Below are 55,841 nucleotides of genomic sequence, written 5' to 3'. Positions count from 1 at the left end.
CGTTGAAGCGGCCGGATCAGCAACAGCGGATTGGCGACCGATCGCCCGATTCCCTTGAGTTCTCCCACTGCTTGCGTCGCGCGCGTGAGTTCGGGCAGAAAGCGACCTATGTCGAGTATCGCGGGCGGCAGTGGCGCGGCGACGAACGCCTTGCGACCGCCGACCGTAGGCATAAGCTGCCCGGTCGCGCGATCGTTGAAGCCGTTGCGGTCCATGCAACGGATCTACAAAGTGCAACGGCCACTTTCAACGAAAACCGTGTTTCGTGAAAAGTGCTGCCGTCGCTTTATACATCCGTGCAAAGTGGTCCAAGGATGCCTTCCAAGGTGGATGCCCCAGCGCCACACTTGCCGCGCGAAAAGTCCAACACGTAACAATATCGCTGTCCTACACGCCTTCGCCCTGATCCGTTTCGCGCATGCAAACAAAACCAACGCGCACGCGCTCTCGCCGCGATGTCATGCCCGACATCGCCTCCGCTCTCGCCCCCGAGCCAACCGCACCGACCACCGCGATGACCATCATCGAGGCGGAGCGCCTCCCGACGGTCGAGGACTTCGACCTCGCCGGATACGACTGGGTGCCGGTCCGCCGGAAGGTGCGGCACGATGGCTGGACGGTCGCGACGCAGCAGGCGTTCATCGGCGTGCTCGCGGATACCGGATCGGTCACGCAGGCCGCGCGCGAGGTGAACATGTCGGCGACCTCGTGCTACCGCCTGCGCCGCGCGGCCGATGGCGCGGCGTTCGCGGCGGCGTGGGATGCTGCGGTGCAGACCGCGTCGCTGCGGCTGGTCGATCTCGCCTTCGATCGCGCGATCAACGGGTCGCCCGAGCCGGTGTTCGACCGCGACGGCAACCGCGTCGGCCAGCGCGTCCGGTTCAACGATCGGCTGCTGATGTTCCTCCTGCGCGCGCACCAACCCGATCGCTATCGCACCCCCGGCCAGTCGCCTGCGCCGGCGCCCATCCCGGTACCGCCGGTCGATACCACGCTCGCCGCGCTCGCACCGCCGATGCCCGCCGAACCGCACCGCCTGATGGCCCCCGAGGCGCTGGTTATGGCGCTCGCAGTCGCCGATATCCGCGCCGAACCCATTGCCCAGCGCCGTCCCGCGTCAACCGGTTCCGCACCGTCCGTCCAGACGTTCGAGGCGCAGCTCGCTGCCGCGAAGGCGACGATCCCGCCCAAATATCCCGAGAGGGGCCGCGCCCAGGAGGGTGAGGATGACCATGAAGGTCCTGGCCGGCGCCGTTTCCGAGCGTAACTTTATCGTGACCTTTGGCGCCGCCCCTCGAACGCGGCTTCGAAGCCCTACCGCTTCCGAACGAACTCCGCGCGCAGCACCAGCCCCTTGATCCCCTCGTACCGGCAGTCGATCTCCTGTGCGTCACCAGTCAGCCGGATCGACTTGATCACCGTCCCGCGCTTCAGGGTCTGCCCCGCGCCCTTCACGGTAAGGTCCTTGATCAACGTCACCTGGTCGCCGTCCGCCAGCACGTTGCCGACCGAATCCCGCACCACGACCGCACCGTCGTCCGCCGCCACCGCGGTCGCCGCACCGCCCGCAACCCACTCGCCAGTCGCTTCGTCGTACACATATTCGTCGCTCATTAGTCGGTCTCCGGCAGCGCCCAGTCGATCGGCGCGCGCCCATGGGTTTCGAGAAAGTCATTGGCCCGGCTGAACGGCCGCGATCCGAAGAACCCGGTCCTTGCTGCCAGCGGCGATGGATGCGCGGACTGGATCACCAGATGCCGCCCGCCCTTGCTCACATCGTCGACGAACGCCGCCTTCTTCTGCGCATACGCCCCCCACAGCAGGAACACGACCGGTTTGTCCTGCGCGTTCACCGCCGCGATGACGGCGTCAGTAAACCGCTCCCACCCCCGCTTCTGGTGCGACGCAGCCTCGCCCATCCGCACGCTCAGCACCGCGTTGAGCAGCAACACGCCCTGCGCCGCCCAATGATCCAACATGCCATGCGACGCGCGCGGGATCCCGAGATCCGCCTCCAGCTCCTTGTAGATATTCACCAGGCTAGGCGGCGTACGCACCCCCTCCCGCACCGAGAAGCTCAGCCCGTGCGCCTGCCCCTCGCCGTGATACGGATCCTGCCCCAGGATCACGACCCGCACCTGATCGAGCGGCGTCAGCTCCAACGCCCGAAACCGGTCCGCATCCTCCGGAAACACCCGAGCCCCCGCCGCCCGCTCTGCCTCCAGAAACACATCCAGCGCCCGCATGTACGGCGCCTCGAACTCGGAGTGCAGCGCTTGCCAGCTTTCGGGGAGGTTGGGTGTCATCATCTCCGGTCGCATGTCGGACAGGGCAGGGCAGTGTCAATCGCCACCCCTCTTGTTCCCCCGCGAAGGCGGGGGCCCAGGATCTCGCAGGACAACGCCCGTTACCCTGGACCCCCGCCTCCGCGGGGAAACCGGACCACCAAAGGCTCGCACAACCCGAACCGCTCTCTTATATGCGCCGCCATGACCGAGATCACCGTCGCCGCGCTGCAGCTGGGCTTCACGCCCAACATCGACCGCAACATCGCCAACGTGTCGCGCCTCGTCCACGAGGCCGCCGCGAAGGGCGCGCAGGTGATCCTGCCGCCCGAGCTGTTCGAAGGCGAGTATTTCTGCCGCGTCGAGGACGAGGGCCTGTTCGCCAACGCCGCACCCGTCGGCGAGCACAAGGCGGTGCTCGCGATGCAGGCGCTCGCCGAGGCGCTCAAGGTCACCATCCCGACCAGTTTCTTCGAGGCGGACGGCCCACACCATTATAACAGCCTCGCGATGATCGGCCCCGACGGCAACGTGCAGGGCGTCTACCGCAAGAGCCACATCCCCGACGGCCCCGGCTACGAGGAGAAGTTCTACTTCCGCCCCGGCAATACCGGGTTCAAGGTCTGGCCACACGCGTCGGAGGCCGGGCGGACGACGCTCGGCGTCGGCGTCTGCTGGGACCAATGGTACCCGGAAACGGCGCGCGCGATGATGCTGATGGGCGCGGAAATCCTGTTCTACCCGACCGCGATCGGCAGCGAGCCGCATGATACCTCGCTCGACACTGCCCGGCTCTGGCGCCGCGCCATGGTCGGCCACGCGGTCAGCAACGTCGTCCCGATCGTCGCCGCCAACCGCGTCGGCGTTGAGCACGGCCAGACCTTCTACGGCACCAGCTTCATCGCCGACGAGCGCGGCGACATTCTGGCGGAGCTTGGCCGCCACGACGAAGGCGTCATCACCGCAACGATCGACCTCGACATCGTCAAGCGCCACCGCGCCGCCTTCGGCTTCTTCCGCGATCGCCGCCCCGACCTGTACGGCCGTCTGGTCCAGGACATCTGACTCGTCGATCCTCCCCCGCCAGGGGGAGGTGGCGCGAAGCGACGGAGGGGGAGGACACGAAACAGATGTTTCCCCTTACCTCCCCCTCCGTCTGGCAAGTGCCAGCCACCTCCCCCTGGCGGGGGAGGATCGAGGGATCAGAACCAAGCCAGCCCAGCCAACGCCGCCCCCACTAGCGCAGCCGCCCCCGCAACCCACAGCAACCACCGCCGCCCGGTCAGCGCCGTAATCGACGCCAACGCGATCGCCACCTGGATCGCGGTCACCGCCAGCGCCAGTTTCGTATGCGGCCGTAGTGCCTCGTCCGACTCGCCATCCGCCGCCGCCGAGCGCCGATCGAGCGTCTCCGCCTCCCGCTTCAACGCCGTCCCGCGCGCCTTGTACCGCGCGATATCCGCCCGGTGCGTCGCCATCTGAGTCGCACCGAACCCGGCCGGCGCGAGGTCGACCTCCATCTGCGCAATATGCCGCTTCAAATCCTCCGCCTGGTAATAGCCCCACGCATCCGACGCTTGAGCCTTGATCAGCACCGCCTCGTTCTTGTGCAGCAGCGCCTCGTTCTGCGTATGCCCGCCGAGGAAGCTGGTCACCGCCGCCAGCGTCGCCAGGATCGCGGTGAACAACGCGATCCGCTGGTCGAACGCCTCACCCTTGGCCGCGCGTTCCTCCGACAGTTGCTCATGCAACCCGCGCACTTCGAAATCATCATCCATGTTGGTCGCTATGGCCCTCCGCGCGTGACTGGACGCTGATGATCGCGTGACATAGTCGTCAGCGCCATGATCCGCCCTCGCTCGATACTGCTCGCGCTCACGTTTCTCGCCGGCTGCGCGACGCCGTCCGTGAAGACCATGCCGCCGAGCGATCACTTCAACGGAACGCGTTTCTTCAACCCCGACGGCGTACAGGGCAGTACCGGCGAGCAGAAGCAGGGCCCGGTCGCGCTGCTCCGTAATCTCGTAAAGCCCCCCTATCGGAGCTGGCCCAAGGTGCCCGTCACCCCAACGCGCCCGCCCGCCCGCGTCGAGGGCCGGACGATGCGCATCACCTGGATCGGCCATTCGACCGTGCTGGTGCAGACGCAAGGACTCAACATCCTGACCGATCCGATGTGGCTCGAGCGCTCGTCCCCGGTCCAGTTCGTCGGCGTAAAGCGCGTCCGCGAACCCGGCGTGCGTCTCGCGGACCTGCCGAAGATCGACCTGATCCTGCTCAGCCACGACCACCGCGACCATCTCGACATGACCGCGATGAGACGGCTCTGGCACCGCGACAAGCCGCTGATCGTGACCGGCCTCGGCAACGACCAGATCCTAGCGCGCAGCGGCATCCATGCGGTCGCGCGCGACTGGGGCGGGCGGGTGGCGTTGCGTCCCGGCATCGACGTGATCGTCGACCGCGCGCACCACTGGAGCGAATACGACCCCGGCGACCGCGACAAGACGCTCTGGGCGGGCTTCACCGTGACGCTACCCGGCGGCAACCTGTATTTCGCAGGCGACACCGGGCCGGGCGACATGCGCTGGGCAACCGAAGCGCGCGCAGCCGGCCCGGTCCGCCTCGCGATCCTGCCGATCGGCGCGTATCATTTCGCAGGTCACGAAACCGACAACCACATCGGCCCGGACCAGGCGGTGACCGCGTTCGAACAGCTCGGCGCGGCCTATGCGATCGGCGTCCACTGGGGCACGTTCGAGCTGACGTCCGAAGGGATCAACGACCCCCCCGACCACCTCCAGGCGGCGCTGATCCGCGAACACATCGCCGCGAACCGCTTCCGCACGCCAGAGGCCGGCGAGGCCTGGGTGATCGAGTAGTCGTCCGGCTCCCCTCCCTGAAAGGGAGGGGTAGGGGGTGGGTAGGCCCGATCGAGCCCCAGCCGATCCGCGATCCGGACACCGACCCACCCCCAACCCCTCCCTTCCAGGGAGGGGAGCAAAGACCGCCGCTCAAACCGCCCCGCGCAACTCCAGCGCCCGCTTGAACACCGCGTCGAACATATCCGCGGTCAGCACGCCCGTATTCACGTTGTACCGCGAGCAATGGAAGCTATCGATCAGCACGCGGCCATCGGGCATCACATGCTCCGCGCCGTGCGCGAACCGCGCCTTGGGCAGCCGCCCACCCAGCATCTTCACCGCCGACTGATGCGCGATATGCCCCAATGCCACGAACACCCGCGCGGTCGGCACCGCATCCGCCTGCGTCTCGAGGAACGGCCGGCAGGTGCGGATTTCCTCCGGCGTCGGCTTGTTCTCGGGCGGCAGGCACTTCACCGCGTTGAGGATGATCGCGCCGTCCAGCGCCAGCCCGTCCTCGGCCTTCGCACCATAAGTCCCGGTCGCAAGCCCGAACCGCCCAAGCGTCTCGTACAGGAACTGCCCAGCATAATCCCCGGTGAACGCGCGGCCCGTGCGGTTCGCGCCATGCTTCCCCGGCGCGAGGCCGATGATGCCGAGCCACGCGGCCGGATCGCCAAAGGCGGGAACCGGCGCGTTCCACCAGGTCGGGAACTCGGTGCGCAGCTGCTCACGCACGGCGACGAGGCGCGGGCAAAGCGGGCAGTCATGCGGCGGCTCGGTCTCGGGCAACGCGGAGACAGGCGCGAAGACCGTCGTGACGTCGACTTCGCCGGTCTGTTCGACGGTTTCGGGAAGCTCGTTGGTGTAAGGTGTGGAATCCATGGGATTGCGCTAGGCGGACCAAATGTCGCCTGCAACCCCGCACCCGACGATCGCGCAGGCCACAACCACCTACGCGATCGCGCTCGGCTCCAACCGACGCGGCCGGCACGGGAGCCCGGAACACGAGATCGCCGCCGCTTTGGAAACCCTCGGCACTGTCGTCGCACGGTCGCCGACCGTGGCGAGCGCACCATTAGGCCCCTCGAACCGCCGCTACGCCAACGCAGTCGCGTTGATCGAGACGCAGGAAGCCCCGGCCGCGCTCCTGGTCCGCCTCAAACGGATCGAACGCGCGTTCGGCCGCCGCCCCGGCCGCCGCTGGGGTAGCCGCGTCCTCGACCTCGACATCATCCTCTGGTCGGGCGGCGCCTGGTCGTCGCCCGGCCTGACCGTTCCCCACGCCGCCTTCCGCACTCGCAGCTTCGTCCTCGGCCCCCTCGCAGGCCTGATCCCGCAATGGCGCGATCCACTGACCGGGCGAACGATCCGGCAATTGGCGCAATCGGTTGACCGAAAGCGGCCACGCGATTAGGTGCGCGGTCCACGATGGCGGGGGTCCGTAGCTCAGTTGGTAGAGCAAGCGACTTTTAATCGAGAGGTCCCGGGTTCGAGCCCCGGCGGACCCACCATCGATGCCTCGGGCGTTGCGCCGAGCAGGCGGCGGCATGTCCCGGCGATTCTCGCGGGCGCGTCGGTCGCGGCGATTGGGCTAGCCCTCATCCTCCTTGTCGGTCTCGCGGTCGATCACTGGCCGTTCGCGTTCGACCGGTCGATCATCCTCGGCCTGCGCGCGTGGGGCGGGCCGTCATGGCTGCCCAAGGTCGCGGCCGACGTCACCGCGCTCGGCGGCGGCATCGTCCTGACGATCGTCGTGCTGGTCGCCGCCGGCCTGCTGATCGTGCAGCGCCTCTGGCTGACCGCCGCCGCCATGGTCGCGGCCAGCGTCACCGGCAATATCGTCGTCGAACTCGTCAAGCTGCAGGTCGCCCGCCCGCGCCCCGACATCGTTGCGCACCTCGTCACCGTCACGCATATGAGCTTCCCGAGCGGGCATTCGGCGAACAGCGCGATCGTCTATCTGACGCTCGCCGGCCTCGCCTCGCAGGTGACTCGAGATCGTGCGACCCGAGCGTATCTGCTGGTCGTCGCGATCCTGCTGGTCGGCGCGATCGGTTGCAGCCGCGTCTATCTCGGCGTCCACTGGCCGAGCGACGTGCTGGCCGGGTGGAGCTTCGGCACGCTCTGGGCGCTCGCCTGGTGGCTGGCTACCGCTCGCGCGCGGCGAGCGATCGGCGGCGAGCGCCACGCGTTCGGCATTCCGCCCGCCGATCCGGCCTCCTAGCGGCCCTTCTCCGCCAGCGCCCGCTCCCACGCCAGCGCATCGCGGACGATCCCGTCGAGATCGGCGTGGCGCGGCGTCCAGTCGAGCGTCTCGAGGATCGCGCGATTGTCCGAGATCAGCATCGCCGGATCGCCCGCGCGACGTCCTTCCAGGCGGCGCTCGATCGTCCGGTTGGTAACCTTGTCGACCGCATCGAGCACCTCGAGCACCGAGAAGCCCTTGCCATAGCCTGCGTTGAGCGTGTGACTCTTGGCGGGTTCGGCGACCAGGACTTCCAGCGCGGCGACATGCGCGGCGGCGAGGTCGGTGACGTGGATATAGTCGCGCACGCCGGTGCCGTCTGGCGTGGCGAAGTCGGTGCCATAGACGCCGACATGACCGCGCTTGCCGGTCGCGGCCTCGACCGCGATCTTGATGAGGTGGGTAGCGCCGACCGTCGACTGGCCGCTGCGCCCCTGAGGATCCGCACCCGCGACGTTGAAGTAGCGCAGCGCCGCGTAGTTCATCGGGTGCGCCGCCGCGACGTCGCGCAGCATCGCCTCGGTCATCAGCTTCGACATGCCGTAGGGGTTGATCGGCACGGTCGGATCACCCTCCGCGACGGGCACCTTCTCGGGCGTGCCATAGGTTGCGGCGGTCGACGAGAAGATGAAGTGGGCCACGCCCTCGACCACCGCGCTCTCGATCAGCGCACGGCTGGCGGCGGTGTTGTTGCGGTAATATTTGAGCGGATCGCTGACCGATTCGGGCACCACGACCGAGCCCGCGAAATGCATGATCGCCTTGACGTTGTGCTCGCGGATCGCCGCGCGGACCTTCGCGTCGTCGGCGACGTTCGCCTCGACGAGTGCGGCGCGAGGATCGACCGCCCAGTCGAATCCCGTGACCAGATTGTCGAGCACGACGACGTCATACCCCGCATCGAGCAACGCCAGCACCGCGTGGCTGCCGATATAGCCGGCCCCGCCAGTCACCATAACCTTACCGTCAATCACGCGCGTCTCCTCTTTGTTGCGGGGTAGCGACTTCCTACATTGGCGGAAAGGAGATCGTTATGACGGATTATGTAACGCTGGCCGGCGGCTGCTTCTGGTGCACCGAGGCTGTGTTCAAGGACGTGATCGGCGTCGAGAGCGCCGAGAGCGGATATATCGGCGGGCACGTGCCCAGCCCGACCTACAAGCAGGTCTGCGGTGGCGACACCGGCCACGCCGAGGCAATCCGGATCGGTTTCGATCCTAAGCAGCTGAAGCTCGGCGATTTGCTCGACATCTTCTTCGCGACGCACGATGCGACGACGCTGAACCGGCAGGGCAACGACGTCGGGACGCAATACCGCTCAGCGATGTTCCCCGCGGACGATGCACAGAAGGCCGAAATGGAGGCAGCGCTGGAGCGCGCGCAGGCGGATTCTCCCAAGCCGATCGTCACCACCATCGAGTCGATGGACACGTGGTACGAGGCCGAAGGCTATCACCAGGATTACTGGGAAACCTCGGGCCGCTCGAACCCGTATTGCATGGCGGTGATCCCCCCCAAGCTGCAGAAGCTCCGCAAGAGCTTCGCTGCGCGGTCGAAGGCGGCGGTGAGCGCGTAAGGTCGGACCGATAGCCGTTCCCCCGCGGACGCGGGGGCCCAGCTAAATACCGTCATCCGACCTGACTCCTGGCCCCCCGCCTCCGCGGGGGAACGGGACTCAGCGGTGAGCGGCACGGCGCAAGCGGTCGTTGATCGCTTCGCCGATGCCTTCAGACGGGATCGGCGCGATGGCAATCCTCGGACGGTCGTTCGCATCGGCTGCGTGGAGTAGGTCGAACAGCCTCGCCGCGGCTTCGACAAGGTTTCCCGACGCGGAGAGCGACACGTCGCCTGCCATATCGCCGAAACCAATCAGCCACTCATCAGACCCTGCCTCGGTCGCATTCAACCGAAGCGCCTTGTTCGGCGCATAGTGGCTCTCAAGCTGCCCCGGCGCCGTCACCCCACTCCCAATCCCCCCCGGCGAAGGCCGGGGCCCAATTGGGGGACGGTCATGACGCAGGTCGTGCCCGGTTACATCCGACGTTCCGATTGGGCCCCGGCCTCCGCCGGGGGGATGCTCTAAGTACTGCTGGATAGCCTCCGCGGTAACCGGCCCCGGCCGCAGCACCGTCCGGCCGGCCACGATCGTCGACTCTAGCCCATCCTCGGTAGCCCCATCGTCGAGGATCAGCGGCACGTTCCCCCCCAGACTTCCCGCAACATGTGCGGCCGTGGTCGGACTGATCCCCCCACTCGCATTGGCCGAAGGCGCCGCCAAAGGCCGCCCCGACGCGGCGATCAACGCCTGCATAGCGCGATGCCGCGGCACCCGGATCGCGATCGTCTCCAACCCAGCCGTCACCAGCGCAGCGATCCCTGAATCCCCCCTTACCGGCAGCACCAACGTCAGCGGCCCCGGCCAGAACGCCTCGGCCAACGCCCGAGCATCCGCATCGAACACCGCAATCCGCTCCGCCGCCGCCAGATCCGCCACGTGCACGATCAACGGATTGAAACTCGGCCGCCCCTTCGCGGCATAAATCCGCGCCACGGCCTCCGCATTGGTCGCGTCCGCCGCCAGCCCATACACCGTCTCGGTCGGCACCGCGACGATGCCGCCGTCGCGAATCAGCGCGGCGGCTTCGGCGATCGCGGCCGTGCCGTAGGGTAAAATCCGAGGGTGTGGACGGGTCATTCCACAGGCGTATAGCGGGTCCAAACCGTAGCGATAAGAGGATGCGATGGCCTTCACTCCAGCAACCACCGAACAGCGTTTCGTGCTCGACCATGTCGTGCGGATCGGCGAGATCGCCGCGACCGAACGCTATGCCGCCGCCAGCGACGACGTCGTCGACGCGGTCCTCGAAGGCGTCGGGCAACTCGCGGCCGGCGAATGGGCCCCGCTTAACCGCACCGGCGACACCGTCGGCGCGAAGTGGACTGACCGTGGCGTCGTCATGCCCGACGGCTTCGCGCAGGCGTACAAGGATTATGTCGAGGGCGGCTGGGGCACGATCGGTGTCGAGGAAGAATGGGGCGGCCAGGGCCTGCCGTTCGCGATCCAGACCGCGGTGCTCGACACGCTCGGCTCGGCCAACATGGGCTTTGCGCTGTGCCCGACGCTGACCGTCGGCGCGATCGAGGCGCTCCAGCATCACGGGTCCCCTGAGCAGCAGGCGCTGTATTTGCCGCATCTCGCGACCGGAGAATGGACCGGCACGATGAACCTCACCGAGCCGCAGGCCGGTTCCGACGTCGGCGCACTTCGCGCGACCGCGACACCGCTCGGTGACGGCAAATGGTCGATCAAGGGCACCAAGATCTACATCTCGTTCGGCGATCATGACATGGCGCCGAATATCGTTCATCTCGTCCTTGCGCGGACACCGGGCGCACCGGCGGGCACGAAGGGCATCTCGCTGTTCCTCGTCCCCAAATTCCGCCTGAACGAAGACGGTACCCCCGGCGACTTCAACGACGTCCGCGTCGTCTCGATCGAGCACAAGATGGGCCTCCACGCGTCCCCCACCTGCGTGCTGAGCTTCGGCGACAATGACGACTGCATCGGCGAGCTGATCGGCGCGGAACTCGGCGGCATCCGCGCGATGTTCACGATGATGAACAACGCGCGGTTGAATGTCGGTCTCCAGGGCGTCCAGGTCGCCGAGGGTGCGACGCAGGCCGCGGTCGCCTATGCACTCGACCGCGTGCAGTCGGCGCGCGCCGGCTCGCCGAACAAGGAGTCGGTCAAGATCGTCGAGCATCCCGACGTCCGCCGCATGCTGATGCGGATGAAGGCACAGACGCAGGCGGCACGCGCTCTGGTCTATTACGCGGCCGGGCAGGTCGATCGCGCCAACCTCGGCGACCGCGCCGCGCGGAATCGCCTCGAACTCGTCACGCCGCTGGCGAAGGCGCACGGCACCGATCTCGGCAACGAAGTCGCATCGCTCGGCATCCAGGTCCATGGCGGCATGGGCTATGTCGAGGAAACCGGCGCCGCGCAGTATTTCCGCGATGCCCGCATCACGCCGATCTACGAGGGCACCAACGGCATCCAGGCGGCGGATCTGGTCGGGCGGAAACTCGGCCTGGATAACGGTGGCGCGTTTGCGGCTTTGATCGCCGACATCCGAGCGGAAGCCAAGGACGAGCGACTCTTGGCACTGGTCGACGCCTGCGAAGCGATCGGGCGTAAACTCGCAACCGCGGACGCAGACGACAAGCTCGCCGCGAGCTACCCCTTCCTCACGATCCTGTCGGTCGCGACCTGCGGCTGGCTGATGGAGCGCCAGGGCGGGGTCGCCGGCAGCGACGATTTCGGCCGGATGAAGACCGCGGCGGTGCGCTTCTACCTCGACCAGATCGTTCCCGAGGCGATGGGCCTGAACGCGGCCGCGAACGCGAGCGCGGCGGTGCTCTACTCGATCGAAGCGAACCTGTTCGCGGCCTGAGTAAAACGGCCCGTCATCCTGACGAAAGTCAGGATCCAGAGCCAAGCACGTTAGCCCCTTTGGCTCTGGATCCTGGGTCGAGCCCAGGATGACGGGCGGGTTTGAGTGACGAGCACTCTCCTCGCCATTCGTGCAAACGCGCCGCCTCTTTCGATCCTCCCCCGCAAGGGGGAGGTGGCACCGAAGGTGACGGAGGGGGAGGACACGCAACGGCGGTGATGCCTTACCGCCCCCTCCGTCTGGCAAGCGCCAGCCACCTCCCCCTTGCGGGGGAGGATCGCGGGGCACCACTGGTCGCGATAGCCCCAAACCACACCGTCATGCCGGGCTCGTTCCGGCATCCACCGTTCCGCGAATTCGAGAGAGATGAGAACGCGGAACGGTGGTCCCCGGAACAAGCCCGGAGTGACGGAGCAAGCAGGGCGCGTGTCCCACATCCGGTTCGCCCTGAGCGTAGTCGAAGGGCATGACCAACGCACAGGTGCTTCGACTTCGCTCAGCACGAACGGGGGAGGGGCACTGCGTCACGTGCAACACCCGGTGCCCCGCACTCGACGCCCCCGCCCAACGGACGGTATGGGGAAACAGCAAATCTCTGAAAGTCCGACCGATGTTCGACCTCGAAGCCTATCTCCTCCGTGTCGCCATGCCCGCGCGGCCCACGCTCGACTCGATCGGCCTCGGCCGCCTCCAGCACGCGCACCGTCTTTCGATTCCGTTCGAAGACCTCGACGTCGTCCTCGGCCGCGGCATCGCAATCGACACCGATTCAGTCTTCGCTAAGCTCGTCACCGCACGCCGCGGCGGCTATTGCTTCGAGCACAACCGCCTTTTCCTCGATGCACTCGCGGAACTCGGCTTCACTGCCCGCCCGTTGCTGGCCCGCGTGTGGATCGCCGCGACCGACGTACCGCCGCTCACGCACACCTTCGCGCTGGTGACGATCGACGGTCAGGACTGGATCGCCGACACCGGCTTCGGCGGCAGCTACACGCCCGTCCTCCCGCTCGCCGACGGCGCCGAGGCGACCGCTCCCGATGGCGCCCGCTTCCGGCTGGAAGCGACCGAACAAGGCTGGATGCTGCTCCGCGACGGCGATCCGATGACCACCGACGGTCGCGGCGAAACGGGAGGATTCCAGCCGCAATATAGTTTCACGCTCGCGCAAGTGTTCGACGCGGATCTCGCGCTGTCGAACCACTGGACCTCGACCGCACCGTCCAGCCGCTTCACCCATACCCCGATCGCCAGCATCGTCCTGCCGAACGGCTTCGCGTCGCTGATCGGCCGCAACTATCGCCGGCGCTCCGGGACGGATACGACCGTTGGCGAGATCACAGACCCGCGCGTCTACCGCATTCGCATGAGCCTATTGTTCGGGATCGACCTGAGTGTGGAGGATGTCGCGGCGCTGGGATTGTTCTAAACGTCGCGCAGAACCGAACCTCGGATTTCGCACCTCGTACCGCCGCGCCATCCCCCCTTCCGTTCGTGCTGAGTAGCGACCGAGTAGCTGCGTCAGCAGCGTATCGAGGGTGCGTATCGAAGCATGGGTTCCACGCGCCAACCTGTCCTTCGATACGTCCTCTCGATACGCGGCTTCGCCACTACTCGATGACTACTCAGGACGAACGGGGGGGAGCACGAACGGGACAGGGTGAAGACAAACGCAAGGGGCAGGGGAGGCGAAGGAAATCGCTCGCAGCGGCTCAGGCCCGCTCCCGCTCCAGCAGATCATGCGCATCCAATCCCAACAGATCGATATGCCCCAAGATCCTGGGCCACTGCGTCGTCACGAAATTCTCGCGCTCCGCCACCCGCAACGCCTCGGCCGCACCCGGCATCACGAACATTCCGACCCCGCGCCGCACCTCGACATATCCGTCGTCCTGGAAGCTCTGATACGCCTTGGCGACCGTCAGCGGGTTCGCACCCTGCTCGGCAGCGAACGCGCGCACCGACGGCAATTGGTCCCCCGCACGATAGTCGCCTCGCAAAATCCCCGCAGCGATCGTGCTGCGAAGGCGAATATAAACGGGGCTGTCGTCGCTGCTGAGCGCTGTCATGCTGTTCTAATACAGCAATCTGGCGGAAAGTCGAGGCTCAGGATTCCCAATGGCTTACGAGCCGTGCCATATCCGGGCGAGGCCGTTCGTCGAGCGCGCGCGACGGCGTGCCGATGAACATGAACCCGGCGATCCGCTCCGCCGCGGACCCGAACGCATCGCGCACCAAGTCCGAATAGGCCGGCCATCCCGTCAGCCAGCCCCCCGCAAACCCTTCCGCATGCACCGCGTGAAGCAGGTTCATGCATGCAGCCCCCGCCGAAAGCTCCTGTTCCCACAGCGGAATTTTGCTCTCTTTCGGCGACGACAGCACGACCACCAGCGTCGGCGCCTGATGCGCGAACTGGTCGAGCGACTCGAGTTCGGTCCGCGACGCCGAAGGCCGTTCCGCGAGGTACGCATCCGTAATCAATGACGACAGCGCCGCGCGGTGTTCGTCACCCACCACAACGAACCGCCACGGCGCGAGCTTGCCATGGTCGGGCGTCCGTGCCGCGATCTCGAGGATCGTCGCCAGCTGGTAGGAATCGGGGCCGGGCGCGATCAGGTCGCGGGGCTTTCCCGATCGGCGGGTGGCGAGCAGCGAGAGCGGCGTGGAGCGATCGTTGAGCATGCCCCGGCAGATAAGCCATGATGTGTGATATTTACAGGCCGAGCTTTGCCGCTAGGTTGCGCGCCATAACGGCCCCGCGTTCGACGGCGGCCAAGACGAGTATCAGGGAGCGTAAGAATGGTGGACACCCCGACCGCGGATACCCCGCGAGAGCCGGATATCACCCATATCAACCCGGCGTCCGGCGAAACCTGGTTCGGGCATCCCCGCCAGCTCGCGCGGCTGTTCACCACCGAAGCGTGGGAGCGGTTCGGCTATTACGGCATGCGCGCGCTGCTCACGCTGTACCTCACCAAGCATTTCGTGTTCGGCGACCGCGAGGCGACCGGGCTATACGGCGGTTACACTGCGCTCGTATACCTGACGCCATTGGTCGGCGGCTATCTCGCAGATCAGTATCTCGGCTCGAAGCGCGCGGTGAAATTCGGCGCGATCATCATGGCGCTCGGCTATCTGCTGCTCTGCTTCGGCGGCGAGACCGCCAAGCCGTACGCGACGATCGCCAACCAGCGTTACGCGATCGAAGTCGTCGACCAGGCCGACAGCGAAGTCCGCTATCTGGTGGACGGCGCGAACAAGCTGAAGATCAAGGGCAACGACGACGGCACCGTCTCGCTGCTCGCCCCCGACGGCTCGACCGCTCGGACGGTGGAGAAGGGCGGCTTCGAATCGGGCGCCGAACGCAGCAGCTTCTACGTCACGATCATGCTGCTTGCGCTTTGCATGATCTCGGTCGGCAACGGCTTCTTCAAGCCCAACATCTCGACGATGGTCGGGGAGCTCTACGCGCAGGGCGACAAGCGCCGCGATGCCGGGTTCACGATCTTCTACATGGGGATCAACCTCGGCTCGTTGTTCTCGCAGCTGCTCTGCCCGTTCCTCGCGGTCGCGGTCGGCTGGTGGGCAGGCTTCGGCCTCGCCGCGATCGGCATGCTCGCCTCGTGGACGCTGATCCAGTTCGATGGCGGCAAGCTCGACGGCTACGGCGAGCCCCCGGTTCGCACCGGTCCCGATCGCGCGCTCGGCATCTACGCACTCGCACTGCTCGGTATCCCGATCTTCTACCTGCTGTTCGTCAATCTCATGAACGCCGTGCCGCCGGTGCCGGGCTCCGGGATCGTCGGCTACATCGCCTCGCTGTCGCTGATGGGCAAATTGCTGTTCGGCACGTTCCTGATCGCGGTGCCCGGCATCCTGATCTGGTCGTTCATCAATGGCGAGCGTCGCGAGTTCCAGATGATGCTCGCGGCGATGGTGCTGATCGTGTTCAACGTCGTGTTCTGGACGCTGTTCGAGCAGGCCGGCTCGTCGCTGACGCTGTTCGCGGATCGCAACACCGACCTCAGCGTGTTCGGCCTTTTCAGCATCTCGGCAGGCCAGACGCAGTTCTTCAACGCGTTCTTCATCGTCGCGCTGGCGCCGGTGATGTCGATCCTGTGGACCAAGCTCGCCGCCAAGGGCCTGGAACCGTCGATCCCCGTCAAGTTCGGCATCGCGCTGATCGGCGTCGGCGTCGGTTTCCTGTTCCTCGTCTGGGGCGCAAGCATGGTCGGGCCTTCGTTCAAGGTCGCGATCTGGTGGCTCGCCGGGCTGTATTTCATCCATTCGTTCGCCGAGCTCTGCATCTCGCCGGTCGGTCTCAGCATGATCACCAAGCTGTCGATCGCGCGCGTCGTCGGGCTGATGATGGGCGTCTGGTTCCTGTCGATCTCGGTCGCGCAGTATGTGGCGGGCGTAGTCGCGCAGGTCGCCAGCGTCGAGACGGTCGGCGGCCAGGTGACCAATTTGAAGGTCAGCCTCGATACCTACGCCGGCGTGTTCTGGACGATCGGCCTGGTCTCGGCCGGCATCGGCGTCGTGCTGCTGCTGATCTCGCCGCTCATCAAGAAGTGGATGCACGGCGTTCAGTAACGAAAATTCCCCTCCCGCTTGCGGGAGGGGTTAGGGGAGGGCACGACGTACGTACTGGCGTCCGGCCTGCGAGGCACGCCCCTCCCCCGGCCCCTCCCGCAGGCGGGAGGGGAGAAGTCAGATCCGCGTCATCGACAGCGCCTTCTCGCCATACCGCGGCCCAGCCGTCCCACCCCTCGGCGCCGCCGCATCGAGCTTCGCCAGATCGTCCGCAGTCAGCGCAATCTCCGCCGCCTTCATGCTGTCCTCCAGCGTAACCCGGCGCTTCGACCCCGGGATCGGCACGATATCGTCCCCCTGCGCCAACAACCACGCGAGCGCCACCTGCGCAGGCGAAGCCCCATGCGCATCGGCAATCGACTTCACCACCGCGACCATCTCCATGTTCTTGGCGAAGTTCTCCTCTGAATACCGCGGATCGTTCCGCCGATAGTCACCCTCGGGAAGATCCGACCGAGCGGTAATCTGCCCCGTCAGGAAGCCACGCCCCAACGGCGAATAGGGCACGAACCCGATCCCGAGTTCGCGACACAGCGGCAGGATCTCGTCCTCCACGTCGCGCTCCCACAACGAATACTCACTCTGCAAAGCCGCAATCGGATGCGTCGCCGCAGCCCGCCGGATCGTGTCGAGCCCAGCCTCCGACAGCCCCAGATGCCGCACCTTGCCCTCGCGTACGAGGTCGCCCATCGCACCGACCGTATCCTCGATCGGCACACCAGGATCGACGCGGTGCTGGTACAACAGGTCGATCGTCTCGACCCCGAGCCGCTTCAGCGATCCCTCGCACGCCCGCCGTACGTTGGCCGGCGTGGAATCGACCCCCGTCATCCCGTTCTCGTCATAGCGAAACCCGAACTTGGTCGCGATCACGACGCCGTCGCGCTTGCCGCGGATCGCCTTGCCGATCAGTTCCTCGTTGACCAGCGGGCCATAAATCTCGGCGGTGTCGAACAGCGTCACGCCCAGCTCGATAGCGCGGTGGATCGTGGCGATGCTCTCGTCGGCGTTCGCCTCGCCGTACATGCCCTTGCCGATGCCGGCCATCGGCATGCAGCCGAGACCCAGCGCGGAAACCTCGAAATCAGGGCCGAGCGTGCGATACTTCATGCGGAATCTCCTGAGCGCCGTTCCCGTGATCGGACCGCGCTGCGACGGAGATGGTAACGGCGGTGTCCATCGTCACGTTCCCGACGGTGCGAAACAGGTCGGGTATGGTCTCGACCGCGATGAGCAGACCCAGCACCTCGAGCGGGATGCCCATCGCCAGCGCCACCGGCGCGACCGACGCGACGAAGCTGATCGTGCCGGGCAGCGAGATCGACCCCATCGTGGTGATCGCCGCGGTCGCCACGCCCGCCGCCATCTGCCCCGGCCCGATCGGCAGCCCCAGCCAATGGGCGACGTACAGCGCGACCGCGAGGTTCATCGCCGGGCTGGTCGCGCGGAACACCGCGACCGACAGCGGCAGGACGATCCCGGCGGTGGCGGGCGACGCGCCGAGATCGGTCGACGCCTTCAGCATCGCCGGCAGCGAGGCGAGCGACGACTGCGTGCTGATCGCCACCGCCTGTGCGGGCGCGACCGCACGCGCGAACCGGCCGAAGCCGACTCGCCCGCCGATCATCCCGATCGGATAGGCTGAGAGCAGGACGATGAAGCCGATCGCCGAGACACAGACGATGTAATGGAGCAACGCGCCGAACGCCGCCGTCCCGGTGCGCGCGCCGACCCCGTAGGCGAGCGCGAAGATGCCGATCGGTGCCAGCTTCAACACCCACTTGATGATGATCAGCAGCGCATCGACCACCGCCTGGAAGAACCCGGTCAGCACGCGGCGGCGATCGTCGGGCAGCTTCGTCACGGCAAACGCGAACGTCAGCGCGAAGACGGTGAGCGGCAGGAACGAGTCGCTGGAGGCGGCCGCGACGATGTTGGTCGGCACGATCGTGTCGAAGAACGCGCCGATCCCCGGCACCGGCCCGACCGGCGCGGCGCCCGTCAGCGCGGCGCGCAACGCGGAGCCTAACGCGTGCGGCAACGGGAAGGCTTCCAGGATCAACGGCATGACCAGCGCGGCCATGATCGTCGTACTCCACAGGATGACGACGATCATCACCATCGCGCGCACGGTGATCCGCCCAGCGCGCGCCGCCTCGGTGGTCGCGCCGATTCCGGTCACGAGCAGCCCGACGACCAGCGGCACGATCACCATCTGCAATCCGTGCAGCCACGCCGAACCTATCGGCTGCGTTACCGCGGTCGCAGCGATCGCGTTCGCCGGCGACCAGGCGGCCGCAGCGATGCCCATCACGATGCCACCGATCAGGGCTGCCAGAATCCGTGTAGTCTGCGACATGCTCGCCCTTCGTGTTCGACCGCGCTATCAACGGCTTCGGACACCGATACGGGACGGAAAGCGGACGCGATGGCAAGAAAATACTTCGGCACCGATGGCATTCGTGGCGCCACCAATGTCTCGCCGATGACGGCGGAGATGGCGATGAAGGTTGGCATGGCCGCCGGCGCCTACTTCCTGCGCGGCGATCACCGCCACCGCGTCGTGATCGGCAAGGACACGCGCCTGTCGGGCTATATGCTCGAATCCGCACTGGTTGCAGGGTTCACCAGTGTCGGCATGGACGTCGTCATGGTCGGGCCAATGCCGACACCCGCGGTCGCGATGCTCACCCATTCGATGCGCGCCGATATCGGTGTCATGATCTCTGCTAGCCATAACGCCTACGCCGACAACGGCATCAAGCTGTTCGGTCCAGACGGCTACAAGCTGTCGGACGAAGCGGAGGAAGCGATCGAGGCGTTGATCGACGGCGACATCCCGCTCGTACCGTCGAGCCAGATCGGCCGCGCGCGCCGTATCGACGATGCGCAGGGTCGCTACATCCACTTCGCCAAGTCGACCTTCCCCGAGAATCTCCGCCTCGACGGGATGCGGATCGTGATCGATTGCGCGAACGGTGCCGCCTATAAGGTCGCACCGTCCGCCCTGTGGGAACTCGGCGCGGACGTCGTCGCGATCGGCGTCACCCCCAACGGTACCAACATCAACGACGGCGTCGGCTCGACCGCCCCGCAGACGCTCGCCGAGACGGTGGTCGCCAGCGGCGCGGACATCGGCATCGCGCTCGACGGCGACGCGGATCGCCTGATCGTCGTCGACGAAACCGGCACGATCGTCGACGGCGATCAGTTGATGGCGACGATCGCCGCCAGCTGGGCGCGCCAGGGGCGGCTCGCCGGCGGCGGCCTCGTCGCGACGGTGATGTCGAACCTGGGCCTGGAGCGCCACCTCGCGGCACAGGGCCTAGGCCTTGTCCGAACCAAGGTCGGTGATCGCCACGTGCTCGAGAAGATGCGATCGAGCGGCTACAATGTCGGCGGCGAGCAGTCGGGCCACATCATCCTGTCCGACTACGCGACGACCGGCGACGGATTGGTCGCGGCGCTGCAGATCCTGGCGGAGGTCAAGCGTTCGGGCGCACTGGCAAGCGAAGTGCTGCACCGCTTCGAACCCTTGCCGCAATTACTCAAGAACGTCCGCTTCGCCGGTGGCAAGCCACTCGACGATGATGCCGTAAAGGCGGTGATCGCGCAGGCCGAGGCCGAACTGGCCGGCAACGGACGTCTGGTCATTCGGCCATCGGGCACCGAACCGGTGATCCGCGTGATGGCGGAAGGCGACGACCCGGCACAGGTCGAGCGCGTCGTCGACCGCATCTGCGACGCCGTCCGGAAGGCCGCCGCCTGATGCTCGAGATGCGCCCCGCCTGCGAACGCTGCACCACCGACCTTCCCGCCGACGCGCCGGGCGCATTCATCTGCTCGTTCGAATGCACCTTCTGCGCGGAATGCGCGGACGCACTCGACGAGCGCTGCCCGAACTGCGGCGGCGAATTGCTGGATCGCCCGACGAGGCTAGGTGAAGCGCCGCCACAAAAGCCGGCCGACGCGCGGCGGCACTAGGGGCTGCTTCGTTCAGCCCGCCACCTATCCACTTCTACCACCCCGGCGAAGGCCGGGGCCCAATTGGGAAGGCCGAAGTAACGGAACGCAAACATCAGTCAGCGACGTCTCCCAATTGGGCCCCGGCCTCCGCCGGGGTGGTGAAGAGAGGCACACCCCTGTCCTACATCCGACCGATCATGCCATAGCCGATCCCATGACCGCCAACCGCGCCAAACCCAGTCCGCCATCCCCAGTCCAACCCCGCCTCAGGCAAAGTGCAGACCCGCGCCAGCGTCTGCACTTCGTGAACTTCGCCCCGATCTGGGACACTTTATGACAGCGCGGGTTCTCATAATAGCCGGCTCCGACTCGGGCGGCGGCGCAGGAATTCAGGCGGATATCAAGACGGTAACTATGCTCGCCGGCCACGCGATGACGGCCGTTACCGCGATCACCGCACAGAACACGCTCGGCGTGCAGGCGGTCCACCAGATCCCCACCGACATCGTCCTTGCGCAGATAGACTCCGTCGTCTCGGACATCGGCATAGACGCCGTAAAGATCGGCATGATCGGCTCGGCCGAAACTGCCAACGCGGTCGCGGATATTCTCACTAGCTTGTTCTCCCGCGAAGGCGGGAGCCCAGACTGGACTCCCGCCTTCGCGGGAGAACAAGGTGGGGCAGGCCAACCTTACCCTGCGCGCATCCCCATCATCTTCGACCCGGTGATGATCGCCACCTCCGGCTCCGTCCTCGCAGACCGCGACACCATAGCCGCCTTCACTCGCCTCATGCGGGTCGCCACGCTCGTAACCCCCAACCTCCCCGAACTGGCAGCCCTCGGTGGCGAGCATGCAATCCGCGCACTAGGCCCAGCAATCCTCATAAAAGGCGGCCACGCCGAAGGCCCCCATGTCACTGACCGCCTCGTCACCCACTCCGGCGAAACCCGCTGGACCAATCCCCGCATCGAAACCCGCCACGCGCACGGCACCGGCTGCACGCTCGCCAGCGGCATTGCGACCGGCCTCGCTCAAGGCCTGTCGCTCGCCGCCGCAATCGAGCGCGCCATCGCGTTCGTCCGCGCCGCACTTGCCAGCGCGCCAGGGCTTGGCGCAGGCCACGGCCCAATGGGCCACGCACTCGGCACCAGCCCGTTCGACCAGTTGAAAGACCGCCAATGCCCGGCATGAAACACGAAAAGCTCTGCGTCGGCCCCGTCGCCGGTGTCGACGAAGCCGGTCGCGGTCCGCTCGCGGGGCCAGTCGTAGCCGCCGCCGTGATCCTGCCCGCAAAAGGCGTCCCCCGCGGTATCGACGACTCGAAAAAGCTCTCCGCCTCCGAGCGCGAACGGCTCTGCGCCCGCCTCAAAGGCTGCGCGATCGTCGGCATCGGCATCGTCCAGCCGGACGAGATCGACACGCTCAACATCTACTGGGCGACGATGAAGGCGATGACGCTCGCCGTCGACGCGCTGGCGGTCGAACTCGGCCAGGCCCCCGGCCACGTCCTGGTCGACGGCAACCGCTTGCCCCGCTGGACCTACCCCGCCACGCCGCTGGTCGGCGGCGATGCGAAGTCGCTGTCGATCGCCGCCGCCTCGATCGTCGCCAAGCACACGCGCGACCTCATCATGATCGCCGCCGCCGACGTGCATCCCGAATATAACTGGCATTCGAACAAGGGTTACGGCTGCGCGCACCACATGAAGGCGCTCCGCGATCACGGCCCCACGCCGATTCACCGCCGCAGTTTCGCCCCCGTCGCCGCCGCCTATCTGGCGCGCGAGGGACTTTTCGCACAGGAAACGACGAGCTGAGTCTTTCGCGCCACACCCCAAGGGCTTGAGCCGCGAGTCTCCCACGACTCAACATCTGGGCAACGGCGACTCGATTGGTCGCAACGACGGAATCGCACCGAAACGCCGTTAACGAATGTTTGCTTGACGGAGTCGGACAATTCCGCCGCTATGGGTGTCGATAAGGGGCGGAAAACATGGGTTTGATCGACACGATCGCACGGCCGCGTGCGAAAAAGGCAGTGGAGCCGGCGGTTCAAACCGTACTTCCTCTCGACCAGATCCTGCGTGGCGACTGCATCGAGCACATGAAGGCGCTCCCGTCGAACTCGATCGACATGATCTTCGCCGACCCGCCCTACAACCTCCAGCTCGGCGGCGAACTCTATCGCCCCGACGGCAGCCACGTCGACGCGGTCACCGACGACTGGGACAAGTTCGACACCTTCGCCGCGTACGACCGCTTCACCCGCGCCTGGCTCAAGGAAGCACGCCGCATCCTCAAGGACGACGGCGCGCTTTGGGTCATCGGCAGCTACCACAACATCTTCCGCGTCGGTGCGGCGGTGCAGGATCTCGGCTACTGGATCCTCAACGACATCGTCTGGCGCAAGACCAACCCGATGCCCAACTTCCGCGGCACGCGCTTCACCAATGCGCACGAGACGCTGATCTGGGCGTCGAAGGGCGAGAAGGCGAAATACCACTTCAACTACCGCGCGATGAAGACGCTCAACGACGAGCTCCAGATGCGCAGCGATTGGGAATTCCCGACCTGCGGCGGTGCCGAGCGGCTCAAGAAGAACGGCACCAAGGTGCATCCCACGCAGAAGCCCGAGGCGCTGCTGTACCGCATCCTGCTGGCGTGCACGAAGCCCGGCGACGTCGTGCTCGATCCGTTCTTCGGCACCGGCACCACCGGCGCGGTCGCCAAGCGTCTCGGTCGCAGCTGGATCGGCATCGACCGCGAAGGCGACTACATCGAAGCTGCGCAGGAACGCATCGAGGCAGCATTGCCACTCGACGAATCCGCCCTCGCAACCATGATGAGCCCCCGCACGCAGCCCAAGGTCGCGTTCGGCGTGCTGGTCGAGAACGCGTATCTCGCCCCCGGCGCGGTGCTGACCGATTCGAAGCGCCGCTGGCGTGCCACCATCCGCGCGGATGGCTCGCTGCTCAGCGACTGCGGCACGATCGGCTCGATCCACAAGCTCGGCTCGACGCTCCAGAACGCCCCCGCCTGCAACGGTTGGAGCTTCTGGCATTACGAGAGCGACAAGGGCCTGAAGCCGATCGACGACCTCCGCCAGACGTATCTGCTGGCAAACACGATCTAAGCAAAGTTCCGTTCGTGCCGAGTAGAGACCGAGCGTAGTCGAGGGCTCGTATCGAGGTACATGTCCTTCGATACGGCTTCTCGACAAGCTCGAAACCTACTCGGGACGAACGGTAGTTTGAACGAACGGCGGATTTGAGGAACAGGGGATCATGACCAGCCTCCACCTCCGCCTCCGCCCCGTCCAGTTCGTCGACACCCCGATCGGCCACGAAGACAACAGCGTCGCGCGCCTGGCGGGCGGCCTGCAATGGTTCGCCGCGTACGAAGTGATCGAAGGCCGCACCCGCCGCACCATCCCCGTCGCCGATGTGGCCAGACTAGGCGAGCGTGCCGCGCACTTACACGCCACCATTACCGCGCCCCGCCCGGCACTCAAACTCGGCGAACGCACACTTCACTTCGACCAGCCGATCGTCGCCGGCATCCTCAACGTTACCCCCGACAGCTTCTCCGACGGCGGCAAGCATGTCGACGACCCCGCCGCCGCCGCCGCCGCCGGCATCGACATGGCCGCCGCCGGGGCCACGCTGATCGACGTCGGCGGCGAATCTACTCGCCCCGGCGCGCCCGCGGTATGGGAAGGCGACGAGATCGCGCGGCTCGTACCCGTCGTCGAACGCCTCGCGCGCGCCGGTGCGATCGTCTCGGTCGACACGCGCAAGGCCGCCGTCATGGAAGCCACGCTCGCCGCCGGCGCGCACATCGTCAACGACGTCGCCGCGCTCCTCTGGGATGACCGCGCACTTGATGTGGTCGCAAATAGCGGCTGCCCGGTCGTGCTGATGCACTCGCCCGACCCTAAGAAAGGTGGCCACGGCAACGGTGGCTACACCAACGTTCTGACGGACGTCTTCGACTGGTTGGAAGCTCGCATCGCCGCGGTAGTCGCCGGTGGCGTCGACCGGTCGCAGATCATGGTCGATCCCGGCATCGGCTTCGGTAAGACGCTCGCCGAGAACCTCGCTCTGCTCAACGGCCTGGCGATCTTCCACGGTCTCGGCTGCCCGATCATGCTTGGCGCCAGCCGCAAGCGTCTGATCGGCGCGCTCTCGAACGAGGCCCCGGTCGACCAGCGCCTCGCTGGTTCGCTCGCGCTGGCACTCAAGGGCGCCGAGGCCGGCGTCCAGATCCTGCGCGTCCACGACGTTGCAGAAACCGTCCAGGCGCTGAAAATCTGGCGCGGACTACGCGATCAGTCGCTCGTTGGCGGCTAAGCGGGGCGGCTGATCGTCGCTGCATTGCAGCGAAACGTCTCTTCGCGCATTAAAAGCCCTGTTAACAAGGGAGCTTTCGTTTGATCGTCACTGCAACACCGCGCCTCAGTCAAATTTTGAGCGAGGTCTGGCGCCCGCTGCTGGGTCTTTTCGTCTGGGACGTCGTCGTCACGATCACCTATTACGTCCTGCCGTTTCATGCGCCGGCCCTGCCCCTGACGCTGTTCGGTACCGCGCTGGCGCTGTTCCTCGGCTTCCGCGACAACTCCGCGTATCAGCGCTGGTGGGAAAGCCGCGGGCTGTGGGGCCTGATGATCAATGCCTCGCGCAATTTGGCGCGAATGGCGCGCAACATGCTGCCAGAGCCCGAGGGCCACGATATGAAGCGGACGATCGTGCTCCGCCAGATCGCGTATGTGAATGCGTTGCGCTGTCAGTTGCGCAAGCAGCCCGCACCGCCCGAAGTGTTGCGCTTCCTGTCGAAGGAAGAGGCGTCGTTCGCGCTCGATCGCACCAATATCGCCAACGGCCTGCTCGACGGCACCGGCCGCCGAATCGATATAGCGCGCCGCAACGGCTGGATCGACACCATCCAGCAGACGCAGTTCGAGGCGATCCTCGTCGATATCGCCAACGCCCAGGGTGGCATGGAGCGCATCAAGAACACGCCGCTGCCGAACCAGTACCGGTTTTTCCCCAGCATCTTCACGCGGCTGTTCTGCATCCTGCTCCCGATCGGGCTAGTCGAAACGCTTGGGTTCGCGACGCCGATCGGTTCGACGATTGCCGGGTTGATGTTCCTGGCCGTGCTGCAGATCGGCGACGATCTGGTCGATCCGTTCGCGGACACGATCCACGATGTCCCGCTGAATGCAATGTGCCGGACTATCGAGATCGACCTGCTCCAGGCGATCGGCGACGAGGCTCCAGAGCCGTTGCAGCCGGTCCGCGGCGTGTTGTGGTAGGAAAGACAGGGGTCGGCGCTATGGAGCGTCGACCTCCTCTACAGAATGGCTGCCCCATTGGGCGCGTTGAAGAAAATAAGACCGGATCACGCAAAGTCCGTTCCGGACAGTCGTAGATCGAAACACACCGCCGACTTCAGTGTGACCCCGTGAGTGTTCCCGGGAGGATCGGCCTGGACGCCGCTATTCGAGAGCTATCCTGTAATCGGACAGAGATCGAACGGTCTCGCCGTCAAATCTTCGGACAGCCGAATGTAAAGTCATCGGCCGTAGATCGCTGTTCATCAGCGAAAACGCGTTTAGCTTAGATACCCGACGGGTCCGGGGCGGTGTCCGTTTCGGTTGCCGTTTGTGGCGTCGGCATGACGACCGGCGCCGGTTGCGGCTGTCCCGCCTGGCCGATCAATGCCGTGTTCTCGATCAGGTCGAGCGCTTGGCGGGCGACGACATAGCGTCGCGCCGCGTCGATCCAGTTGCCGGCCTGCGCCGCGCCGGGGAGGCGGGCGACTTCGGCGCGGGCCGCCTCGACCTGGCCGGCGCCGAGCAGTCGCCGCGCGCGCGCGAGGCGGTCGGCGGGCATCGGCGACGGCGTTCCCGCCTTGCGCAGCACTATCAGTGAGTCGATCTGATGCTGGATCGTGTCGAGCCAGTTCTCACCGGTCGAACTCGTGATGTCCGGCGCTATCGCATCGAGGCCCTGGCGCAAATCCTCGAGCGTAACCGGCTGCCGCGCAGACTGGATCAGCAGCATCGTCGCACGCGGCTGGGCCTGACCGAACCGAAGGCGCAACTGTTCCTCAAGATAGCCGAGCCCGACCCCGCGATCGAGCGCACGTCGCGCGGCGAAGGCGACCAGCAGGCCTTCCGCCCGCGTCGCCTGCCCACCGGCAGCGGCCGCGTCGGTGGTGATCGCTGCGGTGCGTGCCTCGAGCGCAGTCAGCTGGCCCGCCAGCGTCGCCTCGCGGGTTGCCAGCACGGCAGTGTCGACCGGCGCGGCCGCCTGCGGCTGGCCATCCGGACCGAGCGGTTGCGACGGGATATAGCCGGAATTGCTCGCGCCGGCTTTCTGGCCTGCGACGGGTGCGCCAGCGGTGGTCGACGCCGTGGCGCCGAACCAGGGCAGCTTCCTCGCGGCATACGCCATCAGCGCCAGTCCGGCGATGAACGCAAGCGCGGTCAAGGCGATGATGACGCCCATTCTGGGTCCGCGTGCCCGTGGGCGATCGGTCGGCACGTAGTCGCTCATGGCGTGCTTATCCCCGCCATCCACCGGATGGTCAATCGCGCGTATATTCGCACGTGCAGCAGCGAGTGCTACGAGTGCCGGATCGCTCGGTTGCGGGGCGATCGAGACGACCGCCCAGCCGGTTCCTGCCGCTTCGGCGACGGCTGCGCTGATCGCGGCGATCTCGATACCGGACCGGTCGATGCCCGCCGTAACGAGCACTTCCTTCAGCCAGGTCGAGGCGCGTTCGGAGTGCAGCAGCACGACGGCATCAGCGAACGATCGCGCAGTGTCGGCGTCGATCGGTACGGCATCGCTGGCATAGACGGTGACCGCCTCGACCCCGTCGCCGGTCGGGGCACGATCGCGCCCGGCAAGATGCAGCAGGCGCGCAAAACCACGATCGCGCGCTTCGGAAACGGCATCGCGAGCATCGCCCGACCCGGTGACCGCGACCGCAAAGCCCGCGTCGGTCGCCGCTGCCGCCGTCGCAGCGCCGACGGCGACCACCGGCAGGCGCTTCAACGCGTCCAGTCCCGTCCCGCCGTGCCGTACCGCGTTCGCGCTGGTCAGCAACAGTCCATCGAAACCCGCCGGATCGGGTACGCTCCAGTCGACCGGCGTTACGGCGAACAGCGGAACCTGCCGTACGTCGAGTCCGAGCGCCCGCAGTGCCACCGCAGTCCGGGCATTACCGGGCTCCGGCCGCACGACGACGACCGCGTGGGGCGACGTCATGCCGCGAACAACCGGCGGACGCTGGCCGGCGCGCGCGTGAGAAGGTCGACCGCCAGCATCGTACCCAGGTCTTCGCCAGCGCCGCCCTCGATCGATCCGGCGACGTCGCATGTCCCGTCTTCGGCGATCAATTCGGCGCGCAACGTCAGCGTCTCCCCCGCCAGCGACGCGAGCGCCGCGACCGGGGAGTGGCAATCCGCCCCGAGCCGGGCGAGCAACGCGCGTTCGGTCAGTACGCACAGGCTGGTGTCGGCATGGTCGATCGCCGCGACGATCGCGTGCGCGGCGCTGTCGGCGAGGACTTCGACGCCGACCGCGCCCTGCGCCGGTGCGGGCAGCATGATGTCGGTCGGGATCGCATGGCCGTCGTCGCGCCCGAGGCGATCGAGCCCGGCGGCGGCGAGTAGCGTGGCGTCCATCTCGCCGCTCGCCACCCGGCCGAGCCGCGTGTCGACGTTGCCGCGGATCAGCACGATCTCCAGGTCGGGCCGCAGCCGCAGCATCTGCGCGCGGCGTCGCGGCGAACTCGTCCCGACGACGGCGCCCGGACGCAGGTCGGCGAAGGTCTCCGCTCCGATCAGCCGATCGCGCACGTCGGCGCGCGGCAGCATCGCGGCGATCTTCAGCGTGTGTGGCCGGATGGTCTCGACGTCCTTCATCGAATGGACCGCACAGTCTATGTCGCCGTCGTGTAGCGCGCGGTCGAGTTCCTTGGTCCACAGTGCCTTGCCACCGATCTCGGCGAGGGCGCGATCCTGCACCCGGTCGCCGGTGGTGCGGATCACGACCGTCTCTACATGGTCGGGCGACCAGCCATGCGCCGCGCACAGGGCATCGCGGACCAGGCCTGCTTGGGTGAGAGCGAGCGGCGACCCCCGCGTACCGAGCCGAAAAACTGTCATCCTGCGTGCCATGCAGAAAGGGGCCCCCTTCGACAAGCTTCACGCGGGCCTATACAGACATGCGATGATCATTCTCGGCATCGAATCCTCCTGCGACGAAACCGCCGCCGCGCTCGTCACCGGCGACCGGCAGGTCCTCGCGCATCGGCTGCTCGGGCAGGAAGCGGCGCACGCTCCGTTCGGTGGCGTGGTCCCCGAAATCGCCGCGCGCGCGCATGTCGAGGCGCTGGAGCCGCTGATCGTCGCGGCGCTGGCCGACGCGAAGCTGACGCTGGCGGATGTCGATGCGATTGCCGCGACGGCCGGGCCGGGGCTGATCGGCGGGGTGATGGTCGGGCTCGTCACCGGCAAGGCGCTCGCGCACGCGGCGGGCAAGCCGTTGATCGCGGTCAATCATCTTGAGGGTCACGCGCTGTCGCCGCGGCTGTCGGACCCGGACCTCGAGTTTCCGTATCTGCTGCTGCTCGTGTCGGGCGGGCATTGCCAGTTGCTGCTGGTCGAGGACGTCGGTGCGTATCGGCGCCTCGCCACGACGATCGACGATGCGGCGGGCGAGGCGTTCGACAAGACCGCCAAGCTGCTCGGCCTGGGTTTCCCCGGAGGTCCCGCCGTCGAGCGCGCCGCAGCGTTGGGCAATCCCAAAGCCGTCCCATTGCCGCGCCCGCTGAAAGGCTCGGCCGAACCGCATTTCTCGTTCGCGGGCTTGAAAAGTGCGGTCGCGCGCGTCGTCGGCCAATATTCGCCCGAGGATATCGCCGCCTCGTTCCAGGCGGCGGTGGTCGACTGCCTGATCGACCGCACGACCAAGGCTTTGCGGACATCGCATGGTGCCACCGCGCTCGTCGTCGCGGGCGGAGTCGCGGCCAACACAGCGGTCCGTACCGCGTTGCAGGGTCTTGCCAGCGCGCACGGGCTCCGTTTCGTCGCGCCGCCTCTGTGGCTGTGCACCGACAACGCCGCGATGATCGGCTGGGCGGGGGCCGAGAGGTTCGCCGCGGGCCTCACCGATCCGCTCGATGTCGCCGCGCGTCCGCGCTGGCCGCTCGATCCGAATGCCGAAGCGGTACGTGGCGCGGGGGTCAAGGCATGAAGATCGGCGTCATCGGCGGCGGCGCGTGGGGCACCGCCTTGGCGCAAGTCGCAGCCTATGGTGGTCGCGAGGTGATCCTTTGGGCGCGCGAGGGCGCGGTGGTCGAGTCGATCAACACCGCCCATGAGAACACGCTGTTCCTCGGCGGCGTCGCGCTGTTGCCGACGATCCGCGCGACCGACGACCTCGCCGCGCTGGCGGACATGGATGCGATCCTCGTCGTCGCGCCCGCCCAGCACGTCGGCAGCGTGCTCGCCGCCGCCCCGATCGGCCGCATTCCGCTCGTGCTGTGTGCGAAGGGGATCGAGGCGGGGAGCAAGCGTCTCGTCGGCGAGGTCGCGCGCGCGGTACATCCCGATGCGCCGATCGCGGTGCTCTCGGGGCCGACCTTTGCGCACGAAGTTGCCGCCGGGTTGCCGACCGCGGTGACGCTCGCCTGCGAGGATGCGGCGCTTGGCGAACGGCTCGCGACCCGTCTCGCGGCACGGCATTTCCGGACCTACGCCTCGACCGACGTCGCTGGAGCAGAGATCGGTGGCGCGGTGAAGAACGTCCTCGCGATCGGTTGCGGCGTGGTCGAGGGGGCAGGGCTCGGCCAGAACGCGCGGGCGGCGTTGATCGCACGCGGGTTCGCCGAGATGACCCGGTTCGGACTGGCGCGCGGCGCGCGGGCGGAGACGCTGGCGGGGCTTTCGGGGCTGGGCGATCTCGTGCTCACCTGCTCCTCGACGAGTTCGCGCAACTTCTCGCTGGGTGTCGGCCTGGGGCGCGGCGAGTCGGCGGCGACATTGCTGGCGGACCGCCGGACCGTCGCGGAAGGCGCCTTCACCGCGCCCGTCCTCCGCGAAGCCGCCCGCGACGCGCGCGTCGACATGCCAATTACCGAAGCCGTCTGCCGCCTGCTGGAGGGCGCGCCGGTGAGCGACGTCATCGGCGACCTGCTCGCCCGGCCTCTGAAGGGCGAGGCGGGCTGACCGCCAAGCGATCCGCGAATGGGCTTGCCTCGTTCGCGGATTGTTCTATTTCCGCCGGATGCTCGACATGCCGCCGGACTCCTGCATCGACAAACCTGGATCGCCTCCCGATTCGGCGATGTGTGCCGCCGACGTGGCGCGCGGCGTAATCCGGATGTTGCTGCGCCACGACCTCACCGCGATGACCGAAGTGCCGCTCGACGGCGGCCGCCGTGCCGACCTGATGGCGGTGGATGCACGTGGCCAGATCGTCATCGTCGAGATCAAGGTGTCGCGCGCCGACCTGCTGGGCGACGGGAAGTGGCCGGATTATCTTGGGCATTGCGACCGGTATTTCTGGGCGGTGCCGGCCGGGTTCGACGTAGGACCGCTGGATGGTCCTGCGTTCCTGCCGGAGCGGACGGGGATCATCGTCGCCGATCGCTATGACGCGGCAATCGTGCGCGAGGCGCATACCGTGCCTCTGCCGGCGCATGTGCGAAAACGGTGTACGCTCGCGTTCGCCCGGCGCGCGGCCCGGCGGCTAATCGCGCAGATGGACCCGGACGCCGACGGGCTGGCATTCTGAAGGGAAAGCACTGGTTTCCCCCCCCTCCCTGGAAGGGAGGGGTCAGGGGTGGGTCGGTTTCCGTATCGGGTGAGGTCGCGTCGCAAGCTGGCCGACCCACCCCCAACCCCTCCCTTTCAGGGAGGGGAGCCTGTCGCGGTTCAGGCAGCGTAGGCGACCGACACTCAAGTTCAGAACTTCGGCCCCGACACGGCCTTCCGCACCTTCTTCGGCGCGTCTTCCAGCAGCTTGCTCACGATCGGGTTACGCCCATCCTGCTTGGCATAGGCGCGCGCGGACATGCCCGCCATGATATCCGCCTGGTCGGGATCGGCGTTCTCGGCCAGCAGCACCCGGATCATGCCCACATCGCGGCGTTGCACCGCACGGATCAGCGGCGTCTCGCCCGCCGAATTTGCAAGGTTCGGATTTGCCCCTGCCGCGGTCAGGATCGGGATCATGTTCGTCTGGCCGAGCGTCACCGCGAGCAGCAACGGCGTATTGCCCTTGCCGTCGCGCAAATTCGCGTCCGCACCCTTTTGCAGCAGGAAGCGCAGATACACCTCGTCGCCCCGCTTGATGACGATGTGCAGCGCGCCTTCGCCGCTGGTCACGTCACGCGTGTTGATGATGTTGCTGCCGGGCTTGCCGAGCATCTCCAGCACCTCGTTGTTCTTCGCATCGCGCACCGCGGACAGGAACTTGTACCCCTCCGACTGGCCTTGCGCGAACGCGGGCGCCGCGACGCAGGCGAGCGCTGGCGTCAGGAGGGTGGCGGCGAGCATCAAGCGGATACGCATCGAGAGACTTCCTTGGTTCGTCCTGGATATAGGGTGACGCTTGCGCCGCAGTAGCGAACAGATCAAGGCTGGCGGGACCATGACCCTCCGTTTCCTTATCATACCGGCACTCGCCTTATCGGCGTGCACCGCCTCAGCACCGCCCGCCAAACCGCCGCTCGAAGGCGCGCGGATCGGCGGTGCCTTCACGCTGACGGACCAGAACGGGCGGACTGTTACCGAGCGCAACTTCGACGGCAAATACCGCATCATGTATTTCGGCTACACCTTCTGTCCCGATGTGTGTCCGACGGATGTCCAGGCGATCGGCGCCGCGGTGAAAAAGCTCGAGGCGAGCGACCCTGCGCTTGCCGCGAAGATCGTGCCGGTGTTCGTGACGGTCGATCCGGCGCGCGATACGCCCGCGGTACTCAAGCAGTTCGTCTCCGCGTTCCACCCGCGCATGGTTGGGCTCACCGGCACCGACGCGCAGATCGCGCAGATCAAGACCGAATATGCGGTGTATTCGAGCAAGGGCGACGCGTCGCCGGGTGGCGGCTACCTCGTAAACCACTCGCGCCAGGCCTATCTGATGGACCCGGACGGCAAGCCCCTCGCTTTGCTGCCGCAGGAACAAGGGCCCGACGCCGTGGTGACGGAAATCAAGCGCTGGGCCCGGTGAGCGCGCGCTTCTGGGAAGATACGCCGATCGAGCAGCTCGACCGCGGCCAGTGGGAAGCCTTGTGCGACGGCTGCGGCAAATGCTGCATCCACAAGCTCGAGGACGAGGATACCGGCGAACTGGTCGCGACCAACGTCTCGTGCCGCCTGCTCGACCGGCGCAGCGGGCAATGCTCCGACTACCGCCACCGCCACGCCTATGTCCCCGAATGCGTGAGGCTGACGACCGGCAACGTCCGCGGGATCGACTGGCTGCCCTCGACCTGCGCCTACCGCCTGCGCGCCGCGGGCGAACAATTGCCCGAATGGCACTACCTCGTCTGCGGTGACCGCGAGGCGGTCCACCGCGCCAAGCAATCGGTGCGCGGCTGGACGATCAGCGAGGACGAGGCCGGCGAGCTCGAATATCACGTGATCGACCGCGAGCTTTGACCCGGTGATAGCCCGATGATCGAGGGCCTGGAGATCGTCCGTCACCCGCGCGCACGCCGCGCGCGTCTGTCGATCGATCCCGCGAGTGGCCGGGCGCGCCTCGTCCTCCCCAAGCGTGCGGCGTTGAAGCAGGCACTGGCCTGGGCGGAGGACAAGGCCGGCTGGATCGCCGAACAGCGCGCGCTGCTCCCGTCGCCGCGCCCGTTCGTGCCTGGTGCGGTCCTCACCGTCGCCGACGAGCCGCTGACGATCGAGTGGACGCCCGGTAGCCGCCGAACCGTGGTCCGTGAAGGCTCGGTCCTGTCGCTGTCAGGCCCTTCAGAAACGATCGCGCGTCGCGTCGAGGCTTGGCTCAAGCGCACCGCAATCGCCGTGCTGGAAACCGAAACCGCCGAATACGCTGCCAAGGCGAAGGTCAGCATAGCGCAGGTCGCGGTCGGCGATGCCAAAGGCCGCTGGGGCAGTTGCGCATCGAGCGGCGTCATCCGCTACAGCTGGCGCCTAATCCTCGCGCCGAGCTGGGTCCGCCGCGCCACCGTCGCGCACGAAGTCGCGCACCGCGTCCACATGAACCACGCGCCGGTGTTTCACGCGTTGGTCGAGCAACTCTACGGCGAAGATCCCACACCCGCGCGCGTGTGGTTACGCACGCACGGCGCGGGCCTTCACTGGTTCGGGCGCTCTTCCTGATCGCTCTGGAAGCGCTGCGTCTGCACCTGATCGCGCGGCACATCGCGTTGGAGCGGTTGCCGCCCAGCCGGTGACGGCTCGCGGCGATCGCGCCCGATAACACGGTCGATCCAGTCCTGGTTCATCTGCTGTTGGGGCGGAGCAGGTGCCACCTCGGGCTGATCCGCATCGGGCCGCGGGATCGTGTCGCCGGTCTGCGCATCGGTCGGTACGGGCGGCTGGCCCTGCTCGATCGGATTGCCATCCGGGTCGACCGCCATCTGGCCATTGTCGGGCTGCCCGAAATAGCTCTTCTCGTCCGGCTCCAGCTGCCATTCGGGTAGCGTGACCTTCGTATCGAACTGCTCGATCGGACGGTTGGCCGTCGCTGGCTTCATGAACGCCGCCCACGCCTTTGCCGGCGCGGTGCCGCCGTGCAGGCCGGCGATCGGCTTGGCATCGTCGCGACCCATCCACACGCCCGTGGTGATACCGCTGGAGAAGCCGAGGAACCAGCCATCCTTCGATGCGGTAGTGGTGCCGGTCTTGCCCGCGACCGGACGACCGATCTGCGCCGCGCGCCCGGTGCCGGTGTTGACCGCGGTCTGCAACAGGTCGGTCATCTCGGCGGCAACATAGGGCGCGACCAGCACATGGCTGCGGTCGACCTCATGCGTGTAGATCGTTTGGCCGTTCGCCGTGACGCGCGTGATCCCGTACGGAGTCACCGCAACGCCCTTGCTGGCGACCGACGCAAACGCGCGCGTCATGTCGATCACTCGAACCTCCGACGTGCCCAACACCATCGACGGATGCACGTTGACCGGCGTCGTGATCCCGAACCGCCGCGCCATGTCGGCGACCGTGTTGAAGCCGACCTCCTGGCCGAGCTTGGCGGCGACGGTGTTCAGCGAATAGGCGAACGCGGTGCGCAACGAGATCGCGCCGGAGTTGCGTCGCGAATCGTTGCGCGGGCTCCAGCCGTTGATCGTGACGGGTTCGTCGACGATCGAGTCCTCGGGTTTGTGGCCAGCCTCCAGCGCGGCGAGGTAGACGAACAGCTTGAACGACGAGCCCGGCTGGCGGACCGCCTGCGTCGCGCGGTTGTAGATCGACGACACGTAATCCTTGCCGCCGACCATCGCGCGCACTTCGCCGCCACGATCGAGCGCCACCAGTGCGCCCTGTGCTCCGGGAGGTGCATTCGCGCGGATCGCGTCGTCCGCCTGGCGCTGCATCGTCAGGTCGAGCGTCGTCCAGACTTCGAGCGGTTCGGTCGTCTCGTCGATCAGCGTATCGAGCTGCGGCAGCGCCCAGTCGGTAAAATACCGGACGCTGTTCTGCTTCGGCTCAGGCGCGAGTTTCAGACCGGACACGTCGGCATTGGCAGCTTCGGAAGCGCTGATCGCGCCGGTTTCCTGCATCGTCTCCAGCACGACACCGGCGCGGCCCATCGCGGCCTCGGCATCGGCGGTCGGCGAGTAGTTGGACGGTGCCTTGACGAGGCCAGCGATGACGGCGGCTTCGGCCAGGCTCAGATGATCTGCGCCATGACCGAAGAACTTACGCGAAGCCGCGTCGATCCCGTAGGCGCCGCCGCCATAATAGACCTTGTTCAGGTACAGTTCGAGAATCTGGTCCTTTGAAAACTTCCATTCGAGCGCGAACGCCAGGATGCCCTCGCGGAATTTGCGCCCGAACTTCTTCTGGTTGTTGAGGAAGACGGTACGCGCGAGCTGCTGCGTGATCGTCGACCCCCCTTGCGTCCAGTGCCCGCGATCGAACCGCACCTTCACGGAGCGCGCGATGCCGACCGGATCGACGCCGATATGCGAGCGGAAGCGGCGATCCTCGACCGAGACGGTCGCGTCGCGCATCACCTTGGGGATCTGTCCGTAAGGGAGCCACTCGCCGAAGCTCGGTCCCATCGACACGATCACGGTGCCGTCGGCGGCATGGACGCGGATCATCTGGCCGTTGGGCGACGACTTCAGGCTGTCGAAACTGGGGAGCTGCGACATCGCGATATATACCGCGATCGCCAGCGCACCGAGCGCGAGAACGCCGATCCCGACGCAAAGCTGCAGGAACACGACCAGCCGCCGCCGCCAGCGTGACGCCGGGGGAGTTGGGGACCGGCGGGACGGGGGAGCAGAACGCGTACGAGCCATGTGGCCGCAGAATTACGCGCGATGGTCCCGCCCTACAAGCGACATCAGGCCGCGACGTTCGCTTTGCGCGGCCGGAATTCGAGCGAGAGCGAGTTCATGCAATAACGCTGCCCGGTCGGCGGCGGACCGTCTGGAAACACGTGCCCCATATGGCTGTCGCAGCGCGCGCACCGCGTCTCGATCCGGGTCATGCCGTGGCTGCGATCGGCGTGATCGGTGACCGCGTCGGGGCGGATCGGCTGCGTGAAGCTCGGCCAGCCCGATCCGGAATCATATTTGTCCGCGCTGTCGAACAGCTCGTTGCTGCACGCGGCACACCGGTAGATCCCGTCGGCCTTGTTGTCGTTTAGCACGCCCGCGAAGGCGCGCTCGGTGCCGCCCTCGCGCAGCACATGATATTGTTCGGCGGATAGCCGCTTGCGCCATTCGGCCTCGGAAAGATTGAGCTGGTCCATGGACATGCATCTCGTGCTGGCGGGGCGGTTTTCAAGATTGCCCCAATCTGGTTGCGTTGGCGATGACCTGGATCAGTGTTGGGCGCAGGAAAGGAAGCAACCACGCGGCGCGTTCGCTCTCGGCGATGTGACGGACGATGCCGGCGATACCGATCGGGCGGGCGAGGCGGCCGGCAAAATCCTTCTGCCATGACGATGCGGCGGCGGGGCCACCGTTCTCATAGGCGCGCGCGGCGGCGACTCCGCTGGCGAGCGCGATGCCCATGCCTTCGCCGGCGAGCGAGGGGATCACGCCAGCCTGATCGCCGAGCCGGAAGAGCGCGTCGGCGCCGGTGCGCTGGCGCCAGCCGTAAGGGACGTTCGCGATCGCATCGATCTGTGCGCTCGGGTCGATCAGCGCGACCCATTCGCCGAGCGCGGGCATCTCTCGGCCGAGTGCTTCGAGCAGCTGTGCGGGGGAACCTGCCGCCTGAAGCCGCGAGCGATGCACAGCCATGCAGAGGTTCGCATTGCCGTCCTCCTGCATCGCCAAGCCGGCATAGCCGCGGTCGAACAGATGAAGCTCGATGCCCCCCGCGAGCGATTTGCTCAGCGCAGGCGAGGGGGCGATCCTAACCCGGATACCCAAGGTCGGGTCGGCACCGCGCGCGTCCTCGGGGCGCGCCATCCCGCGAACGTCGTGCTTGCCACTCGCGAGGAACAGCGCGTCGGCCATGATCGTCGCACCGTCTGCGAGCCTCGCGCTCGTCCCGTCAATCTCGCGCACGGTGACGCCGCGCTCCACCGGCGTGCCCAGCCGTTTGGCTTCGGCCTGCATGACCGTATCGAGCCGGTAGCGCGTAACCGAGACCGCCGGATGGGGGAGGGCGGCTTCGGCGCGGCGATTACCCGCGAAGATGCGGGCGCGCGTCACGCGTTCGCGGTTGAGCGTGTCGGGATCGATCCCGAGCCCGGCCAGCGTCTCCAGCGTCCGCCAGCTCAGAAACCCGCCGCATATCGCGTCACCGGTTTCGCGCGATCGCTCGACGAGCAAATGCGGCAGGCCGGCACGCGCCAACCGAATCGCGGTCGCGGCGCCGGCGAGCCCGCCGCCGACGATCAGCGCAGGCGTTCGACGCATAACCGGAACGGAAAGACGCGGCGGACCTTCGCCTTGGTGATGCCCGCCTCGGCCAGCAGCGGCGGCCATTCGTTGGGGCGATAGCTGCGCGCGATCGACAGCGTGCCGTCGTGCCGGACGATCGGATGCCAGCGCGCGATCGTCGCGAGAACCGGGAAGCCCCAATGCGCGAAACCGTGGCGGTGGAGGTCGTTGACGAACCACCCCGCGCTCGCATGTCCCTCCATGAACCGCAGGAATGCGATCAACTGGTCGTGGCTCATGTGGTGCGCAACGAGGCTGCTGACGATCACGTCCCACGGCTCATGCCCGAGGTCGGCATAGCCGCCCGTGACGTAGCGGATCGCCCCGCCATGCGCCCGCGCCGCCTGTTCGCTGCGCGGGTTGAGGTCGACCCCGACCAGCTCCGCCTCGACACCCTTCGCCTTCGCCCAGCGCGCAATCCGTCGCAGCATGTCGCCATCGCCGAACCCCACGTCGAGCAGCCGGAAGCTCTTCCGCCCCTTGGTCGCCCGCGCGAGAAAGTCGAGCGTCGGGCGGCGCGCCATCGTCACCGTGTTGACGGTGGCAAGATCGCCGACGACGTCCGCATAGGTTGCCGCATCGAGATCGTCGGCATCCATCAGCTCCTCGGCCTGGCTGCGGACCGCGAGGCTCATGTCGCGCTCCGAAATCCGAAGCCCTCCGCCGCCAGCCCTGGCCCAAACGCCAGCGCTACGCCGTGCGTGACCGGTGGCCCTGCGAGCAATCGCTCGAACACGAACATCAACGTCGCCGACGACATGTTGCCATTGTCCGCGAGCACCTGCCGCGACGCCGCCAGCGCTTCGGGGTTCAAATGCATCGCATGTTCGACCGCATCGAGGATAGATCGCCCGCCCGCATGGACTGCCCAACCGTCGATCGATTCGGGCGGCTGACCCGCACTCACGATCGCGCGAAACGCCTCGTCGGACAGCGCGGCGGCAATCCGCCCCGGCACCTCCCCCGACAAATGCATCGCAAAGCCCGCATCGGTGACGTCCCAGCGGATCAACTTTTCGCTATCCGGCAGAGACGCGGCAAACGGTGCTTCGAGCGCGAAGCCGGTCGCATCCGCCGTCACCAGTGCCGCAGCAGCCCCATCGCCGAACTGCAGCATCGCCAGCAGTGCCTCAATATCGTTGGCCGGTTGCAGGTGCAGCGTGGACAGCTCGACCGTCACCACCAGCACGCGGGCCTTCGGCTCCGACCGCACGATATGCCGCGCACTCCGCAACGCGACGATCGCCGCGTAGCACCCCATGAAGCCGATCAGCAGCCGCTCCACGCTCGACGAAAGACCAAGCCTGCGCGCGATGATCTGGTCGATCCCCGGCGCGACGAAGCCCGTGCAACTGGCCACGACCAGATGCGTGATGCCCTCCACCGCGACCTTCCCGCGCAACGCCTCGATCGCGCGAATCGCGAGGTCGGGCGCATGCTCGGCATACAGGACCATCCGCGCGCTCGTCCCCGGATGCGGTTCCGCCGCGTAGAAGCCGGCGTCGTCGACCGGTGAGCCACCGTCCGCAGTCGGCGGCAATACCGACCAGCGATGACCGATCCCCGACCGCGACGCCATTCGGTCGAACACGCGCTCGGCACGGGCATCGACCCGCGTTCGCGCCCAGGCGATGAACGCCGCGTGGATATCGTGACCGGGAACGGCGGACCCTACGGCATTGAGATAAGCGGACACGATACCCTTTCCTGCGACCGACGCCCAACGCATGGCACGTTCGATCGGACTATGGGACGCACGCTATATCTGTTCGTCGCAAATCGGTTTCGCGTCTGAAGCGATATGTTGGCCGTAAAGCATCCTCAGCCCCAACTTGCGCGTTGCTATAAATATACCGGTTCGTGGTTCTCATCCAAACCCGAAATGGACAGCTGGCGAGCTTATAAGACCCATAACGATTTGATTAATATAAAATAAGTTTGAATATCATACCTAGATATAGTTCTATTTGTTGACGTGCGTTTCCGCATTTAACAAATCGGCAGGACGGCGCTGAAGTTTTAGCGTTTAGTTCGAAGGTCGGGGTATCTCAGCCCGTATCTGGGATGGTCGAGGATTGACGTGCGATAGCAGCGACAGGCTGCGGGCATGGCGGTTCCGATCGGGGGTCGATGGTAACGGGTCGATGGCAATGGGGAGCCTTTGGTGAAAAACGAAACCGTCGTGGAATTGATCAAGGATCTGACTGCAAAATTGTCGGCCGTCGCCGAAGAATTCAATGGGCGGGTCGCCAAGGCCGCGGAACCGGTGCCGGCGGGGAACGAACCGAATGATGCCGCGCTCGTCGAGCATGCGAATGCGGTGCTCGAACAACGGCGATTGCGGCGGCAGTTCCTGCCCGGCGAACTGTTCCATGAACCGGCCTGGGATATGCTTCTCGCACTGTTCGCATCGCGCGACGATCGTATGCCGATGAACATCAAGGCGCTGGTCAGCATGTCCGACGCGCCTGTCACCACATCGCAGCGCTGGATCGAACATCTCCACAAACTGAAACTGATCGACCGCGTCACCGACCCGACCGATCGGCGCCGCGTCGAGATATCGCTGAGCTATACCGGAGACCAGCAGATGAAGGCTTATCTGCGCGCGCTTCTTCGCGACTAACTCGATCAATACGCCTGTCACGGCCGGCCATGACGCGTCTTCTCGAGGGACGTTGTCTGGCCGGTCTTTTTGCGTCTGGACTATATCTACATAAATAAAGCCACTACGGTTCTGTATTTCTCAACAATAGAACGGAAATGACGAAAGATACCGTTTTGCTGTGTGATGTAATGAACGTTTATCTGAAAACGGATGTTGTCACATTAACTATCATAGTTTGGCTTTATGATCCCATTATGATTTCGTAGTATTTGATTAAGTGGCTTCCGACAATTTGTTCCCGATCGAAGGGAAGAAAATTGATTCGTCTGATGTCACAGCATGGAGGAAAGAGCAGGCGGTTTCGACGCGCTGCGGCACCTTGCCTGCTGTCCTGCATACTGAGCGCGGGATTGCCGCAGCCGTTGCTTGCGCAGACGCCAGCGATAGCGACGTCAATCGGCACGCCAGCGGGTACGCCGATCGTCAATACCGCGGGCTTGCGGTACGATGCCGATGGTGCGGCGCAGTCGACCAGCTCCAACACCGTCACGATCATCGTCGCCGAACGGCTCGATGTAGCGCTGGTCTGCGACGGGCAGGGTGCGGTCGTCGTCACCACGCAGCCCGTCGCGATCCCCTTCACGCTGACCAACCTCGACAATGGCGCCGAAGCGTTCACGCTCACCGCATCGGTGTCGCCCGGCATGGCGACGTTGCGCACGCTGGTGATCGATACCGACGGCGACGGCCGCTACGACCCTGCCAAGGACGTCGCGCCGGCCTATAGCAAGACGCCGCTCCTGGCACCCGGCCAGTCGATCAAGTTGCTCGCGATCCTGGTAGCAACGCCGGACGGCGGCACCACGAACGCAGTGCTGACGGTTACTGCGCGCTCGACCACGGGATCCGGGACGAGCGGCAATTCCTACCCCGGCGCGGGTGACGGCGGGGGCGATGCGGTCGTCGGACCGACCGGCGCACTCGCCACCGTCTCGGTTCCGATCGGCACGGGCCCCACCGGCCCGATACTGCTCAAGAGCCAGTCGGTGCGCGCCGCCGACGGGTCGCAGAACGCGGTACGCGACGCGGTCATCACCTATACGCTGGAGGCGCGCTTCACCGATGCCGTCACCGGTGCGCGGATCGCCGATCCGATTCCCTCGGGCACCGTCTTCGTTCCGGGCAGCCTGACGCTCGACGGCGCACCGCTCAGCGACGGCGCCGACGGCGATGCCGGCCGCTTCGATTCAGGCGGCGCGCAGGGGCCGGGGATCACCGTCGCGCTCGGCCAGGTCGCCGCGGCGTCCGCCCATACCGTCCAGTTCAAAGCCAAGATCCAATGAGGAGCATAGCCATGATCTCACGTCCGATGACTGCCGCCGTCCTGGCGTCGACTGCCGCCGTTGCGTCCGCCGCCGCAGGGCCCTTGCAGGTGACCAGCAGCATCATGGTCGAGGCGCGCAGTGCCGCGCCCGACGGCACCACGCGGGTCGCGCTGGTGAAGCCGTCGCGAGTGACGCCGGGCGACAAGGTCATCTTCATCCTGGCCTATCACAACGCCGGTGCGCAGCCGCTCGCGAACGTGGTGCTCGACAACCCGTTGCCGCGCCAGATCGCCTATCGATCGGCCAATCCCGGTTCGCCCGCGCCCGACGTCTCGGTCGACGGCAAGACTTTCGGTTCGCTCGCCACCCTCCGCGTCCGCAGCCCCGACGGCAGCACGCGTGCGGCGAGCCCCAACGATGTCACCAGCGTCCGGTGGCGCCTCGCGAGCCCGTTAGCGGCGGGTTCGCAGGGCCAGTTCGCGTTCCAGGCCGTCCTCAAATGATCCGGCCAATCTCTCTCCACACCTGACCAACCATCCATAAAAGGAAGACAAAGACATGCATGCAAAAGGGGTAATACGCACGCTGTTGGCCGGTACGGCCGCCATCGTGTCGATTGGTACCGCCAGTGCGCAGGCCGGTACCGCTCCGGGACCCGCCGGCACCACCGCGGGTACGACGATCAGCAACACCGCGCTGGCGAGTTACACCGTCAACGGGGTACAGCAGAATGCGACATCGAACGCCGCGACGTTCGTCGTCGATCTCAAGGCCAACCTGACCGTGGCACCGCTCGGCGGCAACACGCCCGTCACGATCGGCGAGGCCGACGCTGTGCTGAAATTCACCGTGACGAACAATACCAACGGGACCCAGGACTTCCTGCTCAGCGCCATCCAGAGCTATGCGCTCGGGCTATTTACCGGCGATAATTTCGACGTCGACAATCTCAGGATCGTCGTCGACAACGGCGACAATCAATACACCGCGGCGGATACCGCGACTTACATCAGCGAACTTGCCCCCGACCAGTCCAAGACGGTCTACATCGTCGGCAACATCCCAGCCAACCAGGCCGCTGCTCTCGCCAGCGTGACGCTGGTGGCGCAGATCGCCGAGGGTGGAGACAATACCAAGGCAGGCGCCGCGTTGGTGTCGAGCGCGTTGGTGCCGAACCGCGACGGTGCCGTCGACGTGGTCTTCGCCGACAATGACTCGGGCTTTGGCGATACAGCGCTGAACGGCTCTGGGCGGGCGACGCTCGCCTACGAGATCACGACGCGCAACGTGGATCTTACGATCGTGAAATCGTCCACGGTCCTCTCCGATCCGATCAACCTTGTCGCCTCGCCCAAAGCAATCCCGGGCGCAATCGTGCGCTATTGCCTGGTCGTCAGGAACGGGACGGCCGGGACTCCGGCTCGCAACGTCAACCTGACCGATCTCATCCCCGCCAACACCACCTACGAAGCCAATTCGATCACGGTTGGCGGTATCGGTCTGGGCAATGAATGCGTGCTGGATGGCCTGCCGCTGAGCGATACCGGCAGTACGGTGCTGCTGGGGACCGGCATCACGGGCTCGTTCGATGCGACCGCAAAGCAGGTGAAGGTGACGATCCCGACGCTGGGCTCGCTGCTGCCGGTCGTCGCCAGCTTCCGCGTGAAGATCAACTGAGCCCACCTCTCGCGAACCTGTCCCTCGATAAAGGAACGACCGATCCCGGCGCGTGGAGACGCGCGTCGGGAGAGGACCCTTCATGTCCAGCTTCCGTCGCCTTTCGCGCCTTTGCGCCCTGATCCTGACGCTCCTGCTCGGGCTGATCGTCGGCACCCTGCCGGCGGCCGCGCAGACTGGTGTCCAGACGACGCGTATCCAGAATACCGCGACGCTGTCGTTCGACGACGCGGCCAGCGATTCCGGCGTACGCGCGGTGCCGTCCAATACGGTTTCGCTCGACGTGAACCGGGCCAAGCGCCCGACCACGCTCACATTCCACCTCCCGCCGCCCAATTACGACCTAACGGGCGCGACGTGCCAGACTACCCCCAGCTTCCAATTCACACCCGCGCCGATCGACGCGGCAACCTTCGCCAAATCACCCTGGGTCGCGGCGATCGACATCTATGCCGACATGATCCTGGTGCTCGACAACCAGGCCGGTAACCACGACCCGGACGCGCGCGAGACCGCGGTCATCGCGGTCGATGTCGGTAAGACCCACACGACGCTGACACTCACCGAGACCGCGGCCGACAGCGGCATCTTCGCGGGCGGCATCCCTGCGAGCGCGACGGGCAAGCATCCCGAACTCGCCGCCTGCGACATCCGCAACATGCGCGGCGCGACGATCAAGCTGAGCTTCGTCGAGGACGGCTACAGCCTCGCCTCGATGGCGTCGCTGCTGATCGATCCGGCCGGCTACACCTTCGATTCGCGGACCGGCGCGCTGGTCGACGGCACCACCGTCTCGCTGGTCAACGAGACCGGCCAGCCGGCCACCGTGTTCGGCGACGACGGTGTCAGCCGCTATCCCTCCACCGTCGTCACCGGCGAAGCCGTCACCGACGCCAGCGGTCGCGTGTATCCGGGCGAGACCGGCCGGTATCGGTTCCCGCTGACCGCACCCGGCCGCTATTTCCTGAAGGTCGCGCCGCCCGGCACCTATACCGCGCCGTCCACCGTCGACCGTGCGACGCTGGCTGCGCTGAAGGACCCTAAGGGCACGCCGTTCATCCTCAACGATACCAGCTTCGGCGGTTCGCTGACGCTGTCGACGCCCGAGCCCTTCTCTGCCGACATTCCGCTCGACAGCCCCGGCGCGGGCACGCTGCTGCTGACCAAGACGGCATCGGTGCGCGAGGCGTCGCCGGGAGAATTCGTCCAGTACCTGCTGCGAATCACCAATCGCGATAAGGTCTCGGCGCGCGGACTCCACGTCGCTGATACGTTGCCAAGGGGCCTGCGCTACGAGCGCAATTCCGCGCGCGGCGGCGATGAGCCGACCGTATCGACCGATGGCCGCTCACTCGACTTTGTCATTCCGGTGCTTGCCGCCGGTGCTTCGACCGAGTTGAAATACGTCGTCAGCATCGCGCCCGGCGCGCCGACCGGCGAAGCGCTCAACCGCGCGCGTGTCGTCGGGCAGGGCACCGTGACCAGCAACGAGGCGGCGGCCTCCGTTCGCCTGCGCCCGCTGCTGTTCACCGACGCGATGACGATCATCGGCCGCGTGAGCGAGGGGAATTGCGGCGATCCGGTCGACAAGCGCAAGGGCGTTCCCGGAATCCGCCTGCTGATGGAGGACGGCACGTTCGTCTCCACCGATCGCGACGGGCTGTACCATTTCGAGGGCGTCCGCGCCGGGCGTCACGTCGTCCAGATCGACACGTCGAGCATCCCCGCGACGCACGCGGCGGTCGCCTGCGACATCGACACGCGCCAGGCCAACAGCCCGATCTCGCGCTTCGTCGAGGGCGACGGCGGCCTGCTCAAGCGCGTCGACTTCCAGCTGAAGCCGACAGGCAAGGGCAAGGCCGTCGATGCCGGACTGCCGATCACGGTCGTCGACGCCGCCACCGCCGCGGGCAGCCGGGACTGGCTCGCCAGCGGCCAGACCGCCGGTGTCGACTGGCTGTTCCCGCTCGCAGACCATAATCCGCGCGCGCCGGTCGTCCGCGCCGTCATCAAGCACCTGCCAGGCCAGCGCGTTGCGCTCACGATCAACGGCAAGCAGGTCGAACCGCTCGCATTCGACGGCACCGATCAGCGCGACGGCACCGACATCGCGGTTTCGCGCTGGACGGGTATCCCGTTGATCGACGGCGATAATCGTCTTCAAGCGCGCGTGCTAAGCGCCGATGGGAGCGTCGTGAAGACGCTCGACCGGGTCGTGCATTATGCGGGCCTGCCGGTCCGTGCGGTGTTCGATGCCGCGAGCAGCCGGCTGGTCGCGGACGGCCTCACCCGCCCGCTGATCGCGGTGCGCGTGACCGACAAGACAGGTCGCCCGGTTCGCGCGGGGACGGTCGTGCCGTTCACGGTCGACCAGCCCTACACCGCCGCCGTCGAAGCCGCGCTCGAACAGAGCCGTCAGATCGCTGGTCGCGAACGCTCGGCGAACACAGCTCTCGTGGTGGGTGATGACGGCCTCGCCTTCCTAGCGCTCCAGCCGACCACGCAGGCCGGCGCGGTCCGCATCGCGGTTGCGCTGACCGAGGAGAAGGTCGTCCATACCAACGAGGTTCGCGCCTGGCTTGCCGCGTCCGCCAAGGACTGGGTCGTGGTCGGCTTCGGCGCCGGCTCGCTCGGCTACGACATGCTCAGCAAGCGCCAGTCGGGCCTGCCGCGGTCGGAGCGCAACAGCGTCGTCACCGACGGCCAGCTCGCTTTCTACGCCAAGGGTCGCGTCAAGGGCTCGTGGCTGGCGACGATCGCCTATGACAGCGACCGCAAATACGACCCCGACCGGGGCCTGCTCGGCACGATCGACCCCGACCGCTATTACACCGTCTACGGCGACGGTTCGCGCCAGGGCTATGATGCGGCCACGCGTCGGAAATTGTACCTGCGGCTCGAGCGTCGCGAATTCTACGCGCTGTTCGGCGATTTCGAGACCGGCTTCACCGATACGCAGCTGACCCGCTACAATCGCACGCTCAACGGCATCAAGACCGCGTATGAGGGCAAGCGAGTGCGTGCGACCGGGTTCGCCGCGCATACCGATACGCTGTATTCGCGCGACGAAATCCAGGGCAACGGGCTGTCCGGTCCCTACCGCCTGTCGGGGCGTAACATCGTGCCGAACAGCGATAAATTACGCCTCGAAACCCGCGATCGCTTCCGCTCCGAACTGATCGTCTCGAGCACCGAACTCACCCGCCACATAGACTACGACATCGACACCTCGATGGGCACCGTACGCTTCCGCCAGCCGATCCTGAGCCGCGACAGCAATCTGAACCCCACCTTCATAGTCGCCGACTATGAAGTCGAGGGCGGAAGGTCGGCGAAGCTCGCCGCCGCCGCGCGCGTCGCGACCAAGCTCGCCAACGGCCGCGTCGAAGTGGGCGCTGCGGTGATCCGCGACGAGACCGTCGGCAAGGCCACCGTGCTCGGCGCCGATATCAAGGCGCACGTCACCGCCAATACCGAACTGCGCGGCGAGATCGCCAAGGGCGGTCGCGGCGGGCTGGGCCAGGGCCTCGCCTATCTGGCCGAGGTCGATCACCACGGCACCAAGCTCGATCTGCTCGCCTATGCCCGCCAGCAGGATACCGCGTTCGGCGTCGGCCAGCAGAACCTCGTCGAGGCGGGTACGCGCAAGTTCGGGCTCGACGGTCGGCTGCGGCTGACCGACCGGCTGAGCGTGACCGGGGTCGCCTGGTACCAGCAGCAGTTGACTAACCCGGGCACGCGCGCCGCTGGCGAGGCCCGCCTCGAATATCGCCGCGACACCGGCACGATCTTTGTCGGCGGCCAGTTCGCGTCGGACCGCGGCATGGACGGCAAGAACCGCGACAGTCGTCTGCTGACGGTCGGCGGCACGCAAGCGCTGTTCGGCAATGCGGTGACGCTCACCGGCCAGACCCAGTTCGCGCCTGGTGGCGACAGCGACAGCGTCGACTTCCCGATCCGCCACCAGATCGAGCTCGCCTACCGGATCAAGCCCGGCATCCGCCTGATCGGCGGATACGAGATCGCGAACGGCGACGGCTATGTCGCGCATACCAAGCAGTTCGGCGTCGACGTCGCGCCCTGGACCGGTGCGAAGCTGATGAGTACGCTCAACCAGCAGGCGATCGGCGAGAATGGCGCGCGGACCTATGCGCAATACGGGCTCAGCCAGTCGGTGCCGCTTGGTAAGAACTGGACCGTCGACGGCACGCTCGACGCGAGCAACACGTTGAAGGGCGAGATCCCCAAGGGTGCGGTGGTCAATGCCTTCCAGCCGGTCACCTCGGGTGGCTATGTCGGGCAGGACCAGACCAACGGCGATTATGCCGCGGTGACGCTCGGCGCGACCTACCGCCAGACCCGCTGGTCGGTGAACGGGCGTCTGGAATACCGCAATGCCGACAGCGGCGATCGCTGGGGGATCACCACCAACTTCCTGCGCACACTGGGCCAGGGCAAGACGCTCGCGTCGAGCATCAAGGGGTACACGATCAAGGACAAGACCGGTGCGGTCGCGACCTATGCCACCGCTGACGTCGCGCTCGCGTTGCGTCCGCTCGACAGCCGCTGGTCGGTGCTCGAACGGCTCGAATTGCGGCACGAGAGCGCGGATGCCGGGTTTACCGACACCAATTCGCTCGGCGTGCCGGCGTATGGCGGCGGCGACCAGGTGACGTCGCGGATCATCAACAACCTCGCCGTGAACTATCGCACCGGCCCGGAAGGGCTTGGCCACGGCACCGAGGCGACGCTGTATTACGGCGCGAAATACGTCGCCGGGCGCTTCGCCGACGATACCTATGACGGGTATATCGATGTGACCGGGTTCGAGTTGCACCAGGATATCGGCACGCGGTTCGACATCGGCATCAGCGGCTCGGTCCAGCACGCGTGGGAGCGTGGCGCTTGGTCGTGGAGCGGCGGACCGTCGGTCGGCGTGTCGCCCGCGCAGAACACGTGGATCAGCGCCGGCTACAACGTGTCCGGCTACCGCGACCGCGATTTCGAGGACGACCGCTACACGCGGCAGGGGCCGTACGTCACGATGCGGCTGAAGTTCGACCAGACGACGCTGGGTGGCGCCACGCGCGCCCTGTTCGGTGGTCGACGTTAATTACAGGGAGAGAGATATATGCCGATGCCGAGCCAGCCCACACCCATGCCGCTGCCGCGCGACTTCACCGATCACGGTCCGTGCGTCGAGGATCTCGCACGGGCGTTTGCGGCGCAGGATGCGGCGACCAGCGAGGCGCTGATCGAGACGCTGGCGACCCAGGCGATCCGCCAATGGCGCCTAGACGACGCGACGTTCTGGCAACGCGTGAAGTTCCAGGCGCGGATGATCCGGGCGCGGCAGGGGTCAGGGAGTTCGGGGAAGCACTGAGCGTGCAATCCTCCCCCGCCAGGGGGAGGTGTCGCCGAAGGTGACGGAGGGGGAGGACGGCGATGACGCCTGTTCCGCGTCCTCCCCCTCCGTCTGGCAAATGCCAGCCACCTCCCCCTTGCGGGGGAGGATTTTAGGCCCCGCTATTTCTCGTCGGTGGTCAGCTTCACCTTGTTGGGCAGCTTCTTCCCCTTGGTCCGGCGCGAGGGCAGCTGGACCGGGTTCTTCTTCTTCCACTGCGCAAACGTCATCGGCCCCTCGGGCGTGTCGATGATCGTGTCGTCGATCGAACTCATGCAATGCCTCCGCCAAGCCCAACGCACGGCCGCGAAAGGGGGACCCTCGAAGGGGGTGTTTACTCTAATCTGAAAAATGGTGCGGCCAAGAAGACTCGAACTTCCACGGGCTTTCGCCCACAACGACCTCAACGTTGCGCGTCTACCAGTTCCGCCATGGCCGCCCATGAAACATCACCGGGCGGACCCGGCATCTGGTAGGCGAGCGCCACTAGCAAGGGTTTCTGCATCGTGCAACGCCCTTTGCGAAAAAGCTGCTATCCAAATCCGATCGTCACATTTTTTCCAGCGCCAACGCTCTGATTTTTTGCTGGCGTGGGGCGATCGTAGACTTAGCGCGTCGCCTCGCCGGCAAAGCTCAGCTCAAGGCGCTTCGAGTTCGCCGGCACGTTCAGCGTCGCGGAGTTGAAGTCGATCGCACCTCCCGGCGCCAGCGTCCGCTGCTGCGGGGTGATCGTCCAGCTATACACCAGCCGCCCCTGCGCATCGCGAAGTTCGGCGCGGATGTCGGGCACGCGCTGGCGCTGGTTCGACGGGTTGGTGACCTGGCCACTGACCGCGAACAGTTCGGAGCCGTTGTCGAGTTCGCGCCGCTCGATCGGATTGTCGCGCAGCCGCAGCGGAGTCTCGTCGCTGCCAATCCCGAGACCCAGCTTCGCCGCGACGCCGGGCGCACCGAGATACACGATCGCTCCCGCCGCGATCAGCATCAGCAAGCCGGCGAGTACCGCGACGATCGTCCAGCGGCGCGTCGTGTTGCGGCGCAGGCGAACCGGCAGGTTTTCGACCTGCGGGGTTGCCGGCGGAACGAATGTGGGTGCTACGACCGCAGGCTCGGGCGCGACCGGTGCGGCAGGAGCGAAAGGTGAGAACCGTTCGGCCGGCTCCGTGATAGGCCGCGCCAGTGGGGCGAGCGGTGGTGGCGCAGGTGCAAGCGGCGTCGACTCCGGGATCTCCAGCGCATCCTCGACGTCCGGTGCGGCGGCCTGGAACCAGCTATGCTTGCAATTGGCGCAGCGCACGGTGCGCCCCTCGGTCCCGATCGCGCTGTCGGGTACCAGATAGCGCGTGCTGCACTCGGGACATTGGAGGATCATGGGTACGCTTCACCAGCGGCCGCCGGAGCGCGACCGTATCTCGCGCCGAATAAGCACGCGGCCCGCATATGTGGCAAGCTTGAAGCGGCGCGCGCTTTCATGCGAAAGCGCCGATACGGGCATTGGCACGGGCAACAAGCGGGCGAGAGCGGGCGCAACCACGTCATGGCGAATATCGTCCAATTCGAGAATGTCGGGCTTCGCTACGGCACGGGTCCGGACGCAGGGCCGGAGACGCTGGCGGACCTCAGCTTCACGCTGCGCAGCGGCGCGTTCTACTTCCTCACCGGCGCGAGCGGTGCGGGGAAGACCTCGCTGCTCAAGCTGCTCTATCTCGCACAGCGCCCGACACGCGGCGTCATCCGGCTGTTCGGCGAGGATGCGGTGGTGTTGTCGCGCGACCGGCTGCCTGGGTTCAGACGGCGGATCGGCGTGGTCTTTCAGGATTTCCGGCTCGTCCCGCATCTGTCGACCTGGGACAATATCGCGCTGCCGTTGCGCGTGGCAGGGATGCCAGAGGCGGATATCGAGCAACCGGTGCGCGAGATGCTCGCCTGGGTCGGGCTGACCGAGCGTGCGGATGCGCGGCCGGCAACATTGTCGGGCGGCGAGCAGCAGCGCGTGGCGATCGCCCGCGCGGTGATCGCGCGCCCCGAGATCCTGGTCGCGGACGAGCCAACCGGCAATGTCGATCCCGACATGGCCGAGCGACTGCTCCACCTGTTCGAATCGCTCAACAAGCTGGGGACGACCGTGGTGGTCGCGACGCACGACTTCCACCTGCTTGGGCGGATTCCGGGCGCGCAGATGATGCGGCTCGATCGCGGGCGGCTGCTCGATCCGACCGGCTCGCTCCGCTATCCGCCGACGCGGCCCGAATGATGGGGGTGTCGAAGGCGCGATCATCGGTCGAGCGCCGCGTGCTCGACGAAGCGGGCGGCCTGCGCGCAATGACGTGGGTGATGGCGATCATGCTGTTCCTGACGATGCTAGCCGCCGCCTTGGGACTGGCGACCGCGGGCGCGGCGCGCTTGCTCGACCGGCAGTTGGCGGGGCGGCTGACGGTTCAGGTCGTCGATGGCGATCCGGTGCGGCGTGACGCCGTCGCGGCGCGCGTGCTGGCTGCGCTGCGGACGATGCCGGCAGTGGCGACGGCGACTCCGGTCGATCGCGCCGAACTCACGCGACTGCTGCAACCCTGGCTCGGATCCGATGGCGCGGATCCGCAATTGCCGGTGCCGGCGATGATCGACGTCGACCTCGGCAATCAGGATGAGTCGGCGGCGGCGCGGGTCGCGACCAGTGTCCGCCGCCTGAGCCCGATCGTCCGCGTCGACCGCCACGAAAGCTGGATGTCGCCGGTCAACGACGTGATGCGCTCGCTGACGTTTCTCGCACTGGCGCTGGTCCTGCTGATGGCGAGCGCGACCGCCGCGGTCGTCGTGCTCGCCGCGCGCGCGGGGCTGGAGACGCACCGCGAGACGATCGCGGTGATGCACATGCTCGGCTCGACCGATCTCCAGGTCGCGCGTCTGTTCCAGCGGCGGATCGCGCTCGACGCGACCATCGGCGGACTCGGCGGCGGTGTCGCGGCGTTGCTGGTGGTCGCGTTCGTCGGGATCCGGTTGCACGGACTGGGTTCGGAACTGCTCGGCGGGGTGACGCTGGGCGGAGTCGACTGGGTAGCCCTCGCGATGCTGCCGATCGCGTTCGTCGTTCTCGCCACGCTGGCGGCGCGCGTGACGATCGTCCGCGCGCTGAGGCATATCCTGTGATCGTGCGGCTGTTCGGCATCCTGGCGCTCGCCTGGGCGTTCGGCTTCGCGCTGTTTATGCTGTTGCTGCCCAAGCCGCTCGACGGTTTCACGTCGGATGCGATCGTCGTGCCGACCGGCGGGGCAGGGCGGATCGACCGCGGGATCGCGCTGCTCCGCGATCACCAGGCGAAGCGGATGCTGGTGACGGGCGTCGCGCCGGGGGTGCGGCCGATCGACTTAGCGCTTGAGTATCGTACGTCGCCCGCGTTGTTCGCCTGCTGCATCGATCTCGGTGCCGACGCGGTCGATACGCGCTCGAACGCGGAGGAGACCGCACAGTGGGTGCGCGTGCATAAATACCGGTCGGTGCGGCTGGTGACGTCGGACTGGCACGTCGCGCGTGCGCGAATGGAATTGGCGGCGGCGCTCGACAAGAACGTCGTGATCCTCGGCGATGGCGTGCCGGGCACACCGCGCCTCGGGACTTTAGTCAACGAATATAACAAGTTGATCCTTCGCCGGATCGCATTGTGGATTGGATTTGGCGGATGATCTGGCTGCGTAACTGGGCGTTCATGCTCGTTTTCTACACGATCTCGGTGCCGATCGTGGTGACCGTGCCGATCTCGGCGCTGTTCGGCTCGCGCGCGGTCATCGTGCATTCGACGATCTGGACGCGTTTCCATCGCTGGTGCGCGCGGTGGATACTCGGTGTGCATATCCGCGTGGAGGGGACGCGACCGACCGAGCCGGCCTTCTACGCGTGCAAGCACCAGGCGATGTTCGAGACGCTCGAGTTGCAGCGTTTGCTCGATGGCCCGGCGATCGTGTTGAAGCGCGAACTGGCGGATATCCCGGCCTGGGGCTGGGCGGCGCGGCGTTACGGCGCGATCGTGGTCGACCGCGAGGCATCGGCTAAGGCGATGCGGAACATGATGCGCGAAGCGACCGCTGCGAAGGCTACGGGGCGTTCGATCCTGATCTTTCCGGAGGGGACGCGGGTGTCGCCGGGCGAGCATCCGCCGCTGAAGCCAGGGTTTGCCGGACTGTATCGCGCGTTGAAGATGCCAACAGTCCCAATCGCTTGTGACAGCGGGCTGGTGTGGCCGAAGAAGGGGCCGAAGCTGCCGGGGGTGATCACCTTCCGGTTCGGCGAGGTGGTGCCGCCGGGCCTGCCGCGCGAGGAGGCGGAACAGCGGGTCCATGCGGCGATGAACGCGCTGGACTAGGTTCGGAAGGATACCCCAACCAATCCACCACCCCGGCGAAGGCCGGGGTCCAATTGGGGGACGTTGCTAATATGCGTTGCGCGTCGTTACGCCGGCCTTGCCAACTGGGCCCCGGCCTCCGCCGGGGTGGTTACTCTTACCCGTGCGTACGCCCGAAATCCTGCACGTCGTCGTCCTGCCCTTGCTCCACGATACTCCGCCGGATCGCCCGGGTCCTCGTGAACAGGTCGAACAGCGCATCCCCATCCCCCCAGCGGATCGCACGCTGGAGATGGCTCAGATCCTCCGAGAACCGCTGGAGCATCTCCAGCACCGCCTCGCGGTTGTTGAGGAAGATGTCGCGCCACATCGTCGGGTCCGACGCCGCGATCCGCGTGAAATCACGAAACCCGCCCGCCGAATATTTGATGACCTCCGACTGCGTCACTTCCTCCAGATCGCCCGCGGTGCCGACGATCGTGTAGGCGATCAGATGCGGCAGATGGCTGGTAACGGCAAGGACGCGGTCATGGTGCTCGGGCGCCATCGTCTCGACCTGCGCGCCAAGCCTGCGCCAGAATTCCGACACGCGCTCGACCGCGACCGGGTCGGCACCTTCAGGGGGCGTGACGATGCACCAGCGGTGACGAAACAGCGTCGCGAAGCCGGCTTCGGGGCCGCTGCGCTCGGTGCCCGCGACCGGATGCGCAGGAATGACGACCGCGTTCGGTAACGCTTCGGTGAGCGCACGGACGATCTCCGCCTTGCAACTGCCGACATCGCTGACGACCGCATCTGCGGGCAACTCCGCCGCGAACTCGCGCGCGACCTCGCCCATGATGCCGACCGGCACGCACAGGATCACGAGGTCCGCGCCGATCACCGCCGCGCCGGTCGAGTCCGCAACGTCGTCGCAGAATTGCAGCCGGTCTGCCGCTTCGCGCACGGTCGCGTCGGCGTCGTAGCCAGTGACGCGCACCGTCGGCATCGTCGCCTGCACCGCGCGCGCCACCGACGAGCCGATCAGTCCCAGCCCGATGATCGTGACGCGCGCGAACGGCAGCATCAGGCCGCTTCAACCAACGCACGCAGCGCCGCGGTGACGCCGCGCGTTTCCGCCTCGGTGCCGATCGTGATGCGCAGTGCGTTGGGCAGGCCCTGACCCGGCAGCCAGCGGACGATGTAGCCCGCGTCCATCAGCCCGTGATACGCGGCATCGGCGGTCAACTTGCCCTCGAACAGCACCAGCACGAAGTTCGCCTTCGACGGCACCGCACGAAGCCCCGCATTGCCCATCTGCCCGATCTGCTCGACGAACCAGCCACGCCACGTGTCGTTGTGCGCGCGCGTCGCGTCGACGAAAGCGGTGTCGCCGATCGCGGCGACTGCGGCGGCCTGGCCCGCGGTGGTGACGTTGAACGGCGCGCGGATGCGGTGCATCGCGTCGATGATCGGCGCGCAGGCATAGCCCCAGCCGATCCGCTCGGCCGCCAGTCCGTGAATCTTGGAGAAGGTCCGCGTGACCAGCACGTTCGCCTCGGTCATCGCCAGCGCGAGGCCGGCATCGTCCTCCTCGGGCGACAGATATTCGGCATAGGCCTGGTCGAGTACTAGCAGCACCGACTTCGGCAGCCCGGCATGCAGCCGCGCGATTTCCGCACGCGGCGTGAACGTGCCGGTCGGGTTGTTGGGATTGGCGACGAACACGATGCGGGTACGCTCGGTGACGGCGGCGAGGATCGCGTCGACATCGGTCGCATAGTCGCGGTCGTCGACGATGACGGGCTCGGCACCGACGCGGCGCGTGGCGATCTCGTACACCGCGAAGCCGTAGCGGACGTGGATGATCTCGTCGCCCGGACCCGCATAGGCGCCCGCGACCAGATGCAGGATCTCGTCGGAGCCGGTGCCGTAGATCACGCGCGCCGGATCGAGGTCGTAATGCACCGCCAGCGCCTCGCGCAGTTCGACCGCGCCCGCGTCCGGATACCGTTCCAGCGTCCGGTCGGCGGCGTCGAATGCGGCCTTCGCGGCGGGGCTGGTGCCGAGCGGGTTCTCGTTCGACGACAGCTTGATCACCGTGCGGCCATCGTCGGTCGTCGAGCGGCCGGGCGTGTACGGCGCGATCCCCAGGATCCAGGGCTTCGGCGCAGGGGCGGGCGTGATGTTTGTCATGGCCGCGGGACATAGCGGGCGGTGTGGCGCGGTGGCAAATCTTTGTGCGTGGGATTGGGGGAGGGCGGCATAGAGCCGGACGCCACTCCCATCCGTCATCCTGACGAAAGTCAGGACCCAGAGCCACGGATGTCACCGCTTGTTACCCTGGGTCCTGACTTTCGTCAGGATGACGGTGTGGTTCGGACGATCCTCCCCTGCCAGGGGGATGAACAGGATCATGCTCAAGTCCGGACTACCACCGCGCTGGCATGACGGCGGCCGCTTATGGTAGCGCGCGGCATGCTCGACACGCCTGCCATCGACCCCGAGACCGGCCATGACACCGACCAGCGCTTCGGCCTCGCGCGGCGCGTCACGTTGCCGGGGCCGTTGCGGCTAGATGGCGGTGTGCTGCTGTCGCCGGTCGATATCGCGTACGAGACCTATGGCACGCTCAACGCCGATGCGTCGAACGCCATCCTGATCTGCCACGCGCTGACCGGCGACCAGCATGTCGCCTCGCACCATCCGCGTACCGGCAAGCCCGGCTGGTGGACGCGGATGGTCGGCGAGGGGAAGCCGATCGACCCTGCGCGGCACTTCGTCGTCTGCGCGAACGTGCTCGGCAGTTGCATGGGCTCGTCGGGGCCGGCGACGATCAACCCGGCGACCGGGCGGCCGTGGGCGATGATTTTCCCGGTCATCACGATCCGCGACATGGTGCGCGCGCAGGCGATGCTGCTCGATCATCTCGGCGTCGGCGTGCTCCATGCGGTGGTCGGCGGATCAATGGGCGGGATGCA

The 55,841-nt window shown here is 66.7% G+C and carries 56 protein-coding genes and 2 tRNA genes (2 of these 58 only partly in view); 34 read left to right on the top strand and 24 right to left on the bottom strand.

The annotated features are described in order from the left end of the window. On the bottom strand, nt 1–215 hold the start of the coding sequence (locus E5673_RS02750; protein ID WP_136188847.1) for a Fic family protein. The gene continues 937 nt to the left of window position 1, outside the view; 215 of the gene's 1,152 nt are visible here — the first part of the coding sequence; it begins with the start codon at nt 213–215; its stop codon lies off the left edge, out of view. Between the two features lie 245 nt (nt 216–460). Here E5673_RS02750 and E5673_RS02745 point away from each other — a divergent pair, with 245 nt between their 5' ends. Beyond that, nucleotides 461–1,267: a hypothetical protein gene (locus E5673_RS02745; protein ID WP_136188846.1), complete on the top strand. Its 807-nt coding sequence runs from the start codon at nt 461–463 to the stop codon at nt 1,265–1,267. A 47-nt stretch (nt 1,268–1,314) separates the two neighbouring features. On the opposite strand, the gene E5673_RS02740 is transcribed toward E5673_RS02745, so the two are convergent. Continuing rightward, on the bottom strand, nt 1,315–1,614 hold the full coding sequence (locus E5673_RS02740; protein WP_136188845.1) for an alkylphosphonate utilization protein: 300 nt from the start codon (nt 1,612–1,614) through the stop codon (nt 1,315–1,317). Next, nucleotides 1,614–2,309: a uracil-DNA glycosylase gene (gene ung, locus E5673_RS02735; protein WP_136188844.1), complete on the bottom strand. Its 696-nt coding sequence runs from the start codon at nt 2,307–2,309 to the stop codon at nt 1,614–1,616. Before ung ends, E5673_RS02740 begins: the two co-directional genes overlap by 1 nt. Nucleotides 2,310–2,489: 180 nt before the next feature. On the opposite strand from ung, the gene aguB reads away from it, so the two are divergent. Continuing rightward, nucleotides 2,490–3,350 carry an N-carbamoylputrescine amidase gene (aguB, locus tag E5673_RS02730; RefSeq protein ID WP_136188843.1) on the top strand — a complete coding sequence of 287 codons (861 nt, stop codon included), beginning with the start codon at nt 2,490–2,492 and terminating at the stop codon, nt 3,348–3,350. A gap of 137 nt (nt 3,351–3,487) precedes the next feature. On the opposite strand, the gene E5673_RS02725 is transcribed toward aguB, so the two are convergent. Next, nucleotides 3,488–4,063 carry a DUF4337 domain-containing protein gene (locus E5673_RS02725; RefSeq protein WP_136188842.1) on the bottom strand — a complete coding sequence of 192 codons (576 nt, stop codon included), beginning with the start codon at nt 4,061–4,063 and terminating at the stop codon, nt 3,488–3,490. Nucleotides 4,064–4,129: 66 nt separating this feature from the next. Between E5673_RS02725 and E5673_RS02720 the strand changes: the two genes are divergently transcribed. After that, the gene (locus E5673_RS02720) at nt 4,130–5,167 is read left to right on the top strand and encodes an MBL fold metallo-hydrolase (protein ID WP_136188841.1); all 1,038 of its coding nucleotides are present in this window, start codon (nt 4,130–4,132) and stop codon (nt 5,165–5,167) included. Nucleotides 5,168–5,299: 132 nt separating this feature from the next. Here E5673_RS02720 and E5673_RS02715 read toward each other — a convergent pair whose 3' ends face one another. Next, nucleotides 5,300–6,034, bottom strand: coding sequence for a uracil-DNA glycosylase (locus E5673_RS02715; RefSeq protein WP_136188840.1), 735 nt, complete (start codon nt 6,032–6,034; stop codon nt 5,300–5,302). A gap of 22 nt (nt 6,035–6,056) precedes the next feature. Here E5673_RS02715 and folK point away from each other — a divergent pair, with 22 nt between their 5' ends. The 3 genes from folK to E5673_RS02700 all read left to right on the top strand — a co-directional run bounded on the left by folK (nt 6,057) and on the right by E5673_RS02700 (nt 7,376). Continuing rightward, nucleotides 6,057–6,566 carry a 2-amino-4-hydroxy-6-hydroxymethyldihydropteridine diphosphokinase gene (gene folK / locus E5673_RS02710; protein WP_136188839.1) on the top strand — a complete coding sequence of 170 codons (510 nt, stop codon included), beginning with the start codon at nt 6,057–6,059 and terminating at the stop codon, nt 6,564–6,566. 21 nt (nt 6,567–6,587) lie between these two features. Beyond that, nucleotides 6,588–6,663: transfer RNA gene (locus tag E5673_RS02705), tRNA-Lys, on the top strand. Between the two features lie 242 nt (nt 6,664–6,905). Then, a complete protein-coding gene (locus tag E5673_RS02700) occupies nt 6,906–7,376 on the top strand; it encodes a phosphatase PAP2 family protein (RefSeq protein ID WP_136188838.1) in 471 nt (156 codons plus the stop codon). Here E5673_RS02700 and galE read toward each other — a convergent pair. Then, entirely contained in the window at nt 7,373–8,371 is a 999-nt protein-coding gene (galE, locus tag E5673_RS02695; protein ID WP_136188837.1) for a UDP-glucose 4-epimerase GalE, read from the bottom strand. The genes E5673_RS02700 and galE overlap by 4 nt on opposite strands. A gap of 59 nt (nt 8,372–8,430) precedes the next feature. Here galE and msrA point away from each other — a divergent pair, with 59 nt between their 5' ends. Then, nucleotides 8,431–8,973, top strand: coding sequence for a peptide-methionine (S)-S-oxide reductase MsrA (gene msrA, locus E5673_RS02690; protein ID WP_136188836.1), 543 nt, complete (start codon nt 8,431–8,433; stop codon nt 8,971–8,973). 99 nt (nt 8,974–9,072) lie between these two features. On the opposite strand, the gene E5673_RS02685 is transcribed toward msrA, so the two are convergent. Next, nucleotides 9,073–10,092 (bottom strand): L-threonylcarbamoyladenylate synthase, encoded by a 1,020-nt coding sequence (locus tag E5673_RS02685; protein WP_136188835.1) that lies wholly within the window; start codon nt 10,090–10,092, stop codon nt 9,073–9,075. Between the two features lie 46 nt (nt 10,093–10,138). On the opposite strand from E5673_RS02685, the gene E5673_RS02680 reads away from it, so the two are divergent. Both E5673_RS02680 and E5673_RS02675 read left to right on the top strand, forming a co-directional pair. Next, on the top strand, nt 10,139–11,851 hold the full coding sequence (locus tag E5673_RS02680; RefSeq protein ID WP_136188834.1) for an acyl-CoA dehydrogenase: 1,713 nt from the start codon (nt 10,139–10,141) through the stop codon (nt 11,849–11,851). 610 nt (nt 11,852–12,461) lie between these two features. Further along, nucleotides 12,462–13,277 (top strand): arylamine N-acetyltransferase, encoded by an 816-nt coding sequence (locus tag E5673_RS02675; protein WP_136188833.1) that lies wholly within the window; start codon nt 12,462–12,464, stop codon nt 13,275–13,277. Nucleotides 13,278–13,560: 283 nt separating this feature from the next. Here the strand turns inward: E5673_RS02675 and E5673_RS02670 are convergent, their stop codons facing one another. Both E5673_RS02670 and E5673_RS02665 read right to left on the bottom strand, forming a co-directional pair. After that, complete coding sequence (locus E5673_RS02670) at nt 13,561–13,917, bottom strand: GntR family transcriptional regulator (RefSeq protein ID WP_056053547.1); 357 nt, start codon at nt 13,915–13,917, stop codon at nt 13,561–13,563. Nucleotides 13,918–13,954: 37 nt separating this feature from the next. Then, nucleotides 13,955–14,530, bottom strand: coding sequence for a nitroreductase (locus E5673_RS02665; protein ID WP_136188832.1), 576 nt, complete (start codon nt 14,528–14,530; stop codon nt 13,955–13,957). 117 nt (nt 14,531–14,647) lie between these two features. On the opposite strand from E5673_RS02665, the gene E5673_RS02660 reads away from it, so the two are divergent. Next, entirely contained in the window at nt 14,648–16,441 is a 1,794-nt protein-coding gene (locus E5673_RS02660; RefSeq protein WP_107954213.1) for a peptide MFS transporter, read from the top strand. A 117-nt stretch (nt 16,442–16,558) separates the two neighbouring features. Here the strand turns inward: E5673_RS02660 and E5673_RS02655 are convergent, their stop codons facing one another. Beyond that, nucleotides 16,559–17,551 carry an aldo/keto reductase gene (locus tag E5673_RS02655; RefSeq protein WP_136188831.1) on the bottom strand — a complete coding sequence of 331 codons (993 nt, stop codon included), beginning with the start codon at nt 17,549–17,551 and terminating at the stop codon, nt 16,559–16,561. Further along, entirely contained in the window at nt 17,526–18,800 is a 1,275-nt protein-coding gene (locus E5673_RS02650) for a cation:dicarboxylase symporter family transporter (protein WP_136188830.1), read from the bottom strand. The genes E5673_RS02655 and E5673_RS02650 overlap by 26 nt, the downstream gene beginning before the upstream one ends. 69 nt (nt 18,801–18,869) lie before the next feature. On the opposite strand from E5673_RS02650, the gene glmM reads away from it, so the two are divergent. The 7 genes from glmM (at nt 18,870) to E5673_RS02615 (ending at nt 25,724) form a co-directional block, all read left to right on the top strand. Then, nucleotides 18,870–20,210: a phosphoglucosamine mutase gene (gene glmM, locus E5673_RS02645; RefSeq protein ID WP_136188829.1), complete on the top strand. Its 1,341-nt coding sequence runs from the start codon at nt 18,870–18,872 to the stop codon at nt 20,208–20,210. Beyond that, entirely contained in the window at nt 20,210–20,425 is a 216-nt protein-coding gene (locus E5673_RS02640; RefSeq protein ID WP_136188828.1) for a DUF1272 domain-containing protein, read from the top strand. Before glmM ends, E5673_RS02640 begins: the two co-directional genes overlap by 1 nt. A gap of 315 nt (nt 20,426–20,740) precedes the next feature. After that, nucleotides 20,741–21,601, top strand: coding sequence for a bifunctional hydroxymethylpyrimidine kinase/phosphomethylpyrimidine kinase (locus tag E5673_RS02635; protein WP_136188827.1), 861 nt, complete (start codon nt 20,741–20,743; stop codon nt 21,599–21,601). Then, a complete protein-coding gene (locus E5673_RS02630) occupies nt 21,589–22,227 on the top strand; it encodes a ribonuclease HII (RefSeq protein WP_136188826.1) in 639 nt (212 codons plus the stop codon). Before E5673_RS02635 ends, E5673_RS02630 begins: the two co-directional genes overlap by 13 nt. Before the next feature lie 176 nt (nt 22,228–22,403). Then, nucleotides 22,404–23,543: a site-specific DNA-methyltransferase gene (locus tag E5673_RS02625; protein ID WP_136188825.1), complete on the top strand. Its 1,140-nt coding sequence runs from the start codon at nt 22,404–22,406 to the stop codon at nt 23,541–23,543. Between the two features lie 151 nt (nt 23,544–23,694). Continuing rightward, the gene (gene folP / locus E5673_RS02620; RefSeq protein ID WP_136188824.1) at nt 23,695–24,759 is read left to right on the top strand and encodes a dihydropteroate synthase; all 1,065 of its coding nucleotides are present in this window, start codon (nt 23,695–23,697) and stop codon (nt 24,757–24,759) included. Between the two features lie 80 nt (nt 24,760–24,839). Then, entirely contained in the window at nt 24,840–25,724 is an 885-nt protein-coding gene (locus E5673_RS02615) for a bestrophin family ion channel (RefSeq protein ID WP_056064245.1), read from the top strand. A 304-nt stretch (nt 25,725–26,028) separates the two neighbouring features. Here the strand turns inward: E5673_RS02615 and E5673_RS19920 are convergent, their stop codons facing one another. Beyond that, nucleotides 26,029–27,687: a uroporphyrinogen-III synthase gene (locus tag E5673_RS19920; RefSeq protein ID WP_247599541.1), complete on the bottom strand. Its 1,659-nt coding sequence runs from the start codon at nt 27,685–27,687 to the stop codon at nt 26,029–26,031. Then, complete coding sequence (gene hemC / locus E5673_RS02605) at nt 27,684–28,589, bottom strand: hydroxymethylbilane synthase (RefSeq protein WP_136188823.1); 906 nt, start codon at nt 28,587–28,589, stop codon at nt 27,684–27,686. The genes E5673_RS19920 and hemC overlap by 4 nt, the downstream gene beginning before the upstream one ends. Before the next feature lie 64 nt (nt 28,590–28,653). Between hemC and tsaD the strand changes: the two genes are divergently transcribed. Genes tsaD through E5673_RS02590 form a run of 3 tightly spaced genes read left to right on the top strand, consistent with a single transcriptional unit; the run spans nt 28,654 to nt 31,221 of the window. Then, nucleotides 28,654–29,679, top strand: coding sequence for a tRNA (adenosine(37)-N6)-threonylcarbamoyltransferase complex transferase subunit TsaD (tsaD, locus tag E5673_RS02600; RefSeq protein ID WP_136188822.1), 1,026 nt, complete (start codon nt 28,654–28,656; stop codon nt 29,677–29,679). After that, on the top strand, nt 29,676–30,653 hold the full coding sequence (locus E5673_RS02595; protein ID WP_136188821.1) for an NAD(P)H-dependent glycerol-3-phosphate dehydrogenase: 978 nt from the start codon (nt 29,676–29,678) through the stop codon (nt 30,651–30,653). The genes tsaD and E5673_RS02595 overlap by 4 nt, the downstream gene beginning before the upstream one ends. Before the next feature lie 58 nt (nt 30,654–30,711). Then, nucleotides 30,712–31,221, top strand: coding sequence for an MmcB family DNA repair protein (locus E5673_RS02590; protein WP_136188820.1), 510 nt, complete (start codon nt 30,712–30,714; stop codon nt 31,219–31,221). A 170-nt stretch (nt 31,222–31,391) separates the two neighbouring features. On the opposite strand, the gene E5673_RS02585 is transcribed toward E5673_RS02590, so the two are convergent. Beyond that, the gene (locus tag E5673_RS02585) at nt 31,392–32,000 is read right to left on the bottom strand and encodes an ankyrin repeat domain-containing protein (protein WP_244647334.1); all 609 of its coding nucleotides are present in this window, start codon (nt 31,998–32,000) and stop codon (nt 31,392–31,394) included. Nucleotides 32,001–32,079: 79 nt separating this feature from the next. Between E5673_RS02585 and E5673_RS02580 the strand changes: the two genes are divergently transcribed. The 3 genes from E5673_RS02580 to E5673_RS02570 are packed head-to-tail and all read left to right on the top strand — an operon-like array spanning nt 32,080 to nt 33,782. Continuing rightward, nucleotides 32,080–32,661 (top strand): SCO family protein, encoded by a 582-nt coding sequence (locus tag E5673_RS02580; protein WP_136188819.1) that lies wholly within the window; start codon nt 32,080–32,082, stop codon nt 32,659–32,661. Beyond that, nucleotides 32,649–33,092, top strand: a complete 444-nt coding sequence (locus E5673_RS02575; RefSeq protein WP_136191313.1) for a YcgN family cysteine cluster protein — start codon at nt 32,649–32,651, stop codon at nt 33,090–33,092. Before E5673_RS02580 ends, E5673_RS02575 begins: the two co-directional genes overlap by 13 nt. A 15-nt stretch (nt 33,093–33,107) precedes the next feature. Next, entirely contained in the window at nt 33,108–33,782 is a 675-nt protein-coding gene (locus tag E5673_RS02570) for a SprT family zinc-dependent metalloprotease (protein WP_136188818.1), read from the top strand. On the opposite strand, the gene E5673_RS02565 is transcribed toward E5673_RS02570, so the two are convergent. The 5 genes from E5673_RS02565 to E5673_RS02545 form a co-directional block, all read right to left on the bottom strand. After that, on the bottom strand, nt 33,758–35,782 hold the full coding sequence (locus tag E5673_RS02565; protein WP_247599713.1) for a PBP1A family penicillin-binding protein: 2,025 nt from the start codon (nt 35,780–35,782) through the stop codon (nt 33,758–33,760). The genes E5673_RS02570 and E5673_RS02565 overlap by 25 nt on opposite strands. Before the next feature lie 194 nt (nt 35,783–35,976). Next, the gene (msrB, locus tag E5673_RS02560; protein ID WP_136188816.1) at nt 35,977–36,387 is read right to left on the bottom strand and encodes a peptide-methionine (R)-S-oxide reductase MsrB; all 411 of its coding nucleotides are present in this window, start codon (nt 36,385–36,387) and stop codon (nt 35,977–35,979) included. A 31-nt stretch (nt 36,388–36,418) separates the two neighbouring features. Further along, on the bottom strand, nt 36,419–37,507 hold the full coding sequence (locus E5673_RS02555) for an FAD-dependent monooxygenase (protein ID WP_136188815.1): 1,089 nt from the start codon (nt 37,505–37,507) through the stop codon (nt 36,419–36,421). After that, a complete protein-coding gene (locus E5673_RS02550) occupies nt 37,486–38,166 on the bottom strand; it encodes a methyltransferase domain-containing protein (protein ID WP_136188814.1) in 681 nt (226 codons plus the stop codon). Before E5673_RS02550 ends, E5673_RS02555 begins: the two co-directional genes overlap by 22 nt. Then, nucleotides 38,163–39,227, bottom strand: coding sequence for a type III polyketide synthase (locus E5673_RS02545; protein WP_247599540.1), 1,065 nt, complete (start codon nt 39,225–39,227; stop codon nt 38,163–38,165). Before E5673_RS02545 ends, E5673_RS02550 begins: the two co-directional genes overlap by 4 nt. A 468-nt stretch (nt 39,228–39,695) precedes the next feature. Between E5673_RS02545 and E5673_RS02540 the strand changes: the two genes are divergently transcribed. From E5673_RS02540 to E5673_RS02515, 6 genes are all read left to right on the top strand, one after another. Then, nucleotides 39,696–40,157, top strand: a complete 462-nt coding sequence (locus E5673_RS02540; RefSeq protein ID WP_056488335.1) for a hypothetical protein — start codon at nt 39,696–39,698, stop codon at nt 40,155–40,157. Between the two features lie 392 nt (nt 40,158–40,549). Next, on the top strand, nt 40,550–41,482 hold the full coding sequence (locus E5673_RS02535) for a hypothetical protein (RefSeq protein WP_168711552.1): 933 nt from the start codon (nt 40,550–40,552) through the stop codon (nt 41,480–41,482). 11 nt (nt 41,483–41,493) lie between these two features. After that, the gene (locus tag E5673_RS02530) at nt 41,494–41,967 is read left to right on the top strand and encodes a hypothetical protein (RefSeq protein ID WP_247599539.1); all 474 of its coding nucleotides are present in this window, start codon (nt 41,494–41,496) and stop codon (nt 41,965–41,967) included. A 55-nt stretch (nt 41,968–42,022) separates the two neighbouring features. Then, complete coding sequence (locus E5673_RS02525) at nt 42,023–43,141, top strand: hypothetical protein (RefSeq protein ID WP_136188811.1); 1,119 nt, start codon at nt 42,023–42,025, stop codon at nt 43,139–43,141. An 82-nt stretch (nt 43,142–43,223) separates the two neighbouring features. Further along, nucleotides 43,224–48,254, top strand: coding sequence for a DUF11 domain-containing protein (locus E5673_RS02520; protein WP_136188810.1), 5,031 nt, complete (start codon nt 43,224–43,226; stop codon nt 48,252–48,254). Nucleotides 48,255–48,272: 18 nt separating this feature from the next. Then, a complete protein-coding gene (locus tag E5673_RS02515; RefSeq protein ID WP_056064202.1) occupies nt 48,273–48,524 on the top strand; it encodes a hypothetical protein in 252 nt (83 codons plus the stop codon). Between the two features lie 143 nt (nt 48,525–48,667). On the opposite strand, the gene E5673_RS19570 is transcribed toward E5673_RS02515, so the two are convergent. The 3 genes from E5673_RS19570 to E5673_RS02505 all read right to left on the bottom strand — a co-directional run bounded on the left by E5673_RS19570 (nt 48,668) and on the right by E5673_RS02505 (nt 49,917). After that, nucleotides 48,668–48,820 (bottom strand): hypothetical protein, encoded by a 153-nt coding sequence (locus tag E5673_RS19570; RefSeq protein WP_165886441.1) that lies wholly within the window; start codon nt 48,818–48,820, stop codon nt 48,668–48,670. A 77-nt stretch (nt 48,821–48,897) separates the two neighbouring features. After that, a tRNA-Leu gene (locus tag E5673_RS02510) sits at nt 48,898–48,984 on the bottom strand. 168 nt (nt 48,985–49,152) lie between these two features. Continuing rightward, entirely contained in the window at nt 49,153–49,917 is a 765-nt protein-coding gene (locus E5673_RS02505; protein WP_136188809.1) for an MJ0042-type zinc finger domain-containing protein, read from the bottom strand. A 165-nt stretch (nt 49,918–50,082) separates the two neighbouring features. On the opposite strand from E5673_RS02505, the gene ftsE reads away from it, so the two are divergent. From ftsE to E5673_RS02485, 4 genes are read left to right on the top strand one after another with little or no spacing between them, the layout of a single operon-like run. Then, nucleotides 50,083–50,799: a cell division ATP-binding protein FtsE gene (gene ftsE / locus E5673_RS02500; RefSeq protein WP_056064191.1), complete on the top strand. Its 717-nt coding sequence runs from the start codon at nt 50,083–50,085 to the stop codon at nt 50,797–50,799. Then, on the top strand, nt 50,796–51,692 hold the full coding sequence (locus E5673_RS02495) for a permease (protein WP_247599538.1): 897 nt from the start codon (nt 50,796–50,798) through the stop codon (nt 51,690–51,692). Before ftsE ends, E5673_RS02495 begins: the two co-directional genes overlap by 4 nt. Then, nucleotides 51,689–52,225, top strand: coding sequence for a YdcF family protein (locus tag E5673_RS02490; protein ID WP_136188808.1), 537 nt, complete (start codon nt 51,689–51,691; stop codon nt 52,223–52,225). Before E5673_RS02495 ends, E5673_RS02490 begins: the two co-directional genes overlap by 4 nt. Beyond that, nucleotides 52,222–52,902: a 1-acyl-sn-glycerol-3-phosphate acyltransferase gene (locus E5673_RS02485; protein ID WP_136188807.1), complete on the top strand. Its 681-nt coding sequence runs from the start codon at nt 52,222–52,224 to the stop codon at nt 52,900–52,902. Before E5673_RS02490 ends, E5673_RS02485 begins: the two co-directional genes overlap by 4 nt. Before the next feature lie 136 nt (nt 52,903–53,038). Here the strand turns inward: E5673_RS02485 and E5673_RS02480 are convergent, their stop codons facing one another. Both E5673_RS02480 and hisC read right to left on the bottom strand, forming a co-directional pair. Next, a complete protein-coding gene (locus E5673_RS02480; RefSeq protein WP_136188806.1) occupies nt 53,039–53,947 on the bottom strand; it encodes a prephenate/arogenate dehydrogenase family protein in 909 nt (302 codons plus the stop codon). Next, entirely contained in the window at nt 53,947–55,056 is a 1,110-nt protein-coding gene (gene hisC, locus E5673_RS02475; protein WP_136188805.1) for a histidinol-phosphate transaminase, read from the bottom strand. The genes E5673_RS02480 and hisC overlap by 1 nt, the downstream gene beginning before the upstream one ends. Nucleotides 55,057–55,338: 282 nt before the next feature. Here hisC and E5673_RS02470 point away from each other — a divergent pair, with 282 nt between their 5' ends. Then, on the top strand, nt 55,339–55,841 hold the 5' end (the start) of the coding sequence (locus tag E5673_RS02470; protein WP_136191310.1) for a homoserine O-acetyltransferase. The gene runs 649 nt beyond the window's last position; only the first 503 of its 1,152 coding nucleotides appear in the window; its start codon is at nt 55,339–55,341; its stop codon lies off the right edge, out of view.

Origin of the sequence: Sphingomonas sp. PAMC26645, from assembly GCF_004795835.1 — a bacterium.
In the GTDB taxonomy this organism is placed as follows: Bacteria; Pseudomonadota; Alphaproteobacteria; order Sphingomonadales; family Sphingomonadaceae; genus Sphingomonas.
Note: the sequence above shows the minus strand (reverse complement) of the source record. Positions and strands in the feature narration are given on the sequence as shown.

Bases quoted from the DNA above. Each gene is read 5' to 3' on its own strand.
- glmM (WP_136188829.1), top strand. From the start codon at position 18,870: ATGGCAAGAAAATACTTCGGCACCGATGGCATTCGTGGCGCCACCAAT.
- E5673_RS02635 (WP_136188827.1), top strand. From the start codon at position 20,741: ATGACAGCGCGGGTTCTCATAATAGCCGGCTCCGACTCGGGCGGCGGC.
- E5673_RS02520 (WP_136188810.1), top strand. From the start codon at position 43,224: ATGTCCAGCTTCCGTCGCCTTTCGCGCCTTTGCGCCCTGATCCTGACG.
- hisC (WP_136188805.1), bottom strand. From the start codon at position 55,056: ATGACAAACATCACGCCCGCCCCTGCGCCGAAGCCCTGGATCCTGGGG.
- E5673_RS02525 (WP_136188811.1), top strand. From the start codon at position 42,023: ATGCATGCAAAAGGGGTAATACGCACGCTGTTGGCCGGTACGGCCGCC.
- E5673_RS02515 (WP_056064202.1), top strand. From the start codon at position 48,273: ATGCCGATGCCGAGCCAGCCCACACCCATGCCGCTGCCGCGCGACTTC.
- ung (WP_136188844.1), bottom strand. From the start codon at position 2,309: ATGATGACACCCAACCTCCCCGAAAGCTGGCAAGCGCTGCACTCCGAG.
- E5673_RS02685 (WP_136188835.1), bottom strand. From the start codon at position 10,092: ATGACCCGTCCACACCCTCGGATTTTACCCTACGGCACGGCCGCGATC.
- E5673_RS02585 (WP_244647334.1), bottom strand. From the start codon at position 32,000: ATGCGTATCCGCTTGATGCTCGCCGCCACCCTCCTGACGCCAGCGCTC.
- E5673_RS02630 (WP_136188826.1), top strand. From the start codon at position 21,589: ATGCCCGGCATGAAACACGAAAAGCTCTGCGTCGGCCCCGTCGCCGGT.
- folP (WP_136188824.1), top strand. From the start codon at position 23,695: ATGACCAGCCTCCACCTCCGCCTCCGCCCCGTCCAGTTCGTCGACACC.
- E5673_RS02665 (WP_136188832.1), bottom strand. From the start codon at position 14,530: ATGCTCAACGATCGCTCCACGCCGCTCTCGCTGCTCGCCACCCGCCGA.
- E5673_RS02580 (WP_136188819.1), top strand. From the start codon at position 32,080: ATGACCCTCCGTTTCCTTATCATACCGGCACTCGCCTTATCGGCGTGC.
- tsaD (WP_136188822.1), top strand. From the start codon at position 28,654: ATGATCATTCTCGGCATCGAATCCTCCTGCGACGAAACCGCCGCCGCG.
- E5673_RS02655 (WP_136188831.1), bottom strand. From the start codon at position 17,551: ATGAAGTATCGCACGCTCGGCCCTGATTTCGAGGTTTCCGCGCTGGGT.
- E5673_RS02715 (WP_136188840.1), bottom strand. From the start codon at position 6,034: ATGGATTCCACACCTTACACCAACGAGCTTCCCGAAACCGTCGAACAG.
- E5673_RS02485 (WP_136188807.1), top strand. From the start codon at position 52,222: ATGATCTGGCTGCGTAACTGGGCGTTCATGCTCGTTTTCTACACGATC.
- E5673_RS02670 (WP_056053547.1), bottom strand. From the start codon at position 13,917: ATGACAGCGCTCAGCAGCGACGACAGCCCCGTTTATATTCGCCTTCGC.
- E5673_RS02640 (WP_136188828.1), top strand. From the start codon at position 20,210: ATGCTCGAGATGCGCCCCGCCTGCGAACGCTGCACCACCGACCTTCCC.
- E5673_RS02505 (WP_136188809.1), bottom strand. From the start codon at position 49,917: ATGATCCTCCAATGTCCCGAGTGCAGCACGCGCTATCTGGTACCCGAC.
- ftsE (WP_056064191.1), top strand. From the start codon at position 50,083: ATGGCGAATATCGTCCAATTCGAGAATGTCGGGCTTCGCTACGGCACG.
- E5673_RS02555 (WP_136188815.1), bottom strand. From the start codon at position 37,507: ATGCGTCGAACGCCTGCGCTGATCGTCGGCGGCGGGCTCGCCGGCGCC.
- E5673_RS19920 (WP_247599541.1), bottom strand. From the start codon at position 27,687: ATGACGTCGCCCCACGCGGTCGTCGTCGTGCGGCCGGAGCCCGGTAAT.
- E5673_RS02495 (WP_247599538.1), top strand. From the start codon at position 50,796: ATGATGGGGGTGTCGAAGGCGCGATCATCGGTCGAGCGCCGCGTGCTC.
- E5673_RS02725 (WP_136188842.1), bottom strand. From the start codon at position 4,063: ATGGATGATGATTTCGAAGTGCGCGGGTTGCATGAGCAACTGTCGGAG.
- E5673_RS02740 (WP_136188845.1), bottom strand. From the start codon at position 1,614: ATGAGCGACGAATATGTGTACGACGAAGCGACTGGCGAGTGGGTTGCG.
- E5673_RS02595 (WP_136188821.1), top strand. From the start codon at position 29,676: ATGAAGATCGGCGTCATCGGCGGCGGCGCGTGGGGCACCGCCTTGGCG.
- E5673_RS02680 (WP_136188834.1), top strand. From the start codon at position 10,139: ATGGCCTTCACTCCAGCAACCACCGAACAGCGTTTCGTGCTCGACCAT.
- E5673_RS02650 (WP_136188830.1), bottom strand. From the start codon at position 18,800: ATGTCGCAGACTACACGGATTCTGGCAGCCCTGATCGGTGGCATCGTG.
- hemC (WP_136188823.1), bottom strand. From the start codon at position 28,589: ATGACAGTTTTTCGGCTCGGTACGCGGGGGTCGCCGCTCGCTCTCACC.
- E5673_RS02570 (WP_136188818.1), top strand. From the start codon at position 33,108: ATGATCGAGGGCCTGGAGATCGTCCGTCACCCGCGCGCACGCCGCGCG.
- E5673_RS02720 (WP_136188841.1), top strand. From the start codon at position 4,130: ATGATCCGCCCTCGCTCGATACTGCTCGCGCTCACGTTTCTCGCCGGC.
- folK (WP_136188839.1), top strand. From the start codon at position 6,057: ATGTCGCCTGCAACCCCGCACCCGACGATCGCGCAGGCCACAACCACC.
- E5673_RS02660 (WP_107954213.1), top strand. From the start codon at position 14,648: ATGGTGGACACCCCGACCGCGGATACCCCGCGAGAGCCGGATATCACC.
- E5673_RS02530 (WP_247599539.1), top strand. From the start codon at position 41,494: ATGATCTCACGTCCGATGACTGCCGCCGTCCTGGCGTCGACTGCCGCC.
- E5673_RS02590 (WP_136188820.1), top strand. From the start codon at position 30,712: ATGCTCGACATGCCGCCGGACTCCTGCATCGACAAACCTGGATCGCCT.
- E5673_RS02480 (WP_136188806.1), bottom strand. From the start codon at position 53,947: ATGCTGCCGTTCGCGCGCGTCACGATCATCGGGCTGGGACTGATCGGC.
- aguB (WP_136188843.1), top strand. From the start codon at position 2,490: ATGACCGAGATCACCGTCGCCGCGCTGCAGCTGGGCTTCACGCCCAAC.
- E5673_RS02745 (WP_136188846.1), top strand. From the start codon at position 461: ATGCCCGACATCGCCTCCGCTCTCGCCCCCGAGCCAACCGCACCGACC.
- E5673_RS02625 (WP_136188825.1), top strand. From the start codon at position 22,404: ATGGGTTTGATCGACACGATCGCACGGCCGCGTGCGAAAAAGGCAGTG.
- E5673_RS02675 (WP_136188833.1), top strand. From the start codon at position 12,462: ATGTTCGACCTCGAAGCCTATCTCCTCCGTGTCGCCATGCCCGCGCGG.
- E5673_RS19570 (WP_165886441.1), bottom strand. From the start codon at position 48,820: ATGAGTTCGATCGACGACACGATCATCGACACGCCCGAGGGGCCGATG.
- msrA (WP_136188836.1), top strand. From the start codon at position 8,431: ATGACGGATTATGTAACGCTGGCCGGCGGCTGCTTCTGGTGCACCGAG.
- msrB (WP_136188816.1), bottom strand. From the start codon at position 36,387: ATGGACCAGCTCAATCTTTCCGAGGCCGAATGGCGCAAGCGGCTATCC.
- E5673_RS02565 (WP_247599713.1), bottom strand. From the start codon at position 35,782: ATGTCGCAGCTCCCCAGTTTCGACAGCCTGAAGTCGTCGCCCAACGGC.
- E5673_RS02550 (WP_136188814.1), bottom strand. From the start codon at position 38,166: ATGAGCCTCGCGGTCCGCAGCCAGGCCGAGGAGCTGATGGATGCCGAC.